The organism is Corallococcus sp. bb12-1 (genome assembly GCF_026626765.1).
In the GTDB taxonomy this organism is placed as follows: Bacteria; Myxococcota; Myxococcia; order Myxococcales; family Myxococcaceae; genus Corallococcus; species Corallococcus terminator.
This window is the reverse complement of the sequence record NZ_JAPNJZ010000007.1, coordinates 169720-226656: the sequence shown is the minus strand read 5'-3', so window position 1 is coordinate 226656 and position 56937 is coordinate 169720. Positions and strand designations below refer to the sequence as shown.

Annotated in this window: 48 protein-coding genes (2 of these 48 cut by a window edge); 23 read left to right on the top strand and 25 right to left on the bottom strand. The window is 68.4% G+C overall.

Going from position 1 to position 56937, the window contains the following annotated elements; translation table 11 throughout:
* The 4 genes from OV208_RS11665 to OV208_RS11650 all read right to left on the bottom strand — a co-directional run.
* On the bottom strand, positions 1 to 762 hold the 5' portion of the coding sequence (locus OV208_RS11665; protein WP_267573911.1) for a hypothetical protein. It extends 390 nt beyond the left edge of the window; 762 of the gene's 1152 nt are visible here — the first part of the coding sequence; the start codon lies at positions 760 to 762; its stop codon lies off the left edge, out of view.
* Between the two features lie 211 nt (positions 763 to 973).
* The gene (locus tag OV208_RS11660; RefSeq protein ID WP_267573910.1) at positions 974 to 1387 is read right to left on the bottom strand and encodes an MAPEG family protein; all 414 of its coding nucleotides are present in this window, start codon (positions 1385 to 1387) and stop codon (positions 974 to 976) included.
* Positions 1388 to 1467: 80 nt separating this feature from the next.
* Positions 1468 to 2913, bottom strand: a complete 1446-nt coding sequence (locus tag OV208_RS11655; protein WP_267573909.1) for a hypothetical protein — start codon at positions 2911 to 2913, stop codon at positions 1468 to 1470.
* A gap of 81 nt (positions 2914 to 2994) precedes the next feature.
* Complete coding sequence (locus tag OV208_RS11650) at positions 2995 to 5490, bottom strand: transglycosylase SLT domain-containing protein (protein WP_267573908.1); 2496 nt, start codon at positions 5488 to 5490, stop codon at positions 2995 to 2997.
* Between the two features lie 110 nt (positions 5491 to 5600).
* Here OV208_RS11650 and OV208_RS11645 point away from each other — a divergent pair, with 110 nt between their 5' ends.
* The 3 genes from OV208_RS11645 (at position 5601) to gspC (ending at position 9684) form a co-directional block, all read left to right on the top strand.
* Entirely contained in the window at positions 5601 to 7844 is a 2244-nt protein-coding gene (locus OV208_RS11645; protein WP_267573907.1) for a GAF domain-containing sensor histidine kinase, read from the top strand.
* Between the two features lie 64 nt (positions 7845 to 7908).
* Positions 7909 to 8631, top strand: coding sequence for a zf-TFIIB domain-containing protein (locus OV208_RS11640; RefSeq protein WP_267573906.1), 723 nt, complete (start codon positions 7909 to 7911; stop codon positions 8629 to 8631).
* Between the two features lie 99 nt (positions 8632 to 8730).
* A complete protein-coding gene (gene gspC, locus OV208_RS11635; protein WP_324291370.1) occupies positions 8731 to 9684 on the top strand; it encodes a type II secretion system protein GspC in 954 nt (317 codons plus the stop codon).
* 12 nt (positions 9685 to 9696) lie between these two features.
* On the opposite strand, the gene OV208_RS11630 is transcribed toward gspC, so the two are convergent.
* Positions 9697 to 11658 carry an ABC-F family ATP-binding cassette domain-containing protein gene (locus OV208_RS11630; protein ID WP_267573904.1) on the bottom strand — a complete coding sequence of 654 codons (1962 nt, stop codon included), beginning with the start codon at positions 11656 to 11658 and terminating at the stop codon, positions 9697 to 9699.
* 122 nt (positions 11659 to 11780) lie between these two features.
* On the opposite strand from OV208_RS11630, the gene OV208_RS11625 reads away from it, so the two are divergent.
* Positions 11781 to 13550 (top strand): serine/threonine protein kinase, encoded by a 1770-nt coding sequence (locus tag OV208_RS11625; protein ID WP_267573903.1) that lies wholly within the window; start codon positions 11781 to 11783, stop codon positions 13548 to 13550.
* A gap of 350 nt (positions 13551 to 13900) precedes the next feature.
* On the opposite strand, the gene OV208_RS11620 is transcribed toward OV208_RS11625, so the two are convergent.
* From OV208_RS11620 to OV208_RS11605, 4 genes are all read right to left on the bottom strand, one after another.
* Positions 13901 to 14530 carry a hypothetical protein gene (locus tag OV208_RS11620; protein ID WP_267573902.1) on the bottom strand — a complete coding sequence of 210 codons (630 nt, stop codon included), beginning with the start codon at positions 14528 to 14530 and terminating at the stop codon, positions 13901 to 13903.
* On the bottom strand, positions 14527 to 15519 hold the full coding sequence (locus OV208_RS11615) for a 3-hydroxyacyl-CoA dehydrogenase family protein (protein WP_267573901.1): 993 nt from the start codon (positions 15517 to 15519) through the stop codon (positions 14527 to 14529). Before OV208_RS11615 ends, OV208_RS11620 begins: the two co-directional genes overlap by 4 nt.
* Positions 15520 to 15758: 239 nt before the next feature.
* Positions 15759 to 16157, bottom strand: a complete 399-nt coding sequence (locus tag OV208_RS11610; RefSeq protein WP_267573900.1) for an SRPBCC family protein — start codon at positions 16155 to 16157, stop codon at positions 15759 to 15761.
* A gap of 62 nt (positions 16158 to 16219) precedes the next feature.
* The gene (locus OV208_RS11605; protein WP_267573899.1) at positions 16220 to 16579 is read right to left on the bottom strand and encodes a VOC family protein; all 360 of its coding nucleotides are present in this window, start codon (positions 16577 to 16579) and stop codon (positions 16220 to 16222) included.
* 675 nt (positions 16580 to 17254) lie between these two features.
* Here OV208_RS11605 and OV208_RS11600 point away from each other — a divergent pair.
* Positions 17255 to 17521 (top strand): DUF2092 domain-containing protein, encoded by a 267-nt coding sequence (locus tag OV208_RS11600; protein WP_267573898.1) that lies wholly within the window; start codon positions 17255 to 17257, stop codon positions 17519 to 17521.
* Here OV208_RS11600 and OV208_RS11595 read toward each other — a convergent pair.
* Positions 17503 to 17859 carry a PEP/pyruvate-binding domain-containing protein gene (locus tag OV208_RS11595; RefSeq protein WP_267573897.1) on the bottom strand — a complete coding sequence of 119 codons (357 nt, stop codon included), beginning with the start codon at positions 17857 to 17859 and terminating at the stop codon, positions 17503 to 17505. The genes OV208_RS11600 and OV208_RS11595 overlap by 19 nt on opposite strands.
* A 161-nt stretch (positions 17860 to 18020) precedes the next feature.
* On the opposite strand from OV208_RS11595, the gene OV208_RS11590 reads away from it, so the two are divergent.
* Positions 18021 to 21029 carry a zinc dependent phospholipase C family protein gene (locus OV208_RS11590; RefSeq protein ID WP_267573896.1) on the top strand — a complete coding sequence of 1003 codons (3009 nt, stop codon included), beginning with the start codon at positions 18021 to 18023 and terminating at the stop codon, positions 21027 to 21029.
* A gap of 65 nt (positions 21030 to 21094) precedes the next feature.
* Positions 21095 to 21667: a hypothetical protein gene (locus OV208_RS11585; protein WP_267573895.1), complete on the top strand. Its 573-nt coding sequence runs from the start codon at positions 21095 to 21097 to the stop codon at positions 21665 to 21667.
* 39 nt (positions 21668 to 21706) lie between these two features.
* Here the strand turns inward: OV208_RS11585 and OV208_RS11580 are convergent, their stop codons facing one another.
* Together OV208_RS11580 and OV208_RS11575 are read right to left on the bottom strand one after the other, a co-directional pair.
* Positions 21707 to 23005 (bottom strand): hypothetical protein, encoded by a 1299-nt coding sequence (locus tag OV208_RS11580; protein ID WP_267573894.1) that lies wholly within the window; start codon positions 23003 to 23005, stop codon positions 21707 to 21709.
* Positions 23006 to 23632: 627 nt separating this feature from the next.
* Positions 23633 to 25066: an alpha/beta fold hydrolase gene (locus OV208_RS11575; RefSeq protein ID WP_267573893.1), complete on the bottom strand. Its 1434-nt coding sequence runs from the start codon at positions 25064 to 25066 to the stop codon at positions 23633 to 23635.
* 34 nt (positions 25067 to 25100) lie between these two features.
* On the opposite strand from OV208_RS11575, the gene OV208_RS11570 reads away from it, so the two are divergent.
* From OV208_RS11570 to OV208_RS11555, 4 genes are all read left to right on the top strand, one after another.
* Positions 25101 to 26879 carry a sensor histidine kinase gene (locus tag OV208_RS11570; RefSeq protein WP_267573892.1) on the top strand — a complete coding sequence of 593 codons (1779 nt, stop codon included), beginning with the start codon at positions 25101 to 25103 and terminating at the stop codon, positions 26877 to 26879.
* Complete coding sequence (locus tag OV208_RS11565; RefSeq protein WP_267573891.1) at positions 26876 to 27568, top strand: LytR/AlgR family response regulator transcription factor; 693 nt, start codon at positions 26876 to 26878, stop codon at positions 27566 to 27568. The genes OV208_RS11570 and OV208_RS11565 overlap by 4 nt, the downstream gene beginning before the upstream one ends.
* 231 nt (positions 27569 to 27799) lie before the next feature.
* A complete protein-coding gene (locus OV208_RS11560) occupies positions 27800 to 28267 on the top strand; it encodes a hypothetical protein (protein WP_267573890.1) in 468 nt (155 codons plus the stop codon).
* Entirely contained in the window at positions 28264 to 28674 is a 411-nt protein-coding gene (locus OV208_RS11555) for a hypothetical protein (RefSeq protein ID WP_267573889.1), read from the top strand. Before OV208_RS11560 ends, OV208_RS11555 begins: the two co-directional genes overlap by 4 nt.
* Positions 28675 to 28838: 164 nt before the next feature.
* On the opposite strand, the gene OV208_RS11550 is transcribed toward OV208_RS11555, so the two are convergent.
* The 4 genes from OV208_RS11550 to OV208_RS11535 all read right to left on the bottom strand — a co-directional run bounded on the left by OV208_RS11550 (position 28839) and on the right by OV208_RS11535 (position 32250).
* Positions 28839 to 29963: a hypothetical protein gene (locus tag OV208_RS11550; RefSeq protein WP_267573888.1), complete on the bottom strand. Its 1125-nt coding sequence runs from the start codon at positions 29961 to 29963 to the stop codon at positions 28839 to 28841.
* Positions 29964 to 30151: 188 nt separating this feature from the next.
* The gene (locus OV208_RS11545) at positions 30152 to 31024 is read right to left on the bottom strand and encodes a DMT family transporter (protein ID WP_267573887.1); all 873 of its coding nucleotides are present in this window, start codon (positions 31022 to 31024) and stop codon (positions 30152 to 30154) included.
* A 212-nt stretch (positions 31025 to 31236) separates the two neighbouring features.
* A complete protein-coding gene (locus OV208_RS11540) occupies positions 31237 to 31617 on the bottom strand; it encodes a hypothetical protein (RefSeq protein WP_267573886.1) in 381 nt (126 codons plus the stop codon).
* Positions 31618 to 31713: 96 nt separating this feature from the next.
* Positions 31714 to 32250 carry a DUF4833 domain-containing protein gene (locus tag OV208_RS11535; protein WP_267573885.1) on the bottom strand — a complete coding sequence of 179 codons (537 nt, stop codon included), beginning with the start codon at positions 32248 to 32250 and terminating at the stop codon, positions 31714 to 31716.
* A 201-nt stretch (positions 32251 to 32451) separates the two neighbouring features.
* On the opposite strand from OV208_RS11535, the gene OV208_RS11530 reads away from it, so the two are divergent.
* A complete protein-coding gene (locus OV208_RS11530) occupies positions 32452 to 32949 on the top strand; it encodes an aldo/keto reductase (RefSeq protein ID WP_267573884.1) in 498 nt (165 codons plus the stop codon).
* Positions 32950 to 33069: 120 nt separating this feature from the next.
* Here the strand turns inward: OV208_RS11530 and OV208_RS11525 are convergent, their stop codons facing one another.
* Positions 33070 to 34980 carry a glycoside hydrolase family 15 protein gene (locus tag OV208_RS11525; RefSeq protein WP_267573883.1) on the bottom strand — a complete coding sequence of 637 codons (1911 nt, stop codon included), beginning with the start codon at positions 34978 to 34980 and terminating at the stop codon, positions 33070 to 33072.
* A gap of 660 nt (positions 34981 to 35640) precedes the next feature.
* Between OV208_RS11525 and OV208_RS11520 the strand changes: the two genes are divergently transcribed.
* A complete protein-coding gene (locus OV208_RS11520; RefSeq protein WP_267573882.1) occupies positions 35641 to 36111 on the top strand; it encodes a hypothetical protein in 471 nt (156 codons plus the stop codon).
* Here the strand turns inward: OV208_RS11520 and OV208_RS11515 are convergent.
* On the bottom strand, positions 36102 to 38726 hold the full coding sequence (locus tag OV208_RS11515; RefSeq protein WP_267573881.1) for an ATP-binding protein: 2625 nt from the start codon (positions 38724 to 38726) through the stop codon (positions 36102 to 36104). The two genes, OV208_RS11520 and OV208_RS11515, sit on opposite strands and share 10 nt — an antisense overlap.
* Positions 38727 to 38742: 16 nt before the next feature.
* On the bottom strand, positions 38743 to 39909 hold the full coding sequence (locus OV208_RS11510; RefSeq protein ID WP_267573880.1) for an FIST signal transduction protein: 1167 nt from the start codon (positions 39907 to 39909) through the stop codon (positions 38743 to 38745).
* A 164-nt stretch (positions 39910 to 40073) separates the two neighbouring features.
* On the opposite strand from OV208_RS11510, the gene OV208_RS11505 reads away from it, so the two are divergent.
* The 4 genes from OV208_RS11505 to OV208_RS11490 all read left to right on the top strand — a co-directional run bounded on the left by OV208_RS11505 (position 40074) and on the right by OV208_RS11490 (position 44253).
* Positions 40074 to 40859, top strand: a complete 786-nt coding sequence (locus OV208_RS11505; protein WP_267573879.1) for an endonuclease/exonuclease/phosphatase family protein — start codon at positions 40074 to 40076, stop codon at positions 40857 to 40859.
* A gap of 134 nt (positions 40860 to 40993) precedes the next feature.
* Entirely contained in the window at positions 40994 to 41896 is a 903-nt protein-coding gene (locus OV208_RS11500) for a WG repeat-containing protein (RefSeq protein ID WP_267573878.1), read from the top strand.
* A gap of 198 nt (positions 41897 to 42094) precedes the next feature.
* Positions 42095 to 42682, top strand: coding sequence for a PadR family transcriptional regulator (locus OV208_RS11495; RefSeq protein ID WP_267573877.1), 588 nt, complete (start codon positions 42095 to 42097; stop codon positions 42680 to 42682).
* Positions 42679 to 44253 (top strand): nitrilase-related carbon-nitrogen hydrolase, encoded by a 1575-nt coding sequence (locus OV208_RS11490; protein ID WP_267573876.1) that lies wholly within the window; start codon positions 42679 to 42681, stop codon positions 44251 to 44253. Before OV208_RS11495 ends, OV208_RS11490 begins: the two co-directional genes overlap by 4 nt.
* Before the next feature lie 13 nt (positions 44254 to 44266).
* Here the strand turns inward: OV208_RS11490 and OV208_RS11485 are convergent, their stop codons facing one another.
* Positions 44267 to 45178 (bottom strand): NmrA/HSCARG family protein, encoded by a 912-nt coding sequence (locus tag OV208_RS11485; RefSeq protein ID WP_267573875.1) that lies wholly within the window; start codon positions 45176 to 45178, stop codon positions 44267 to 44269.
* Between the two features lie 105 nt (positions 45179 to 45283).
* Here OV208_RS11485 and OV208_RS11480 point away from each other — a divergent pair, with 105 nt between their 5' ends.
* Positions 45284 to 45835, top strand: coding sequence for a TetR/AcrR family transcriptional regulator (locus OV208_RS11480; RefSeq protein WP_267573874.1), 552 nt, complete (start codon positions 45284 to 45286; stop codon positions 45833 to 45835).
* Positions 45836 to 45881: 46 nt separating this feature from the next.
* Here OV208_RS11480 and OV208_RS11475 read toward each other — a convergent pair whose 3' ends face one another.
* Positions 45882 to 46784, bottom strand: coding sequence for a LysR family transcriptional regulator (locus tag OV208_RS11475; protein WP_267573873.1), 903 nt, complete (start codon positions 46782 to 46784; stop codon positions 45882 to 45884).
* Between the two features lie 131 nt (positions 46785 to 46915).
* On the opposite strand from OV208_RS11475, the gene OV208_RS11470 reads away from it, so the two are divergent.
* Complete coding sequence (locus OV208_RS11470) at positions 46916 to 47548, top strand: pyridoxamine 5'-phosphate oxidase family protein (RefSeq protein WP_267573872.1); 633 nt, start codon at positions 46916 to 46918, stop codon at positions 47546 to 47548.
* A gap of 258 nt (positions 47549 to 47806) precedes the next feature.
* On the opposite strand, the gene OV208_RS11465 is transcribed toward OV208_RS11470, so the two are convergent.
* Positions 47807 to 50089 (bottom strand): Kelch repeat-containing protein, encoded by a 2283-nt coding sequence (locus OV208_RS11465; RefSeq protein WP_267573871.1) that lies wholly within the window; start codon positions 50087 to 50089, stop codon positions 47807 to 47809.
* A 371-nt stretch (positions 50090 to 50460) separates the two neighbouring features.
* On the opposite strand from OV208_RS11465, the gene OV208_RS11460 reads away from it, so the two are divergent.
* Entirely contained in the window at positions 50461 to 51018 is a 558-nt protein-coding gene (locus tag OV208_RS11460; protein WP_267573870.1) for a hypothetical protein, read from the top strand.
* Positions 51019 to 51380: 362 nt separating this feature from the next.
* The gene (locus OV208_RS11455) at positions 51381 to 51716 is read left to right on the top strand and encodes a hypothetical protein (protein WP_267573869.1); all 336 of its coding nucleotides are present in this window, start codon (positions 51381 to 51383) and stop codon (positions 51714 to 51716) included.
* A 42-nt stretch (positions 51717 to 51758) separates the two neighbouring features.
* Here OV208_RS11455 and OV208_RS11450 read toward each other — a convergent pair whose 3' ends face one another.
* The 3 genes from OV208_RS11450 to OV208_RS11440 all read right to left on the bottom strand — a co-directional run bounded on the left by OV208_RS11450 (position 51759) and on the right by OV208_RS11440 (position 55281).
* Positions 51759 to 53255, bottom strand: a complete 1497-nt coding sequence (locus OV208_RS11450) for a hypothetical protein (RefSeq protein WP_267573868.1) — start codon at positions 53253 to 53255, stop codon at positions 51759 to 51761.
* Between the two features lie 141 nt (positions 53256 to 53396).
* Positions 53397 to 54635, bottom strand: coding sequence for a PKD domain-containing protein (locus tag OV208_RS11445; protein ID WP_267573867.1), 1239 nt, complete (start codon positions 54633 to 54635; stop codon positions 53397 to 53399).
* A 25-nt stretch (positions 54636 to 54660) separates the two neighbouring features.
* Positions 54661 to 55281, bottom strand: a complete 621-nt coding sequence (locus OV208_RS11440) for a hypothetical protein (RefSeq protein WP_267573866.1) — start codon at positions 55279 to 55281, stop codon at positions 54661 to 54663.
* A 513-nt stretch (positions 55282 to 55794) separates the two neighbouring features.
* Between OV208_RS11440 and OV208_RS11435 the strand changes: the two genes are divergently transcribed.
* Entirely contained in the window at positions 55795 to 56751 is a 957-nt protein-coding gene (locus tag OV208_RS11435; protein WP_267573865.1) for an AHH domain-containing protein, read from the top strand.
* A gap of 152 nt (positions 56752 to 56903) precedes the next feature.
* A protein-coding gene (locus OV208_RS11430) for an imm11 family protein (RefSeq protein WP_267573864.1) crosses the window boundary here: on the top strand, positions 56904 to 56937 show its beginning. Its footprint extends 431 nt past the window's final position; 34 of the gene's 465 nt are visible here — the first part of the coding sequence; it begins with the start codon at positions 56904 to 56906; the stop codon falls past the right edge of the window.

Below are 56937 nucleotides of genomic sequence, written 5' to 3'. Positions count from 1 at the left end.
GAACTGCTGCACCAGCTTGCCCCGGATGACGCGACCGTGCTGCGGCGCGATCATCTCCACCGCGGGCGTCAGCTTGCGGATGGCCGCCACCGCGCGCACCAGCGCCGAATTCACCGGCATGTAGATCTGATGGAACGCCCGGATGCCCGTCCAGTCGGACTCCTCCGCCCACAGGCCCTGCGCCTTGGAGTCCGTGAGCCCGCCGAACAGGTCCCCCGTGAAGAGCACCCGCGTCTGCGGATCGTAGAGCATCACCGCGCCCCGGAAATGGCAGAAGGGCGACGGCACCGGCAACAGCTTGTGCCCCGTGGGCACGCTCAACCCGTTGGAGAACTTCTCCGTGGGGATGAAGCGGTTGCGCGGCAGGTTGAAGTGGACGATGAGCCGCCACGTGTCCTCCGAGCACAGGATGCTCGCGCGCGGCGAATAGCGCGCGGAGATTATCGCCGCCGACGAACCCACGTCCGGGTCCTGGTGGTTCACGAAGAGCGCGGACAGCCGGTCCATGCCCCCAATCAGCGACACCACCTTCGTGTGGATGGTGGAGAAGTCGCTGCTCGACCCGGGGTCGACGAGGAGGTTGAACTCGGAGGGTTTCTTCGTGCGCACGTCCGTCCCGCGAAAGCGCCGCAGGTACGGGTTGGCGAAGAAGATGCCGCCGGGCTCGCGCTTCCCGACCCAGAAGGTCTCGGGAGCGATTTCCACGGCGGTGCGGTTGAGGTCGGAAGGTGGATTCGGGGCGGGAACGTCGCTGTGGCTCATGGCGTGTTGTCCTTCACGCAAACGAGTGGGGATGAGGACTGCCCCCCAAGCCTATCAGCCCTGCGTCCACCCCGACCGCCTGATTCCAGGCGCAGCGGACAGCGACATGAGCCTCGCTTCTCGCTGCCCGCCCTTCAGTCAATGAGGACCAGATGAGTCCCCGATCCCGAAACCCCTCTCAAGGGGCTTCCTTCCAGATGCCGATAAGGACTCAGCTCCAGGGCCGCAGAAAGAGCATGTACCCGGCGAGTCCCAGCTGGACCCCGAGCGTCAGCAGCGCCCCCACCACCTGGACGCGGCTGGCGGAGATCAGCCCGAACGCATGCGCTGCCCGCGCCACGAGCAGCGCGCCGCCAAACGCATGGAGCGCCATCGAGTTGCCGCCGCACAGCTCCGTCACCAGCAGCAGCAGGAGCGCCAGGGGCACGTTCTCCACGTTGTTGCCGTGCGCGCGGATGGCGGCGATGAGGTCGGCGTGTCCTCCGTCGCCCCGCCACAGGTTGTACCTGCCGCGCACCCGGCTGACGTTGAGGCTGAGCCCCACCGTGAGAAAGACATTGAAGGCGGCGTAGAGCGCCGTCACGGGGACCGCGAACAGGTGCGTCCCCAGCAAGGGATTCGTCAAGGGGTGTTCCTCCACGACAAGAGGCGCGGGACCGTAGCCGTTCCCGGCCCGTCGTGGAGGCCCATGTCACATGCTCCGTCTCAGCGGACGCCGGACTCCAGGCCCGGACGGTCGTCGAACAACTGCACCCAGCGTCCGTCGAACCCGCCGTTGGCCGGCAGGTACCACGCCCCGGGCAGCCAGAAGCCCTGCTCCACGCCGTCCGACGAGTCCGTCACGCCCGTGTGCACGAAGTAGTCGTGCTGCCACCAGTACGCATTCGGCGAAGCCGTGGACCCGCTGGCGCTCGCACGCGTCCGGCCGCGCGAGTCCACCACCGTGCTGGCCCAGGACCTGTCATGGAAGACATTGGACCCGCCGCCGCCCGTGTCCGACGCCTTGTCGTTGAGCTCGAACGTGCCGAAGAACCACTTCTTCGACGGGTAGCCCTCGCGGTCGTCCTCGTTTTCGATGTCGCGCGTCTTCGTGAAGAAGCGCTGCAGGCCCGGGCTCACCTCCGCCTGTCCCGCCTCGTTCACGATGGGGCTCTCCAGCAGGAAGGTCTCCGACGCGGAGGGCAGCCAGTGCGTCGCGTAGCCGCCCTGCTCCCAGTGCGTGGGCAGGATGTCCGCGATGTCCTGCAACTCGTACGTCACCCGCTTCACGGCGGGCCAGTTGGCCGTACTCCCGTTGTCGTAGCGGGTGGCCAGTGCGTCCGCCGTCGCGTACCGCACCGGCTGCGCGTTGAACGCCGCCACCGCCGCCGCGTCGTCCTCCGGCACGAACGCGATGTGCAGCTTCTTGCGGCCGTCGTCGTTGTTCACGTCCGCCTCCGCCTTCCCGCCCGAAGCCATCCGGCCCGCGAAGAACGAGTACGGCTCGGTGACGAAGCGCAGCTCCTGGCCGTGCGCCGCCAGCAGCTTGTCGGACCACTCCGCCTGCCAGATGAGCAGGTGGCTGCCGGACGGCGTCTGCATGAACTGGAGGTCCGTGTTGCCCTGCCGGCGCACCACGTTGCGCTTGTGCTGCGTCACCACCGCGTACGCCACGGACTCCCCGCTGCCCGGGTTGCCCACCACGTTCTTCACCTGCAACTCCACCCGCTCCCAGTCGTGGAGCTGGTAGTCGCCCGCCGCGTTCTTATCCAGCGCGTGATACAGGTGATACACGAGGACGAGGTTCTTGCCCCCGTCCATGTACTCGATGAGCGACGTGTACAGCGTCGGCCGGATGCGCCACCTGTCGAAGGCGCTCGGCCCCACACGCGACGCATCCACGTACTGGGGGATCTGCTTCCAGTGCAGCTTGTTGTTGGAGAAGTCCCCGTCCTGGTCGAAGTCGAAGTTCGTCAGCCAGTCATAGCCATGCCGGCCGTCGTTCGCGTTCGCCCGCTTGAAGATGAGCGGCGCGTAGTAGCGCAAAAACGCCTGGCGCTGCTCCTTCGTCAGCGACCAGCTCTGCGCCGCGGCCACGGCGGGCCAGCACAGGCCCGTCAACAGCACCGCCAGGACGACGAGGGGAGCGACTCTCTTCGGAAGTAGATTCATGGGCGGCCGAGGAAATCACGGCCCGCCCATCACCCTCCACGAAGAATGCCCGAATTCAGGATTCAGCCTGGATTTCGCACTTTAACGCGATGCGCTGGGCATCACCGGCGCCTTGGGCACGCGGCCGTAGAGGAGTTGGTAGGTGTTGTACGAGCGCAGCACGCGTTTGATGTAGCCGCGCGTCTCCGCGATGGGGATCTCCTCCACCCACGCATCCAGCGCCAGGTTGGGGTTGGCCGAGCGCCACCGGTTCACCGCGCCGGAGCCCGCGTTGTAGCTGCCCACCGCGTAGGGCGTGTGGCCCTTGAACTGCTTGATCAGCCCGCCCAGGTAGTGCGCGCCGAAGCGGATGTTGAGCTCCGGCTGGAGCAACGAATCCACGGTGAACTTCTTCACCTTCAGGTCGCGCGCCACGCCCTTCGCCGTCGCCGGCATCAGCTGCGTGAGGCCCATGGCGCCGGCCCAGGAGAGGGCCTTGGGGTCCAACGCGCTCTCCTCGCGCATCAGCGCCTGGAGCAGGTCCGGCTCCACGCCCGCGGGCACGGTGTGCTTCTCGATGAGGTCGCGGAAGGCGTTGGGATAGGCCACCTCCCACACCGGCCGCGTCTGCGCGGTGATGCGGCCGCTCAGGTCCTTGCGCAGCGCGAGCCGCGCGATGGCGTGCGCCGCCCGAGCATCCCCGGACTGCGACAGCACCATCACCAACAGGCGCATGGACTCCGGCGGCTGACTGGAGCGGTTGACGAGCATCAGCTCCGAGGACACCGAGTCCGGGAAGCCCAACCGGAGCAGCTCCACGCCCGCGCGGAAGTGCGAATCCTCCCCCATGGGCCCGGCGAACATCGGCCAGGGGCTGGCGGACTCCGGCACCTCGAAGATGGACGGCGACACGCGCTCCAGCCGGGGCTTGTCCAGCTCCCCCAGCTTCGTGCGCGCCATCAGCCCGTAGTAGGTGGCCGGGTGCTCCACCGCGAGCTGCTCCATCAGCTCCGCGGCGCCCTGGATGTTGCCGCGCTCCTCCAGCGTGCGGGCCCGCCAGTACCGCGCGCGCTCCACGTCGTAGGACTCGTCCGCGTTGGCGAACTGCGCCTCGATGCGGTCCAGGAAGGAGAAGCCCCCGTCCTCCGCCTTCGACGTGCGCGCCACCCAGAACGCCTTGAACAGCGCCTCGCCCAGGAAGTCGCCCTTCGGGTACAGCCGCGCCAGCTCGTCCAGGCGCGCCATCGCGTCCTTGGGCCGGGACGTCTTCACGTACAGGTCCGCCGCGTAGAAGAGCGCGTCGTCCGCGAACGAGTGGTCCGGGAACTCGCGCGCCAGCCGCTCGTACGTCTCCGTGCCGCGCGCCTGATCCACGATGGAGCGCGACGAGCCCAGCACGTACAGCGCGCGCGCCAGCAGGTCGCGGTCCTTGCACTGCTCCACCACGGGCGTCAGCACCTGAATGGCCCGCGTGTGCTGGCGCTCCTTGCGCTGGCCCTTGCCGAAGGCGAAGTGCGCCTTGCACGCCAGCGCGTCCGGCAGCTTCAGCGACGGCAGCAGCGGCTCCAGGAGGGTCAGCCCCTGCTTGTTGCGGTGCGCTTCGATGAGCGCCTCCGCGCGGCCCACCTTCGCGTCCAGCGGCGGCGTCTGCCCCTTCAGGCGCTTCTCCACCTGCTTGACGATGGGCGACAGTGGCTGGCTCGCCCACAGGCGCCACAGCGCGGCGCGTTCGGCGGCGCGGTCCTTCTTCTCCACCGCGAGGTCCGCCGTGGCGATGAGCGCCTCGGCACCTACGTTGCGGCCCCAGCCCGTCATGGCGCGCAGGGTCAGCGGCGTCAGCGCCTCCATGGCGCCGTCGTAGTCCTTCTTCTTGCGCAGCACGCGCGCCAGCCCCAGGCGCGCGTCCACGTACATCCGCGAGTCCGCCGGCACCTGCTTGAAGCTGGCCGCCGCGTCATCCAGCCGGCCCTGGGACTCCAGCGCCACGCCCGCGTGCGTGAGGCAGCGGTCCTTCAGCGCCGGGTAGTCGTTGGCCAGCGCCGCCATCTCCGTCGCCGCCGCCTTGTCATCCCCGGCGCGCACCGCCGACAGCGCGCGCAGGTAGCGCACCGGAGCGCTGTCGCCCTCACCCTCCAGGAGCGTGCGCGCCTTCGTGTACTGGCCCTTGTCGAACGCGTCCTTCGCGTCCTTCTTCTTGCCCTCGCCGAAGTACGGCGTGAGGTCCTCCAGCCCGTAGCGACGGCCCCGGTGCACCACCGGCGTGGGCGGCGCGAGGCCGGGGAACGCCGGGTTGAGCACCTGCACGTAGCCCCCCGGCAGCGGGGCCTTGTCCGCGTCCGGCGGCGGCGTGAGCTGCGCCTCCGACGGCGCGCTGTCCGTGCGCGTCGTGGGCGCCTGATCCGTGTCGTCCGTGGACGCCGCGCCCGCGAGCCCTGTCGGGGCGGCGGCCGGAGTCGGAGCCACGGCCGGCGTCGGCGTCACCGCGGGCGTTGGCGTGGCGGCCTGCGTCGGGGCGGACGGGGGCGTCGGGGCGGGAGCCTGCGCGGACAGGAGGGCCGCGGAGGCGAGGAGGGCGAGATGCTGGAGGGATACTTTCATTCGCGGGGGCCTCGGGGACCCTGGGAGATGCGCTCGGGCACGCCCGAGGACAACTGGGGACACATGGAAAATTTCCAGCCCCCGTCAGAGGTTAGACTGTCCGCCTGCACATGGATATCCGCACTCAGAGCGCACTGCTTGCTTCCATCATCGGCCTGGCGCTGGGCGTGTCCATGTTGTTGCGCCCCGGGCGTCCACGGGTGCTCACCCTCTACTCCGTCTTCACGCTGACGGTCGCCGGGTACTACCTCAGTCTCTTCTTCCACAGCATCTTTCCCGCCCAGGACTACCCCTGGGTGTCGCGCATCGCACTCGGCGCCACGGTGCTCATCGTCTCCCTGGTGCCCGGGGCGGCGGTCGCCTTCTTCCTCGAATTCCTGGGGGTCAGCAAAGGCACCCATCTGGTCGGTCGGCGGCTCGCCCTCCTGTCCGCCGTGCTGGGGCTCACCGTCGCCGTGACGCCGTTGGCGGACAAAGCATGGGCGCGGGTGGCGATGGGGACCTGGGTGCTGGGGGCCCTGTTCACGTCCGTGTCGCTGCTGGTGCACCGGGTGCGGACGACGGAGTCGCGCATCGAGCAGTTCCGGCTGGCGTACCTGGCCATCGGCGCGGGCGCGGCGGTGCTGTTCTCCGGCCTGGACTACCTCTCCCGCTACGACATCCCCTTCCCCACGCTGGGCCCCGTCTTCGCGACGCTCTACCTGTTCTTCCTCGCGCAGACGCTCTTGCGGCTGCGGCTGATGGACCTGCACGAGCTGTTGGGGAAGATCGCCTCGCAGACGGTGCTGGCCATCATCCTGGCCGCGGTCTTCACGGTGCTCACCGCGTGGGTGGACGAGAACACGTCGCTGTTCGTCTTCAACACGGTGGTGGCCGCGTTCGTCATCCTCATCCTGTTGGATCCGCTGCGCACCAAGGTGGAGGAGATGGTGGTGCGCATCTTCTTCCGCGAACGCTTCGCCCTGCTGGGCACGCTGGGCGCCCTGCGCGTGCGGATGACGGCGGTCATCGAAATCTCCGAACTGGCGCGCGTGGTGCTGGACGCGCTGCACGAGACGGGGCGCGTGACGCACGCGTCGGTGTACCTGATGGCGGAGGACCGGCCCGGCTACCGGCTCCTGGACTCGCGTGGGCCCCTGCCGGTGCCGCTCCTGGACACGGCGGCGGCGCGCGGCGTGCTGTTCGCGGTGGCGAGCGGCCAGAAGGCGGTGCTGCTGGAGAACGTGGAGCGCCGCATCTCCGTGATGCGGGTGCAGGCGGTGGAGGGCAAGCGGTTCCGCGACGAGCTGAAGCGGCTCAACGACACGCGCGCGGCACTGCTCCAGATGCGGGCCGGCATCAGCGTGCCCCTGATGGGGAACGACCGGGTCATCGGGTTCCTGAACCTCTGGGATGAACGGGTGCCGGAGGCGTACGCGTCCGATGAGATCGCCCTCATCCTGGAGGTCTCCGAGCGGATGGCGACGGTGCTGGAGAACTCCAAGCTGTACGAGAAGATCCGCGAGCGCGACCGCCTGGCGGCGCTGGGTGAGATGGCGGCGGGCCTGGCGCATGAAATCAGGAACCCGCTGGGCGCCATCAAGGGCGCGGCGCAGTGCCTGGACCCCAAGAATCTGTCGGGCGAGGACAGCGAGTTCCTGGATGTGATTGTCGAGGAGGTCAACCGGCTCAACGGCGTGGTGACGGCGTTCCTCGACTACTCGCGGCCGCTCAAGCAGAGCTTCGGGCCCACCGACCTCAACGAGGTGGTGACGCGCACGATGCGGCTCATCCAGAACGACATGCCGGACACGGCGGAGCTGGCGGTGGAGTTGGACTTGCGGCTTCCGCGCGCGGACGGCGACGCGGAGCAGCTCAAGCAGGTGTTGATCAACCTGGTGCAGAACGCGGTGCAGGCGATGGGCGCCCAGAAGGGCTGCATCACGGTGCGCACGGAGAAGCCGGAGCGCTTCGGCGACTTCCGCAGCGCGGGCGGCGAGTTCGTGGAGGTGCGCGTCACCGACAACGGCCCGGGCATCCCGTTGGATCAGCAGCCGCATATCTTCGTGCCCTTCTTCACGACGAAGCAGAAGGGCACGGGGCTGGGGCTCGCCATCTGCCATCGCATCGTGAAGAACCACGGCGGCAGCATCAGCGTGCATAGCAAGGGGGGCGAAGGCACCACGTTCGTCATCCGGCTGCCGGCGATTCCTCCGGAGCTGACGGAGGGTGCGCTCCCGGAGGGCACCCCCGCGCCCCCCACCCGCCCCTCCCAGTCCCTGGTCATCCCCGAGGAGCTCCGCGAGCCGGCCCCCACCCCGCCGAAGCCGCCCGAGCCCCGGTCGAAGCGCGACAAGCGTCGCCGCGCGAGCTGAAGGCGCCGGGTCCCCGCCCCTGGGGGTCCCGCTTCCAGGAAAGAACCGCTAGGCTTGGGGGCCCATGCAGCCGTGTCCCTGTCCCTACTGCCAGACGACGATGCTCAGCACCTACGCCCGGGGCCTGGCGCGCGACGAGTGTGGTGCGTGCGGTGCGGGCTGGCTTGACGCGGAGGCGCTGGGGAAGGTCGTCACCGGTCCGGTGATGGAGGCCGTGTTCGAGCAGGCGAAGGGAAGGCCCGGGCGGTGCCGGGGCTGTGACGCGGGGCTCCAGTACGTCCCGGGCTGTCCGTCCTGCGGGCGGCGGGCGCCCACCTGCCCCGGGTGTGGCAGCGCGCCGCTGTCAGCGGTGGAGTTGCGGGACGTGAGGGTGGACGTCTGCGTGAAGTGCCGGGGCGTGGCGATGGACCGGGAAGAGGTGGCCCGGCTCCTGAACGCGACGACACCCGCGCCCCGGGCACCGGACGCGCACGCGCCGGAGATCCAGGCCGCGGACTTCGAGCATGAGTATGTCCCCGCGCCTCCGGGCATGAACCTGCGGCCCAAGGTGCTGCTGGGCGACGAGCCCGCGTGCACGACCTGCGGGCGCAGGATGGAGCCGCGCTACGGGTTCGTCTGGGAGGAGCGGCTGTTCTGTGGAAGCTGCGCTCCGGAGGGCTCCGCGCCGTACGCCGGTGAGCTGACGAAGGCGCGTGCCAGTGAGTCCGCGGGCCGCAGGTCCCAGTACCTGAACACCGGCGCCACCGAGTCCGCCGTGGTGTGGCTGCTGTCGAAGCTGTTCAAGTAGTCCCGTGCCGCGCGCCTGACAGGCTGTCATTCGCGGCGCCACGAGGCCTGACAAGACGTCCGCGCCAGGGCCTCACCGCGCGGCACCTGTGTCCTGGACATGCCTGCCAGGGCCCTTGGCCCTCGTCTTGCTCATGCCTCTCGCGTTTCGCCGAGGGAGGCATTCGTGAACCATGGGATGCGCAGGTCCGTGCAGGGTGGCTTCGCCCTGCTTGTCTTTTCGTGCGCGCTGACAGCGGCGCTCATCGTGAATCAAATGTTCATCGGAGTCCTGACGCCAGCACCTCAGGACAGCGGAATCACGGTACGACTGCCCTTGCGCTCGCCATCAGAGGCCGCGCTGGACCCGGGCCTCCTGGCAAGGCTCACCGGCATGTCCCTTCCAGGTCCCGTGGCGCAACCGATGGAGGTGGACCCGGGCCCCGGGATTCCACGGAGCACGCTGCCCCTGCGGCTGCTTGGGACGTTGATTTCACAGGATCCGCGCTGGTCCATGGCCTCCATCCATGAACTTTCAGGCGGTGTCACACGCAGCCTGATGCTCAGTGATGCCTTCAAGGGCGCCCATGTCTTCGCCATCGAACGGGAGCGCATCCTGTTCGTGGTCGACGGGCGGCTCGAATACATTGACGGCGCTTCCCTGCCGGGCGCGGGCCCCACCCCGGTGAATGCCCATCCAGGCGCCGCGACGCCCGGAGGTTCCAACCTGGGCAAGGGCATCCGTGCCACGGGACCGGACTCCCTCGTCATCCCCCGCGAGGACGTCACCGAGGCGCTCGCGCACCTGAGCGAGCTGTCCATGGAGGCCCGCGTGGTCCCCGCCTTCAAGGACGGCCGCCCCGTGGGCTTCAAGCTGTTCTCCATCAAGGACGGCTCGCTCTACTCGCGGCTGGGGTTGCGCAACGGGGACGTGCTCCAGCGCATCAACGGGCTGGACCTGGACCGCCCGGAGAAGGCCCTGGAAGCCTTCACGAGCATGAGAGAGGCCCGGCGCATCGAGTTGCAGATTGAGCGCGGCGGGGCTCCGGTCCGGAAGACCTTCGACATCCAGTGAAGCAGGCCGTGCTCAGGCCTGCGCCGCCGCCAGCTTCTCCTGTGCCACTTCCCACCGGGCATAGAGGTCTTCCAGCTCCTCCTTGCCCGCGCGGTGCCCGTCCATCAGAGGCTTGGCCCGGGCGAAGTCGTTGTAGAGCACCGGGTCCGCGAGCTGCGCCTCGCGCTCCTTCTGCTCGGTCTCCACCTTCGCGATGCGCTCCTCCAGCTTCGCGATCTCCTTCTTGATGGGGCCCTCCACCACGGAGCGCCGCTGGCGCGCCTCCGCCTCCAGCCGCTTGCGCTCCTTCTCCGACACCGTCGCCGCGCCCGCCCCCGTTCCCTTGCCGCCGGACGTGCTGGACTCCGCGCCCTCCGCCGCCAGCCGCTGCTGCTCCTGGTGGTAGAGGTATTCGTCCAGGTTGCCCGGGTGCGACGTGAGCTTGCCGTCCGCCACCTCCCAGACGTGCGTGCACAGGCCGTTGATGAAGCTGCGGTTGTGGCTCACGAACAGCAACGTGCCGCCGTACAGCTTCAGCGCCTCAATCAGCATCTCCGACGAGTCCAGGTCCAGGTGGTTCGTCGGCTCGTCCATCAGGAGGAAGTTGGACGGCACCAGCAGCAGCTTCGCCAGGGCCACGCGCGCTCGCTCGCCACCGCTCAGCACGCCAATGGGCTTCTCCACGTCGTCGCCGCTGAAGAGGAACGCGCCCAGCACGCCGCGCACGTAGCTCTCCGGCTTGTCCGCCGCCAGGGGCCGCACTTCCTCGATGATGGAGTTGTGGCGGTTGAGCTTGTCCGCGTGGTGCTGCGCGTAATAGCCCACCACCACGTTGTGCCCCACCGTCACCTTGCCGGTGTCCGGTGCCAGCTCCCCCGCGACCATCTTCAGGAGCGTCGTCTTGCCCGCGCCGTTGGCGCCGACAACCGCGATGCGTTGGCCCCGCTCCAGTCGCGCGTTCAGCCCGTCGTAGACAGTGAGCGCGCCGTAGCGCTTGGTGATGTCCTCCATCACCACCACGTCCCGGCCGCTGCGCTCCACTTCCGGGAAGCGGAACTTCATCGTCTGGCGCTCTTCGAGGACCTGCACCTTCTCCAGCTTGGCCAGCATTTTCGCGCGGCTCTGCGCCTGCTTCGCCTTGGTGGCCTTGGCGCCGAACCGGTCGATGAAGCCCTGCAGCTCCGCCCGCCGCTGCTCCACCTTCTCCGCCTTCGCCTGCAGGAGCACCATCTCCTCGGCACGCTGGCGCTTGTAGTCCTCGTAGTTGCCCGCGTACTCGCGCACGCCTTCCATCTCCAGCGACACCACCCGGTTGATCTGCCGGTTGAGGAAGTCGCGGTCGTGGGAGATGAGCACCATCGCCTTGTTGGAGCGGCGCAGGAACCCGTCGAACCAGGCCAGCGTCGGCACGTCCAGGTGGTTCGTCGGCTCGTCCAGGAGCAGGAGGTCCGGGTCCTGGAGCAGCAGTCCCGCGAGCGCCGCCCGCATCCGCCAGCCGCCTGACAGGGCCTGCGTCGGCTTGGACAGGTCCGCGTCCCGGAAGCCCAGGCCCTTCAAGATTCGCTCGGCGTGGTGCCGGCCGTAGCGGTTCTCGAAGTCGTCCAGCTCCGCGTGGAGGTCCGCCAGCGTCTGCGCCAGCTCCAGCTGGTCCTCCTCCTCCACGGCCGCCGCCAGGGCCCCTTCGGTGTCCCTCAGGCGGGACTCCATCGCGTCCCGGCCGGGCACGGTGCTCATCACCGCCTCCACCACCGTGCCTTCGGGTAACCCCGCGATTTCCTGGGGCAGATAGCCCGCCCGGGCCCGGCGGCTGTACTGGATGGTGCCCCCATCCGGCTGGCTCGCCTTGGCGATGATCTTCATCAGGGAGGACTTCCCCGTGCCGTTGGCCCCCACCAGGCCCACCCGGTCCCGGGGGCCAAGTGTGAAGTTGTCCTCATCGAAGAGGATTTTCTTTCCGTAGGCGAGGCTGATGTCCTGGGCGATGACGAGGCTCATGGCGGGGCGGAGATAGCAGCCGGAAGGCCCCACGGGAACGCCTCAGATGCCTGCCTGACTGCCCAGGGGGCTCATCTCTCGGGTTGGGCATGGCGCGCGGCTTGCCTATACTCCCGCCACCCATGGCCGCCCCCTGCCCCCATTGCGGAAGTACCGACGGTCAAGATCACCTGTGCGCGGCGCAGAGCCTCCAGCTCCTGGGCCAGGTCCTGGACGGCCGCTACAAGATTGAGAGCGTCCTCGGCCAGGGCGGCATGGGCATGGTGTTCCGCGCCACCCAGACCTCCGTCCAGCGCCCGGTGGCGGTGAAGACGCTCAACCCGTCGCTCGCCGCCGCGCCCCAGTTCTTCGAGCGCTTCCGCCGCGAGGCGGAGATCGCCAGCCGCCTGCGCCACCCGAACGTCATCACCATCTTCGACTTCGGCCGCGCCGCGGACGGCACCTGCTACTACGTGATGGAGCTGCTCAAGGGCGAAAGCCTCAAGGAGCTGGTCAAGCGCGAGGGCCCCATGACCCTGCGCCGGGCCGTCAACCTCCTGGAGCAGGCCACGTTGGGCCTCGCGCACGCGCACGATGAGGGTTGCGTCCACCGCGACCTGAAGCCGCACAACATCATGGTCCAGGCGCTCGACGGGAAGGACTTCGTCAAGGTGCTGGACTTCGGCCTCGTCAAGGCGCTGGAGCAGGACGAGGAGGAGCAGCTCACGTCCACCGGCCAGGTGCTGGGCACCCCCCAGTACATGCCGCCCGAGCAGGCCGGCGGCGAGTCCGTGGACCAGCGCTCCGACCTCTACTCCATGGCGGGCGTGCTGTACTTCTGCCTCACGGGCAGCTCTCCGTACGGCGCCAACACCGTGCGCAAGGCGCTCACCGCGTCGCTCACCCAGCCCGTGCCCCTGGTGAGCACCAAGCGCCAGGGCGCGCCCGTGCCGGCGGAGCTGGACGCGTTCTTCGCCAAGGCGCTCTCCGCGGAGAAGGAAGACCGCTACCAGAACGCGCAGGAGTTCATCGACGCGCTCATCGACTCGGTGGAGGGCCTGTCCCAGGAGGAACTGGACGCGCACCCCACCGGCGGCGCCCCCGGGGCCGACCGGGGCACCGGCAGCCGCAGCCGTCCGGGCGCGGGCTCCAACAGCCGCGCGGGTTCGGGCAGCCGCCTGGGTTCCGCCAGCCGGGCAGGACGTGCGCCGGGTCCGGCGGGCACGGGGACGAACGCGCGGTCCGCGTCCCGAGTGGGCGCGGCCCCTGCCCGGGGCACCACGCCCGCCGGTGGGGCACAGCCGGCCGCGAACCGTCCGGCCACGAGCACGGGCAACCCTCCCCTCTCCCAGGCCAACCGCCGGCCGCCCCCGGCCCGCGAGGAGCCCGTCGAGCCGCCTCCGCCCCAGGGCATGTCCGGGGGCAAGAAGGTGGCGCTCATCGCCGTGCCGCTGGTGCTGCTGGGCGCCGGTGTGGCGTTGGTCATGTCGCGCGGAGGCGGCGAGGCCCCCACCCCGACCCCCGTGGTGATGACGCCTCCGAGGACGGTGGCCACGCCCCCGCCCACGCGGGTGCAGGACGATCCCGCCCCCAACCCGACGGCCCTGCCGCAGGACGTGACGGTGGAGTTCATCTCCACGCCCCCCGGCGCGGCCATCTATGACGGGGACGCCCAGATTGGCACCACGCCCACGAAGCTGATGCTGCCGCGCGCCAGGATGTCGGTGCTGCGCTTCAAGCTCGCCGGCCACCAGGACGTGGAGCGCAGGCTCGACTACAGCCGCAGCGCGGACTCGACGGTGCAGCCCGTGGAGGTGCGCCTGGAGCCGGTGCGCGTCGCGGCGCCCCGGCCGACGAAGCCCGCGAAGCCCTCGAACAACGGCTCCGACCCGGGCATCGGCGTTTTCGAGTAGGGCGCGGGTCCGATTCCCGCTCCCGGCACGCATTGAAGCCCAGCAACCTCACCGGGTTGCCGGGCTTCTTCTCATTGTGACGGAGGAGCGCGGTCCCTCGCTTCGGTCCCGCCGCGGCACGGCGAGCGGCCCGCCCCCGTGCACGCGACGTTCCGAGTGAGCCACCTGGACGATGCTCCCCGATGGGTGGCGCATGGCGCGAACCTGTCCGACAGTCGGACAGGTTCTGGCGACCAGCCGCCGGCGGGCGTCCCCATGGACTCCGTTTCTGGCGTGCCCACTCCAAGTCCGGCTCGAGCACACCCTGCTGCGCTCACCGGTTGAATGCACCGCGGCCCTCAGGCGATCCGTCAAGGTCTGCTTGAACAGGTCACGGATCCCCTGGCCGCACTGCCTTCGAACTCCAGGGTGCCGAAGCGGAGGGCCAGCGGGCGGCAGTGGGGGTCGGATTCGGACGGGGCGGCCCACGCCCCGAGCGCGTGGTAGAGCCGGCTCTCGCGCCGCTCCAGGTAGAGGATCATGTTGAGCGGCCAGCCGGCGCCCTGGAACAGATGCCGGTCCATGGGCGTGGGCTCCTGGCTCACCCGCAGGCCGCGCTCGTGGGGCGGGCCGATGCGGTGCCAGTCCGGGTGCAGGTGGATGGAGCCGAGCACCTCCAGCCCCTCCGCCTCCGCCTCGGCGGTGATGCGCAGCAATTCCCGGGGCTCGCACCAGTAGCCGCGCCGGCCATTGGCATAGCAGGCGCCGAAGCGCGGGATGATGGTGGCGTCGAACTCCTGGAGCACGGTGTCGTCCGTCTCGCGGATGTTGGCGGCGAAGCGGACCCGCTCCACCCGCATCGCGTCGTCCACGAAGCGCCCCAGCAGGACGGCCCAGCTCCGGGGTGGCAGCTCCGGGGTACACGCCAGGTATTCGCGGGTGGCGTCCGCGAGGAAGTCCGACAGCACGTCCGGGTCCAGCAGCACGAGCTCCGGGCTCATTCCGGCGTCTCCAACGTGGGGCTGGGGAGGCGGCCCTCGGCCCGGTCCTCGCGAAGCTGGGTGATGAGGCCGCGGGCGACGCGCTCCTCGAAGGCGGCGGTGGCGTCCGGCGTCCAGGTGTAGAAGCCCTGGCCCGACTTCAGGCCCAGCTCGCCGCGCTCGACCTTCTGGGCGAGCACCGGGGGCACCGGGCGTCCGGCGTTGCGCATGACGCCGGTGACGAGGTCCAGCCCCGCGAGATCCAACCGGTCGAAGATGCCGGACGCGCCGAATCGCCGCCCGATTCCCTGCGTGAGCACGCGGTCCACCATCTCCGGCGTGGCGACACCTTCCTGCACCAGCCGGATGCCCTCGCCGATGAGCGCCTGCAACAAGCGCGGGCCCACGGAGCCCGGCACGTCCTTCGCGAACACCACCGGCGTCTTGCCCACCTCCTCCAGGAACCGCCGCACGGTCTCCACGACGTCGGGAGCCGTCTTCTCCCCGGGAATGACATCCACGAGGGGAATCAGGTGCGCCGGCAGGTAGTAGTGCGCCGCGAGGACGCGCTCGGGCCGGGTGCAGTCCCGCGCCAGCGCCGTCACGCTCAGTGCGGTGGTGTTGGAGGCGAGCACGGTGTCCGGCGCCGCCAGCCCGTCCAGTCGACAGAAGACCTCCTGCTTGAGCACGAGGTCCTCGGGCACGGACTCGAGGATCAGGTCCTGGCCCACGGCGGCCTCGGTGAGCACCGTGGTGCGCCGGATCCGCCCGAGCGCGGCCTCACGCCCTGCCGGGGACAGCAGCCCCGTCTCCACCAGCAGCGCCGCGTCCCGTTCCAACTTCACCCGCGCGCGCTCACTGCTGTCCGCACGCGTGTTGAAGAGCACCACCTGCCTGCCCGCGATGGCGAGCTCGAGCGCGATTCCGCACCCCATGGCCCCACCGCCCACCACGCCAATCCGCATCAGCCGCTTGTGTCCCATGGCGGCGCAGCGTCGCCGCGGCCGCATGACGGAGGCAATCCTTCCTTCACGAACGCGGAGCGTCAGAACGATGCGGTGAAGGTGCGTTGCAATTGTTCATTCCGCGGCCTCCACCGCATCGCGTCGTCAGCCGTACAGCTCGCTGAGCGGCCCGAGAACGATGCGCATGCTGAACTCCAGATCGAAGGAGTCCATGGCTGTATCTCCCAACGCGTGGCCCAGGGAGTGTCGGAGCGCCGTCACCCTTGCGCGCACCTTGGGCCGAGCTACCGCGTGCCTCCATCCAGTGCCTTCTTCATCGCGGCCAGGCCGGCGTCGATCATCGGTCCAATGACGGCGCTCGCCTCGTGAGGAAGGAAATCGGCGGTCCAGACGACCCGGCTCCCCGTGCCCTCCGCGTGGACCTGGACCGCTCCGTTGTAGTGGGTCATCGGTCCACCCTCCGCGCCCCATACGAGACGCCGCCCGTCGTCATCGACCGTCACGATGGGCTCCCTGACCACCATCCCGTTGCCGAAGGTGACCACGCGGGCTCCCGGCTCAAGACGTGTGTCGACAACGAAGCCGGGAACCAGTCGCGTATGAAGCGCGCCAATGTCGCGGATTGCATCCCACACCCACTCGGGCGTGGCGCTCGTCGTGATGTCCTTGCGAATCGAAGCCATGGTGTGTGCTCTTGTTGTGTTGGAGTCAGGTTTTCAATGTGCGTGCATGCGGCTGGATGCGCTCACGTGAAGCACACGGCCTCGACATTGTTCCCATCCGGGTCGAGAACGAACGCGGCGTAGTAGTTGTCCGCGTAATCCGCGCGAATGCCCGGCGCGCCGTGGTCGTTCCCGCCCGCCGCCACGCCCGCGGCGTGGAACCGGTCCACCGCGCCGCGCTCGCTGGCCCGGAAGGCGACATGCCCGGTGCTCCGGGCGTCGCTCGCGGGATAGAGCCACAGGGCCGGCTGACCCTTGGGCCCGAAGCCAGCGCTTGCCGCGTCCTGGTGACAGAGCACGCAGCCCAATGGGGCGAGCACCGCCTGGTAGAACCGGATGCTGCGCTGGAGATCCTTCACACGTAGACCGATGTGGTCGAACACGATTGCCTCCTGGAGTGAGCCCCACGTCTAAGAGGTGCTCGCCATCTTCTCTTGGAGGATCTTGCGCTCTCCTCGCGAGGCCTTCCGGAACGCGCGCGGTGAGACGCCTGCCGCGCGGCGGAACGTGCGCACGAAGTTCGACAGGTCCCCGAAGCCCACGCCAACGCGCCACGCGTCCAGGGGGCTCCAAGCGAATCCACGAGTGCGTCAGAGAGCTGGAACGACAAACACTCATCGCCCGCGAAAGGGTGCTCGTGGGTGCAGTGGAAGGCGTCCCCCGCGTACCCGACGAGCGTTGCTCCGGCCACGATCTCATGCGCCGCGCCGCGGGAATGGTAGCCAAAGCTCCCCCACCGGACGTACGACACGGAGAAAGACGCATGCCGTTCCTCGAACTGGCGCTCGCCCGGCTTCGCGTCGCACCGGAGGACCCAGGGCGCCGCGCAGTCCTCCGAGAAGACGGAGGCTCAGCCCGGCGCGGATTCCGTCCGAAGCGGCGGCCTTCCGCGAGCCACCAGACGGCGCGGCGGTCGAACCGGTGAGCCTTTTGCCCGGTGGCCACGGCCCCAATGTCTTGGGGCAACGACCGAAGACGTGAGGCGAAGCCGCCCGGCGCTTGGTGCGTTTCTCACGACACTGGAGGGGCTCATGACAGACACAGGTAGCGGAGGAAGGGTGAGCAAGAGGTGGTGCGGGCCCCTGCTCGTCCTGCTCCTGGGAGTGACTCCCCTACTCGGGGGCGCGCAGGAGAAAGCACCCGCCGAGCCCACCGCTCGAATCGACCCCCAGGCCCAGCGCATCCTGCGACAGATGAGCGACTTCCTGGCCGCGCAGCGTGAGTTCTCCGTCCGCACCGAGGGGACGCTCGATGAAGTGCTCGACTCAGGGCAGAAGGTCCAGTTGCAGCGCGCGGGCGACGTGTTTCACCTCGGCGTCCGGTAGCCCTCTGTGCGCCCCCTCGGACGCGACAGCCATTCGAGCTGCTCGTCGATTGACGGCGCTTCCGCCATGACCCGCTGGAAGGCGTCCGTCGTCACGCAAAAGCCAGCCGGCACGCGGAGGCCTTCGATCCGCGAAAGCGCCCCCAGATGCGCGCCCTTGCCGCCAACAACCGCGATTTGCGTCTGGTCGCTCTCCTGGAAATCCAACACACGGTAGCCCAGACGCTCACCTCCCTCTCGCGAAAGAGCGGCACTGCACTCCTGAACGCGGAATGAAGTGCACCGACTCTTGCGCAGTCCGTACGCTGCGTGGGGCTGCTCCGCGGGCTCCTGCGACATCCGTACAACATGGCGCCAGCCCCCGGGCAGTGAAGGTCGCCGCACGCCAGCTCACATGGGGAGGAGCCGCGAATGCCAGACACCGACCCATGCCAGAAGGACAAGGCCTGCGCGTGGCGTCTCGGAGAGCCTCGAAAATAATCGCAAAGGGTCTACCTGCCGTGTCGTTGATTTTGTCCGGGTGCTGGCTGAACCTGACGCTACATCTGGACAAACACCACGAGGAGGCGTTCATGTTGGAATCGCAGCGCGATGAGTCCGAGTCCCACACCAGCCAGGGCTGCCATCACCACTTGATGTGGTCTGAGGAAAGCGTTCTGGATGAGAGGAGCGCGACCCACTTGTGGATCTTCCATCGCGCCATCGAGCTGCTGGATGACCTGGGGCCTTCTGGCGCCGACCCGCGAGTGGTGGCCGACGGCAAGCAAATCGCCCGGTTCTTGAAATTCAGCGTGTCGCCCGACCGCAACTCCAAGCGCCCCTGGACGGACAACACCATCTTTCATGACGCCATGGTGAAGGGCCTCTATGACAGTGACTGGGCCAACCCGTGGATGAACACCTGCACGTGGCAGAGCCATTTCTACAACCCGGTGACGAAGCAGAGCTATGAGACGCACCTCAACTGCTCCGACACTCACGCCAAGTCGGCGCCGAACTTCGCGGTCTCCGCCATCGAAACCGGCCAGTATGGGCGACTGGCCGTCGAGAATCCGGACCTCCGGACCCTCCTCCAGTTCTTCTACTACCTGGGCATCACGCTCCACTATTTCGAGGACGTGACGCAGCCCATGCACGCCCACAACTTCCCGAACGTCATCAGTGGCGCCAACGACGTATTCCACAGTGATTTCGAGAAAGCGGCGCAGGAGTACATCAACACCCGGCCCGCTGCGCTCAAGGTCGACCCCGAAACGCTGACGTCAGACAACTGCTTCGCGTTTGGGGGTGACCCTGCCCAGCAGGCTCCTGAAAAGGGCGTCGCGGCGTGGGTCATCGCCGCTGCCGCCCGGATTGGCCACCCCAACTTCAACCTGGCGCTGACGGACGACAACAAGCACGACTGGGCCCTGGCGCCCGTGCTGGGTTCTGAGCGCCACTCCGATCCGCTCCCGCCGAACATCAAGCCCAAGTACAATCTCGACGCCTTCTACAATTACGAAAACGCCATCATCAAGCCACCAGGCCAGCCGACGCCCGCGGGTTATCCGACCTGGAAGAAGGCCTGTGAGCCCGTCTTCAACCGGGTCATCGTCGGCGCCGTCCAGGCGTGCGCGGGGTACCTCCTCGCGGTGTTTCGCGACTGGTTCCCGATGCTGATGTGGAAGGACACCGCGCGCACGGCCCCGCGCTCCTTCGATGACTTCCCCAACAAGGCTGTCTTTCCGCAGGACGTCGTCGCCATCGGGTGCCAGACCGTGGCGAGGTATCAAGCGCAAAGCTTCGCCGCCCTCAACATCTACACGGGCAAGCCAGACCCGTTCGCGAGCATCGTCCCGGGCTCCGAGGGCTATTACACCCAGGCCCTGGGGCGATACGCCACGGCCATCGCGTCGAATCCCAACTATCCGCCGACGGAAGATGCGCTGCCGCCCGTCTACACCACCGGCCGCCAGTTGAAGGGAGGCGCGTCCGACATCACGCAGATCGGGTGTGACGGGACTCCGCTCGAAAACCAGCGAATGCCGCAGGGGTCGTCGATCAAGGTCAAGGGGTTTCCACCCATCACCAAGGCGGTGACCAAGACCCATGCCGTCATCCCACTGGGGTCGGGCGAGGCCTCGTCGAGCCGGTCACTGAACGCCACCCGCCCGATGCTGGCGCCGACCACGAACCACGACTGCGTCGCGCTGGCGGGCTCGGGCAACTCCTTCCGCTTCCTGTCGGCCGGGGTCTACTACGTCGTCGTCCAGGTCAGTACGCCTAGGCTGTCCGAGCGCGAGGATCCCTTCACAGCGCAGGTTGCACTGAAGAACGTCACGACCGGGAACATCGAGATTCACGAGAGCGTCGCCACGGGGAAGGCCAGGACAGGCGTCATCCAGGTGAGCGGCATCGTCTCGGTGACGAGCGCGGATGCGTCGTACAGCGTTCGTTTTGCCCAGGACTCGGGAGAAGACTTCGACGCCAATCCCAGTGAGTACGACTTCGTGCACATCGTTCAGCTCCAGAGCGCTCCGGTCTCGGACCTCGCGATGTCGCCGTTGACCGCCCGTCATTACCAGGCCTTCATTCCCTCGCAGACCCTGCGCGGTCTCCACCAGGGGCCGAATGGCCGTTTCTGGATTGTCCTGTCGCCAGAGACTCCCAACCGGGTCGCGCATCTCAACGACTCCTTCGGGCAGATCAGGTTCCTCTCCGCCGGGAGGTATTTCGTCCATGCGTCCCTCGGGACCTCGTACCACCGCTCGACTGGAAGCAATCAAGCCGCGGCGACCCTTGAGCTCGTCCGTACGCGGTGGGAGGACCGCAAGCTTGTCGGCGAGACGGTCTTGAAGAAGCGGGTTGCGACGGCGAACAACAGCATCACCGGCTTCGTCCACGTCTCGGGGTTCATTGATGTCACCACCGATGAGATTTATACGCTCTATTTGGGACTCTACCCGCTCGGAGGCGCGGAATACGTAGGGGTGGGGGGTGACATGCGGGATCGCATCGATCTCTTCAAGCTTGACGACCCCGACCCGCTGGAGGTGGCCCCTTATGACCTGACGGCCATGAGCAGCTCCATGCTTCTGCCGTACACCAACGACATCGCCAATGATCGGCCGTACTATTTGTGCCTGCCGTCCGAGAAGAACCGCTGCATCCGGACGGAGAAGACGGACTGGGGCCATGCCTTCCAGTTCAATCTCCCAGGGAAGTACTGGGTAGTGGTCTCCCTCGGCATCCCCGTGACGACCGGTCCGCTGTTCATGGCGGATTTGACCTTGTATCGCCATAACGACGCGCCCTCACCGGGCTCGCCCATCATGTCGACTTCAATCTGCCCCACGGGAAACCTGGGTGACCGGCAGTCGGGGTACATCCAGATGGAGGGCATGGTGATCGTCTCGGACGCCTCGAAGGACTACTTCCTGTTATTCACCCAGACGAGTGGGGAGACCCTCTCCGTGGGCGGGACCAGCCTTGATTTCATCCAGGTCTTCGCAATCGACGGGGAGGTCTGAGCAGGCCCTTCTGCTGAAAGGGACTTCGGCATAGAGATGGACGGCATACGCCCCAAGGAGGCTCGATGTCGCCGCGCCATCTCGTGCCGTGGTTGTTGCTGGTGGGTCTTGTGACCGCCTGCGCTTCGTCCTCACCCGCGGAGCGCCCAGGGCGTCCGCCGCCCCCCAGGGTCCTCTTCCAGTCGCCCCTCGCGCTGCTGCTCGAGCACCATCAGGAGCTGATGCTCACCACCGACCAGTTGATCCAGGTGGGCCAGCGGGAGGAGGCCCTCGACGCGGCCAACCGGCCCCTCCGTGAACAGCTCCGGCAGCTCTGGCACCCCGAACCAGCCCCAGGAGAGGGGCCACCGCCCGGAGCCGGAATGAGGGGCAGGAGCGGCACCGTGGGCCCGGGGGGCCGGCCCGCGTACAGGCCTCCCGCCCGGCCTCCCGCACCTCTGAGCGAAGAGGAGCTGAAGCGGCAGCAGGCCCTGTTCCAGGCGATGGAGGACAACGACGCGGCGGCCTACCGTGATGTCGAAGCGCTCCTGGACGAGACGCAGAAGGGGAAGGCGCGAGAATGGGTCTCGAAGCATCGCGAGGAGCGACTGCGCGCACGCGAATCCTTGCAAAGCCCCGAAACCCAACCGGCGCCGTAGGTCCGGAAACCGCACGGCGGACCGCCTGGCGGGGGCGGCTCAAGGACAATTCAATGTCCCGGCGGGGGGGATGTTGTTCGGGTTCTGGGGGAGCGGCTGCGGATCCGCGGGAATCGCCCAGGAGAAGTCCGTGGACGTGAAACCCGTGAGCCACGGGTACGATGCGAAATCAATGGGCGCTTGATAGTCACACGGATACGAGGGCGTCTGGGGCGTCCACTGCGCGGGCGGCGTGCTGGCGCTGTTCGAGAAGGAGCTGCCCACCGCCGCGGTGCCATGACACGTCATGCAGTTGCTCTGGACGCCGGCGGGAATCCCCGAGGCGGTTTCCAGGTACGGGTTGAAGCAGACAACCATCTTGCTGCTCCCCTTGCCCTGGGTCTGATTGTAGGCGGTGCACATCGCATAGTTGCGCCCCGCCCCCGTGACCTTGTCCGTCATCCCTTGCTTGCTTCCCGGGAAGTCATCGGGCGCATCGCGGCCGGGCTGCCACCAGAAGGTCTGCCAGGTCCAGTTGAGGATCTCCTTGGTATTGACATGCATGGCCGTCAGGACCGCGTAGTCGCCCGTTTCGGCCTGGAGTCCTTCGATGTTGGTGCTGTTGAAGGCCTGGGCCTCGGCGGCATTCATCTGGAAGGAGTAGAGGGTGGAGAGCGGCACATGCAGGTACCGCTTGCAGCTGAAGATCGGGCTGCCAGGATTGGCGCTGTTCGCCTTGGCGATGAGAGGCTCGACGCGCTGGATCTGCTCGGCGGTGGCATCCGCGATGGGAGCACTCGCTGGCGCGGAGGGATCCACGATCGCACACGTCAGCCAGGTCGAGGGCGTCGGATGGCACTTGTCCTGCTCCTGGCCCTCGGGCGTGCACGTCGCCCCCGGGTCGAGACTCCCCTCGAATCCCATCCACACGGGCACCGGGGTGGGCTGGCTCTTCTTGACCAGGTACAGCACGGGCTTGAGCTCCATGGCCGCCGAGCCCGCTCTGCCTGCCGAGGGCGCGGTGTACGGCGCCTGTTGCACCGTCCGCCGCGCGATGGGCGTCGTGTCTGGCCACTGGTTGTTCAGCGCGGCCAGACTGGTGAACTGGTTGTAGAAATACCGCGTCTCCCCTGCCCTGGCGGGATGGCCCTGGGTCAGGTAGGCGGCCATCTGGGGGTTGAACTTGTTGAAGGAGACGAGCTGTTCGGTCGGGGTGCCGGCCTGTCCCGAAGTGCTCGGGTGGTGGAACTGACGGGGCCCGTGAAAGGCATGGGTGGGCGTGCGCCGCGTCAGGTCCGGCGTCGCCTGATTGGGGGCGGGGAATATCTCCTCCCCGTTCCAGGTGTCCCAGACAGGCATGGGGAGCCCGGTTCCCGGGTAGACCTCCCCGGAATCGGCGTGCAGCCCCGCCCAGAGGTTCCAGGCCTTGGGGGTGATGCGAGCGATATCCCATGCATCCGCCCACCGCTGAATTTCATCCCGGTCGCCCGGGAAGCCGTATCCAGCCGGGATGGGCCGGGGAGAAACCGTGGCCTGCCTGCACGCCACGAGGGCACAGATGCAGGTCAGCAGGAGCGTAGGGGCATGTCGGTAGCGCATTCGAAGGCCTTCCCCTTTGGGGACATGGAGAAGCGGGGCACCGCGCGACGCCCCCCTCTCCGATGGCCTGGAAACGCATCCACATGGGAAAATTGGGGTTGTGGAGCTGTAGGTCCGTGGCCTCTGATTCAATTCGAGTCCCGCCCACCAGGGAGACTGTATTAAATACGAACATCGTGTCTGTCGATAGGCCCTGGTCACCCCGACCTCGGGCTGGGCGCCTGCTGCGCTGGGCCCCCCGACATGCAGCGAAAGACCTCAAGAACCTGGAGACGGACGAACGACACGGGACGTCTGTCGGGTCCTATGTCGAAGAAGTGCGCGGCGAGGCTCTGTCAGGGTCCGGCCTTCACCGTCGAACTCCCCATCGTGGACACCGGCGCCGCGTCACTTCGGTGGAGGGCGGGGCTTGCTGACGTCCGGCACCTGGAGCCGCTCATCGCGGAGCCGGTCGCCCCGGAAGAAGGCGCGGAGACGTTCGAGGATGCGCGGGTCCCCCTGGAACAGGCCGTCGTGCCCGGCGCCCTCCAGCACGAGGTGGACCGAGCGTGGCAACCCCGAGCGCAGCGCTTCCGCATTGTCGACAGGGGTGCGCCCGTCCAGCGTGCCGCTGATGAGCAGGACGGGCGTGCGCGCACGAACCGGCGCGCGGAAGGCCTCGCCCAGATCCTCGACGCCCGCCACCCAGGCGGCCTCCGGCGCGCCCGCGTTGACGGCCCCGCCCAGCAGCGCCGTCGACGCCTCGCGGGCGATGCGCGCGCGCCGGGCCGGGCTCATTCCAGACGCCGCGTCCATCGCCATCGACATCATGCTGAACGTGCCCCCGCGCAGCTCCGGCACGAGCGGCGCCATGACCTCGAAGGACCCCGCCTCCAGTGCCCCCAGCAGTTCGACGAAGCGCGGGAACCCCTCCGGGCCCCGCATCAATTCGAAGGCAACACACTGGATGTCGAACGCGCTGGCCATCCAGACCTTTTCGGTGCCGGTGCGCGGATCCCGGAGGGGCACGCGGCGGGGCGTGGTCTTCAGTGCCTCCAGCACCCGCCCCAACCGCGCGCGCAGGTCCGGCTGTCCACGCGCCTGAAGCCGGACCTCCCAGCGTGCGAGCAGCGCCTCCGCCTGCGCGGGGGACTTCCACGTGTCGTCAGGTCCCTCGATGCCGGCGAGGACGGCGCGCTCCACCCGGGCCGCATGGCGCTTGAGGTACGCAATCCCCAGGTGCGTGCCGTAGCTGATGCCCCACAGCCGCAGGCGCGGCACGCCCAGCGCCTGTCGCAGCGACTCCAGGTCCTCCACGCTCTCCTCCGTGTTGAACGCGCCCACGTCCACGCCAGCCGCGGCCCATGCCGGCGCCGCCTCGGCCAGCGCCTGCCGCAGCGCCATGGTGAGCCGGGCCTCGTCCATCGGCTCCTCCCAGGGAACACTCCAGGCGCGCTCCAGGCCCTTGCGCTCCGGCTCGGACTGCCCGGTGCCGCGCTGGTCCAGGGCGATGACGTCTCCCAACTCCCGCAGCGCGAGGAACAGCTCGTAGCGCGGACCGCTCGCCGCATCGATGCCCGAGCCGCCCGGCCCTCCCGCCAGGTAGACGATGGGCGCCGCCGCGCGCGCCTTGCCGGTGGCGGGGAAGCGGACGAAGCGCAGCGTCAGGCGGGGGCCCTTGGGATGGCCGTGCCGCACCGGCACGCTGAACGTGCCGAGTTCCGCTTCGGTCGTCCGCCCGTCGCGGGCCTGAAACGTGTACGGCTCGAAGCGCGCCGCCGGGCCCTTGGCGGCCGCGAGCGGCGCGACGAGGAGGAGGCTGAGGACGAAGAGGTGTTTCAAGGCAGGTCCTTTCGGCGGGAGGAGGCCCGTGAGGATGCGGCCCGGAAGCGCCGCACGCGGGCCCGCGTCGCCCAACGGCTCGTGCCGTCGCCGGACGGTGGTGCCCCACCCGGGGGCCCGGGGTAGCGTGGTGGCAGTGGCGCTCCCTTCCTGCCTGCCCTCGCTCCTCGCCGTCCTGCTCACCGCCGCCGTCCCCGCGATGGAGGACGGACAAGTGGAGTTGCACCCGGAGGACCTTCCCCTGGAGCGGGCTCTCGCCGTGGACTCCACGGGCTGGCACCCGGTGCGCGCCGACCGCGTGGTGCCCACGTCCGGGCCCATGTGGCTGCGCACGCGGGTCCAGGTGCCCGTGCGCGAGCCCGGGGCCCCGCTGCCCGCGCTCACCCTCGGGGTCCTCGGCGCATGGGAGGCCTTCTGGGATGGCGTGCCCATCGGGCGCAACGGCCAGCCGGGGGCGAGTCCAGAGAGCGAGCTGCCTGGGCGCGTGGACGTGCTGCTGCCGCTCTCCCTGGAGGGAGCCACCCCGGGCGCGCATGTCCTGACGCTGCGGCTGAGCAGCCACCACCTGGGCTTCCAGCCCGTGGGGATCCTCCATGAGGCGCGGGTGGGCGACGCGGCCGTCCTCGCCCGCGCGCGGCTGGAAGCGCTGCTGCCCGCGCTCTGCACGCTGGGCGCGCTGGTGCTGATGGGATTGCACCTTCTGGTGCGTGCCGCGTCCGGGCCCCGACGCATGACCGCGCTCCTGCTCGGGCTCGCATGCCTCGCGGCCTCGGCGCTGGTGCTGCTGGAGAGCTGGCGCGGCGTGTCCTCGTACGCGTATCCGCTCCAGGTCGTCCGGCTGCGGCTGCTGCTCGCGGCGTTGGTCGCGGTGGCCCTGCTCCTGCCCGCGGCGTTGGCCGTGGCCTTCGATGCGCCCGGAAGGCGCTGGCTGTTCGCGCTCCTGGCCGGAGGACTGCTCGCCGTCGCCTGGGTGCCGGGGTTCGATGCCCGGGGGGTGGTGGCGCTCGCGCTGTCCCTCGCCGTGTCCCTGGGGCTTTGCGTGGGGGCGGTGCGCCAGCGCAAGCCCGGCGCCCGCGGAGTGCTCGCCTGCGTCCTCTTCGCCACGGCCCTCCTCGTGATGGACCCGGAGAGCTTCCAGGGGCGGGGCTTCTTCATCGCCTTCGGCGTGCTGCTGTCCGCCTCCGTCGCGCACGCGCGTCAGGTGCGCCTGTGGGAGGCGCGGCTGTCCGAGGCCCTGCGTGCCACGGAGCGCCTGCAACTGGACCTGCTCTCACGCAGCCTGCAACCCCACTTCCTGATGAACACCCTGGCCGCGCTGACGGAGACGGTGGAGACGGCGCCAGCGCGGGCGGTGCACTTCATTGAAACGCTGGGGGAGGTGTACCGGCACCTCGTCGGCATGTCGGGCGCGCGGACCGTGGCGCTCTCGCGGGAGCTGGAGCTGTGCCGGGCATACCTGGCGCTGATGAGCTTCCGGCAGGGCACGCGCTTCGAGCTCGACGTGCGCGGGGCCCCCGACCTGGACGCCACCGTGCCACCGGCGCTGTTCCACACGCTGCTGGAGAACGCCTTCAGCCACAACCGCTACGTCGAGCCCACCACCTTCCGCATCGAGGGCGAGCGGATGCCCGGCCGTCGCGGCTACCGGCTGGTGGCTCCTCGCGGCGTGGGCGCGGGACGCGCGGTGATGGGAGAGGGCACGGGGACACGCTATGTGGCCGCGAGGCTGGAAGAGGCCTTTCCCGGCGCGTGGCGGCTGGAGGCGGGCCCCCATGAGGAGGGGTGGACGACGCGGGTGGAGGTGCCGCGGTGAGGGTGCTCATCGTCGAGGACGAGCCGCTGGCCGCGCAGCGACTGGTGAGGCTGTGTCGCGAGCTGCTGGGCCCGGATGCGCCGGCCGCGCAGGCCTGCGCCACCCTGGACGAGGCGCGCGACGTGCTGGCCGGGCGCGGGGTGGAGCTGGTGCTGCTCGACCTCCACCTCACCGGAGATGACGGCTTCGAGCTCTTGACGGAGGCCGTCGCCGGCGCGTTCCACACCGTGGTGGTGTCGGCGAACGGGGATCAGGCGCTGCGCGCCTACGAGCTGGGCGTGCTCGACTTCGTGCCCAAGCCCTACACGGCCGAGCGGCTCGGCAAGGCCTTCGCCCGCGTCCAGGGCCGCTCCGCTTCCCCCTTGAGCGCGCTGGCGGTGCGCAAGCCGCGCGGCATCGTCCTCGTGTCGGTGGCGGACGTCTCTTACGTCCGCGCGGCGGGCGACTACAGCGACCTGGTGCTGCGCGACGGAAGGACGGAGCTGAGCGAGAAGAGCCTGGAGCGACTCCAGGTGTTGCTCCCATCGGACTTCCTGCGCATCCACCGCTCCCACCTGGCCCGCGTCTCGGAGGTGGTGCGGCTGTGGACGTTGGAGGGCTCACGCACCGAGGTGCAGCTGCGGGACGGCACCCGCCTGCCCGTGGGCCGAAGCCGGGTGGAGGCGCTGCGCACCCGCCTGGGGGAATGACGCGAAGGGGGCCGCAAACCTGCGCGTTCATTGAAGCATCGGCGGCTGAAAGCCATTGACCGGAGAGGGAATCATGGCCCGTTCAAAAGCAAAGACCGAGAAACAGAACCGCTCTGTCCAGCAGCAACCGACTCCTCACATCCACCCCGTCCCCTCCCAAAGATCAGAAAAGATGAGCAGGCCCGCGTTGATGAACTGAACGAGCAGCTGCTTTCGCCCCTCCCAGGAGAGGTGCGGCAGGACATCGAGACGAACCTTGAATTCCGGAAGGCTCTCATGGAGGACTTGTCCGGGCATTCCCATCACATCATCAACGCCTTCTCGAACAGCTTCCTGAACACGTTCTACTGGCCAATGCTCTACACCTGCCTGCTTGGAATCGCTGTCATCCTCAAGCCGCGCGGAGCAACCGAGCCAGGCCTTCGACGCTTCACGCCCCCCATCCTCACGGGCACGGGCCTTTACCTTCTCCTGGAGCTGCCGAGCCTGGCCAGGGCATTCCTGCCCGAGGGCGAAGAGCGAAGCATCTACGTCTTCACCCAATCAGACATCGACCTGCCATCGTTCGCCTATCAAGAATTCGAAATCCTGGGCCTGATGATCCTGCTCGCCACGATATGGGACAATGGCGGGCCCATCTTCATGCCGTTCGAAGTGAGCTTCCCGCTTCGATTCCGGATCCGCGCCAGGAGCTCTTGAGCGCCGCCCGCATCGCGCATGTGCGGAGCGTCTTCCTCCACTGGCAGGCAGTCTCCGCGGTCCTGGGCGCTTTCGCCCTCACCCTCTCCCTCTTTGTCTGGCGCAGCATCAGCATCTTTCAAGATGGGCAGTTACTGTTGTTCGCGTTCACGTTCCATGTGTTCACGATGCTGACCTGGGGCGCGGTCTCCCTGCCATTGATGGAAGTCGGTCGGCACTGGAACCAGCTCAAGACACGGGCCATCCCTCAGGCGCTGATGTCCAGCGACAAGGCAGACGCCACGTTCTGGCTGGATGTCATCCAGGAAACGCGTCCCTTCAGCACCTGGAACGTAGTGGGCGCCGCAAGCATCATCTTCGGAGCGCTGTCCGCCCCGATGCTTCATACCCTCTTCAGCTCTCGTTAGCGTCCAGGCGGGATAGCGGGTAACAGCGCGTCCTGCCTGGGTTTCCCATCGCCTTGGCCCACAGGTTCAAGTCCCGTACTCCTCCCCCATGACGAACGGCACCGTGGCGGTGGGGGTCGGCCTTGCGGCTGGGCCTTACCGATTCTCCCCCGCGCGCCTGGGGCTCAGGGCGGCGCGGGGACCGTTGGCGGAAGGTTGGCCACATAGGAGATGTAGACCATGCCGCCGCCTCCGACGAAGTAATCAGCGCCGTCGTTCCTGGGCTGGACCAGCTTCGCGTCGGCCCAGCCTACGGTGTTCGGCGGAAAGAGCCAGGCCCAGGAGTTGACGTTGGGGACATCGTAGGTCCCCGTGTTCTGTGCCAGTTGGATGTGCCCGCCTCCGTCCACGTTGAAGATGATGCCCTGGTTCGCGCAGGCCACTGACGCCTGGGTGATGTTGATCCCCGCGGAGGGAATCAAGTGGATCTGCGGATAGTCCTCACCGGCCGCGGGCGGCGAAGCCTTGAGCCTCCCCTTGAAGTGATCGAGGCAGACTTCCAGGCCGAAGCGGATACCCGCCATGGTGAAGTGGCCTCCACCGCCCAGGCCGGACGCACTGTTTTCCTTTCCGCGCCCGGGAGCGTTCGTGTTCTTGGAGAGATGATCCCTTGAGCCCTGGGTGGGCCTGAGCACGCTCATGCGTTGATCCGGCGTGTTCGCCAGCGCCAGCCGGTGATCGGGCCGGTTGATATCCCAGTTCGTGAAGTCGTTCGCGTAGACCATGGTGTTGCAGTTGGGACATGCTTTACCGGTGTACGCTTTGGGGCGGATGAAATCGACGCGTGAGATGTACTCCTTGAAGACCAGCCTGGCGTTGTCCTTGTCGTCCGCTTCAGTCCCGCCTCGCTGGATCAGCGCGACATTGAAAATCTCCTTGGCCTTGCCGTCGGTCAGGTAGCCCAGCGCCGATCCGAAGACGAAGAGCCAGTCCTTGTAGGCCGAGGAGTGGGTCCACTGCCGAAGCCTGGGCAGGATCGTCGACACCTCTTCGATGGGATAGGCGCCGCCATCGCCACGGAAGAAGAACTCCGGTGCCATGAAGATCTTCAGCGTGTTGCTGCCTGCGATGGTCACGCTCTTCGCGGCCGCCCGCACCGCATCCATCATGACCTGACAGCGCTTGGACACGTCGATCTTGCTGTTCGCATTACCCAGGTACTTCAACTGGAAGGGATTGGTGGGATCCGCATCCGCCGCGGGCATCGTGTTGATGGAGAACCCGAGGAACTGAACACTGTTGTAGGCCACGAATCCCTCGACGGCGCAGGCGAGTGGGGGGACGTCGTGGGACAAGTTAACCGCGAATTCCTGGAGCCGCCAGTTTGCGGGCGCACGGCTCGACCGGGTCGAAATGGCGCGCCCCCCGTCGGGTGCCGCCAGATACGCCGACACCCGGCGCCTGCCGCCACACCGTACCCAGCAGGAGCGAGGCCGCGTCAGTGTTTCGCCGTCATAGGACGCGGCTTCGCACGCAGGCTCAGCAGAACGCCCGCGAGCAGCGCGGTGCCACCCAGCAGCAGCCGCTGGGTGAGGGGCTCTCCGAGCAGCAGCACCGCGCCCACCGCCGCGATGACCGGGACGCACAGTTGCACCACCGCCGCGCGCGCGCTGCTCAGGTGGGGCAGCGCTGCGTACCAGAGGCTGTAGCCCACGCCCGAGGCGAGCGCGCCTGACGTGACCGCGAGCAGCAGCCCCTTCGACGACGGATGTGGGGCCGCATCCAGAGCGCGGGCGAGCATCACGAGTGCAAGGGCCAGCGGCACGCTGCGCACGAAGTTGCCGGCCGTTGCCGCGAGAGGGTCCGTGCTCCCACGCCCCCGCAGGCTGTAGATGCCCCACGCCACGCCCGCCCCGGCCATGAGCCCCGCGCCGAGCGCATCCGGCGCGCTCGCTCCAGGAAGCATGAGCCCCGCGAACCCCGCGAGTGCCACCGCGAGACCCACCCACTCGAGCGCGCGCGGCCGCTCACCGCGCGCGAGCCCTGCCCCGAGCATGGTGAGCTGCACGCAGCCGAAGAGCAGCAGGGCGCCCACGCCCGCGCCGATGCGCACGTACGCGAAGCTGAAGCCGGCCGCATACGCGAAGAGCGCAAGCGCCGAGGCCCAGCTCCCGTGCCCCGTCTCCCTGCGGCCGCCCCGTCGGAGCCGCAGCAGCAGCGCGAGCACCAGCGCTCCCGACGCAAGCCGCACCAGCGTGAACGAACCCGCGTCGATGCCCCGCGCCGCGCCACCCGAGAGGGCAGCGCGGCACAGCAGCGAGTTCGCGGCGAAGCCCAGGAGGGCAAGCAGGGTGAGGAGGGGGGTGCTCACGCAGTAGGGACATAGCGGGCCGCGTGACGCGCGTCACGTCCCCTGGGCATCACCTCCCGGCTGAAGTGCGCGCGTAGCACTCGTCGTGCTCCCCGGTTGGCCCCAGCGCGGGGGCCACCCCAGAGCGCCGGGACCCGATGCGCTCCTGATGCGCCCCAACGCATGGGCGCATGCAGCGCGTCAGGCATGGCGCACACACGGCCCCGGGCGCGTCACAACGCGCTGCAGGCCCAGACGCCAAGGGGCGTACAGAAGCAATTGGGATTGGGGTGGCCCGTCAGACAGCAACTCCGCGACCCGCCAACGGGCGAACACGGGGTCCCCGCGAGCTTGCTGCAGCGGTTGTTCAGCCCACAGATGGGGATGGGTGTGAAACAGATATTGTAGAGGCCATCGCACTCGACGGAGTCCGCCTGCACCGAACAGGTGTTCCCCTCACAAGACACCGTCGAGCCATTCGGACAGGTCTGTGAGCACGTGACGAGGGCGCTCGACGCCTGCCCCAGCTCCGGGGCCTCGACAGGTTCCAATCCACCACAGGCCACCAGCACCGGGACGACGAGCACCGTCAGCACACCCAGGAAGCTCTTCATGGCGTGTCTCTCCTTGAGGGGTTGAGCGGCATCGAATCACAACATGCCCTCCCTTCGCCACGGAGCCGCGCCCGCAGGAGTGCAGGGAATCCCACCTCACTCGCGAATCAGCTCTTGGACTGGCTGCCCTTCCGGGCCCACACCCTCCAGCCGCACGAAGTCAACCGAGAAGGGCCAGGACGTCTTCACGAAGACGTGTTCCAGTCGGGAGACGCTGTTGCCCAGCTTCGTCCACGCCTGGACCCGGCATTCGCCGTCGACCCGCGCGGTGGTGATGTCGATGGGGCGCGAGGCAAAGGCCCGCAGGCGCACCCGCACTCGCCAGCCATCCGCGGTGGCGTCGACCGGCTGCGGGTCCTCCAGCCCATACACGGATTGCTCGACCCCCAGCAGCTCCTCCACCTCCGATGCCCCACGCTCCAACATCCGCCAGTACACCTGCACGGGACGCGTCCCCACGGGGCGACAGGCCTCGTCCAGGCGCAGGGCGTAATGGACCTGGTTCCGGTTCTCGCTACGGGACAGGAAGAAGGCGGACTGCGATGGGAGGGGCGCCCCGGCCGCGGAGGCCAGGGTCGCGACGGTCGTCAGCGCGACGGCAGCGAGGTTGCTGAGCCCGGATTCAGGAAACATCGGGGTCCCCCTTTCATGGCGGAGTGGGCGGTCGCCCGCGGGGCTGTGTCGGAATGACGAACACCCCTGGCCCTTGGAACTGTCACCCGCCCTGCGCACTTTTCACCGAACACGACGCAGGCTCCTCCGAGTACTGAGCTTGCCCGGGCTTCGTGGCGCTCCCGCGCTTCGTGTGGATTTGCCGCAAGGAGGTCTTGGTGGATGAGGAGCCCTTTCCCTCGCTTCGGTCCCACGGCTGCCCGGCGCAACCTGCTCGGGCTGGCGTCGGAGCAGAGCCTCTACAACCTCACCCAGCGCACCATCGAACTCGAGGTCATCCCGGCGCTGCGCCACTTCGGCGTGGGCCTCATCCCGTGGAGCCCCATCGGCATGGGGCTCCTGGGCGGTGCGCTGCGCAAGGCGGTCCAGGGGCGCCGGGCGTCGCCGCACATGCAGGAGCGAATCAACAAGCTGCGCCCGCGGCTCGAGGCCTACGAGGCGCTGTGCGACGCGCTGGGCGAGACGCCTGCTGACGTGGCCCTGGCCTGGCTCCTCCACAATCCGGTGGTCACCTCCGTCATCAGCGGCCCTCGCACGGTGGAGCAGTTGCGCCAGAGCCTGAAGGCGCCGTCGCTGCGCCTCCCGGCCGAGACGCTGGCGAAGCTGGACGCCATCTGGCCTGGCCCGGGCGGCGAGGCGCCGATGGCCTACGCCTGGTGAAGTGCCGGTCGATGGGGGCTTCACCGCGCACTGAATCCGCCGCTGGCCCCTCCCCAACGACACCTCGCCAGGGCACACGCCAGGTGCCGCCAGGCGCTTCTGTGTCGAGGAAGAGCCGGGTCATTCAATGGGTGGCGGCTCGGGCTCCAGGAGGTGGGGGGGCTCCGACTGCCCCTCGTCTCGAAGCCTGAGCGCGCGGTCGATGCGCGCGGCGGCGCTGATGAGGCCGAGGTGGCTGAAGGCCTGCGGGAAGTTTCCCAACTGCTCGCGGGTCAGCGGGTGGACTTCCTCCGCCAGCAGTCCCAGATGGTTCGACGCCTCCGCGTGCGCGACAAAGACGTCCTCGGCCTCTTCGATGCGGTTGGCCAGCGCCAGCGCCTCGGCCAGCCAGAAGCCACAGAGGATGAAGCCTCCCTCCGGCCCCCCTACCCCGTCATCCATCCGGTATCGGCGCAGGAAGGGGCCCGCGCCCAACTCCCCGCGCAGCCAGTCGATGGTCCTCAGGATGAACGGGTCCGTCGCCCGGAAGCAGCCGACGATGGGCAGGAGCAGCAGCGCGGCGTCCGGCTCGTTGCCTCCGTAGGCTCCGACGAAGTGCTTGCGCGCCGGGTCCACGCCGTTGCGAAGGATGTCCGCCCGGATGACGTCCGCCAGGGCGGCACTGGACTGCTCCAGCGCCGTCTCACCAAAGAGCCGTGCCAGGTGCTGTCCCCGGCGCAGGGCCAGCCACCCCATGAGCTTCGAGTGGACGTTGTGCCGCATCTCCCGGCGCGGCTCCCAGATGCCGTGGTCGGGCTCGCGCCAGCGGCGGGCGGTGGTCTGGATGACCGAGCGGAGCAGCCTCCAGGTGCGCAGCGGCAGCCGCCCGCCGGAGCGCTCATAGAGGTACGCCGCGTCGAGCAGCGCACCCGCGGTGTCGAATTGGAACTGGTCCCTCGCGCCGTTGCCCAGCCGCACCGGCCGCGAGCCCTGGAAGCCGGTGAGTTGGGTCAGCTCCGTTTCCGGCGGCACGGGGCCACCGTCCAGCGTGTACATCACCTGAAGCAGGTCACCGCGCTGCAACGTGTCGCGCATGAAGTAGAAGAACTCGCGCGACTCACCCAGGAAGCCGAGGAGGTTGGTGGCGCGTACCGCCATCGCTGAGTCGCGGACCCAACTGAAGCGGTAGTCCCAGTTGCGAGGCCCCCCAATCCACTCGGGGAGCGAGGTGGTGGGCGCGGCCACCATCGCGCCCGTGGGGCCGTACATCAGCATCTTCAGCGTCAGCGCGGAGCGCAGGACGTGGTGCCGCCACGGCCCTTCGTAGTGGAGCTGTTGCGCCCACTGGCGCCAGGCCTGGCGGGTATCCCGAAGGTGATCGAAGGGCCGGTACGCGGCAAGAGGCTCCGGCCGGTCCGAGTCCCACGACAGGATCATCCAGCGCCGCTCGCCCGGCCCCATCCGGATGCGCGTCTGGAGGCCCGTGTCTCCCCGGCAGGGTTGGCCGCGCAGCTCCCGGCAGGGCCGCCATTCCGCCTCCCCGCTGAGCACGGCGACCAGCCGCTCCCCTCCCGACCCGCGTGCGACCAGGCCGTGCTCCTCCCGCTCCACCCGCGTCTGCGACGCCCCGTAATCGAAGCGCGGGTCGAAGACGATGTTCAGCTCCACCGCGCCTTCGAGGCACTCGATGCGCCGGTGCACCTCGTGGATGGTGGAGCGCGGATCGTTGGTCCACGGCATGGAGTCGATGATGCGGATGGCACCCTTGCGCTCGAAGCGGAACAGCGTCTCCAGGACGTTGGTGTCCGGGTCGTAGCGCTGCAGGCTCTCGAAGGGCCACACGACGGGAGTGATGCCGGTGATGCCGCCCTTCTCGTCATCGAGGATGCCCGCGAAGACGCTCGGGCTGTCGAAGCGGGGGAAGCAAAGCCAGTCGATGACGCCGTCCGGCCGGACGAGCGCGCAGGAGCTTCCGTCGCCAATCACCCCACGGCCCGCCAGGGGGACCTCCCGGTAGGACGCCGGGTTGGTGAACCGGAAGGGGCGGGCCATCCGCTTTGCGGCGCTGTAGAGGTCCATGAACAGGCGTGTCGCGAGGCAGGAGCGCGACCTCCCGCCCTCAACGTAGCAACGCCCGCGACGGCCGCACCCGGCGACCCACCGACGCAGGGAGCCCCCTCCGTCCAGCCCCGTCGACCCTTCCTGGAATCAACGGAGAGCCGGGCCGCGGAGGCTCAAAGGGGGAGCAGGAATGATGACCGCCGAGGCCAGCACCGCAGAGCGCGGCCTCCCCTTCCTGGCCGCTGTCTCGGGTGCCACGCTCTCCCCCTCCTCGTCTGCTTGGGGGAGCCCTCCTGCCCCCGGGGCCCTGGGCCTCTGAACTTCCGATGCGCTCAATCACCAGGGCACCACGACTCCAGCCGACCTTGGATTGCGCGTTGTGTCTGTCTTTGCGCTGATCGACGGCGCCCTGCCACGTGAAAGCACGATGCAGACCGTGCAGCCAACCGGCTGGGGCTCCGTCGCTCGGTACCGCCATGCGCTGCCCTGCTTCCTCCCCGATGTCGCCTCGCCACGGCCGCCTGCTTGTTTCAGGGCGTGATACACCGTGACACCCGGGTGCGGTATGCTTCACCGGAAGCCGCTGACGCGATACCGCGCTCCCGGATACATGGCACTGGCCCTGTTCTTGCCGCTTGAGACATTTCCTCTATGTACACCCTCGACGAATCACTCTGGCCGCTGGTCATCGTCCAGCGTAGCGACACCACGACGGACAAGGAGATGGAAAGCATTCTCCAGAGCCTTTCCAAGCTCATCAAGAGGCGTGAGCCCTATGTCCTGGTGATTGATTTCTCCCGTTCCCGTCCGCTGAACCATACACAACGGATGATGCTGGCGGATCATCAAACCCAGACCGCCGACCTGGCGCGCGATTACTGCAAGGGATTCTTCGTGGTGATCAACTCGGCCACCGCCAGACTCGCGAGGGCCGTCACCAGCTTCGTCCGGCCGTCCGCGGACCAACATGAGGTGGTCGCGTCGTTGGACGAGGCGCTCGAGCGCGCCGCGCTCCGATTCGAGCAGGCGGGTGTGCACATGGGGGCCTTCATTGCCCGTACCCAGGCGCTGCGGCAGAAGTCCCGTCCCGCCACGAGCGGCGCGGGCGCCCGTCACGATTGAAGCCCGGAGGCGTGGCGGCCCTCCAGTGCCGGTGGTGACACGGAGGGCCCGCGGCGTGGAAGCTCCACCGTGAAGGTGGATCCACGCCCCGTCTCGCTTTCGACCCGAACCGACCCGCCCAGCCTTTCGACGAGCTGGTTCACGATGTGGAGGCCCAATCCCAGCCCTCCGTAGTGGCGCGACGACACCGCGCGCTCGAAGGCCCGGAAGATCCGCGCGTGCCGTTCCGCTGGGATTCCAATGCCTTGATCCCTCACCTCCAGGCGGGCCGTCACGGCGTCGCCCTCGACCCGGATTTCAATGGGCCTGCCCTCCCCGTACTTGATTGCATTCGAGAGCAGGTTGGTGACGATCTGATCGAGCCGCGACCGGTCCCACACGCCCGGCATCGCAGTGTCGGCGTGAACCAGGAGCCGGGTTCCGGAGGTGGCCAGCTCGGGGGCGAAGCGCGCCGCGATGTCCCGGACCAGCGCGGCGAGATCCACCTCTTCGAGTTCGAGGTCGAGCCGTCCGGCATGGATGCGCGAGACATCGAGCAGCGTGTTGACGAGCTTCGCCATCCGCTTCGCCTGGCGTTCGATGACTTCGAGCGAGTGGGTCACGGTCTCCACCGGCGCCGTTCGGAGCGCTCCCGTCCGGGTGAGGCGCATCAATCCCTGCACGGACAACTGGAGGGACGTGACCGGGGTCTTCAGCTCGTGGGAGGCAATGGAGAGGAACTCATCGCGAAGTCCAATCGCCATCTGGGCCTGTTGATAGAGGCGTGCGTTGTCCACGGCCATCGCCGCGCGGCGGGCCAGCTCCTGTGCGAGGGCGAACTCGGCCGGGCCGTAGCGGCCGCCGGCCTCCGACCGGGCCAGGGTGATGGCGCCGAGCGTATGGCCCCGTGCGAGCAGCGGGACCGACATGAAGGATTCGAACTCGACGACTCCCGCACCCCCCTGGCCGTCTCGCATGCACCCCAGCGCCGCGGAGGGGCAGCCCTCCGGGAAGAACTCTGGCTCGCCGAGTCGGAGCACCCTTCCGGGCCCATGTGCCGCGTTGAGATCAGGCGGCGCGCAGAGGACCTTCGCCGGCGACATGGCGCGAAGCGCTTCGGAGCGGGCCTCGGTGATCCGCTGGAAGGATTGGTCCGGGTCCAGGAGATCGACCGTGCACCAGTCGGCGAAGCGCTGGACGGTCAGCGCGGCCACGCTCCGCAGTGCGTCTTCGGGAGCGAGTTCGCCGGCGAGCAGACCGGAGGCTTCCGCCAGGAACGCGGATCTCGCCTCCTGCTCCTCGGCCCGGGCACGCGCCTGCTGCTCACGCTGAAAGGTCTGGTCGCGCTCCTGCTCGGCCCGCCGTTGCTCGGTGATGTCGATGCCGGTGCCGATGACGAACTCAACCGCTCCCGTCTCGCCGCGCAGGGCATTGCTGGACCAGGAGATGAGGCGGCGCTCTCCCTCCCGCGTCAGCCAGTGGCTCTCATAATGTTCGAACCCCTGGCCCGCCGCGAGCACGGCGTAGTTCGCCTCGACCTGCTCCCTTTCTTCCGGAGGCTGGAGCCGCTTCCAGAACTGCGCGCCGCGGAGCTCCTCGAAGGAGTAGCCCGTCACCTTCTGGCACGCTCGGTTGAAGCGGATGATCCGTCCCTCCGGATCCAGGACGATCACCAGTGCGCGGGCCGTGTCCAGGACCGCCGAGCTGAAGTCACGCTCGCGCTGGAGCTCCCGCTCCGTGCGCTGCCGGGCGGTGATGTCCCGGAAATAGACGGCCCGCCCATAGTAGACACCGTCCGCGCTCACCACCGGGGCGTTGTACTGGTCGAACACCCGGCCATCCTTGAGTCGAAGCTCGTCGTGTCCCGACGTGGTGATGTGTTCGAAGAAGGAGGCTGCGCGCGCCAGGAACCTGGCGGGCTCCTCCACGAGCTCCGAGATCGCACGGAGCAGGAGCTCGTTCGACGCGGATTCGATCTCCTCCTCCAATCCCCACATCTCCACGAAGCGCCGGTTGTGGGTGAGGATCCTCCCGTCCGGAGAGGCGATCAGGATGCCCTCGACGGAGGCTTCACTCAGGGACTCCAACAGCGTCTTCTGCTGGTGGAGATCGCGTTCGCTGTCCAGGGTCCGCGCGAAGAGCTGCCGGTGGATGAGCGCGGTGCGGAGGACGCGTCCAAGGCGCTCCACCATGCCGCGGTACTGCCGTGGCAGATGCGGCTCGCGGTCGAAGTACAACAGCAGCGCGCTGGAGACGTGCCCGGCGCCCGGCCCGGAGTCCGCGATGGGAACGGACCAGCGCACGAGCCCCGGCGATGCCAGCTCCGGATAGGGCAGGTCCGGCTCGGCAGGCCCGCGCTCCAGGGGGGACTCGGAGGGACACGGAATCGGGAGTTGGCGGGATGCGGTGGACAGTCCGCTCGTGCCCTGAAGACGGACCCGGCCCTGCTCATCCGTCTGGAGCCACAGGGCGACCATGCACCCCAATCGCTCCGCGACCCGGTCCAGGAATGAGTCGGCGGGCTTGTTCGGATCCAGGAGGTCGAGGGCCGCGACGGTGAGCTCCTGGAGCACGCTCAGCAGCGCGAGCCGCTCCTCGGTGACCTTGTGGTCCGCGTCCGCGCAGTGCTCCTCCATGCCCCACCTCGTCCCCTCACGCCGGAAAGGCGAGCACCACCGCCGTCTTGTTGTGGAACTGGGGAACCCCTCCCCCCAGGGCCCCCACCTCGCCAAGGGTCAGACAGCCCACGACCGGGACCCCCTCCCCGAGCGCATCCTGGAATCTCAAGAGCTCATCCCGGACCCCCTCGCCCAGGATGAGGTAGCGGGAGACGCAATCGAACACCACCGCGCCGCCCAGCGGGCCAGGAGTTCCCTTCCGGGCCATGGCGGCGGCACCCGCCGCCGCGTCGAGCAGGTCCGCGCGCGCCCCCTCCATCACGCGGACGAGCGAGCCGTCCGGTATCTCCGCGACGTAGCGGATTGAACCGTCGGACTCGACGGAGATGGGGTCACGGATCACGAACTCTCCGCTGGCCTGGGGAATCCCCAGCGGGTGCGTCATCGCGAAGCGGGTGAAGTCCCGCATGTCCAGTTCGACTCCCCGGCTGGAGGCCGTGCGCCGGTAGACATCGAACGCGCTCTCGTAGTCGAGTTCGATGGCGGTCGTGCCTCGGGCCTTCGTGACCTGGGTCGGTGGGCCGTACGGATACCAGCCGTGTTGAATGCCGACACCGATTGGCTCCTGGGCATCGAAGGCAATCACCACCACCTGGTCCCGGTAGGCCTGCCCTTGCGTGAACTGGGCCGTCTTGACGAACCGGAGGTTGTTTCCCGCGCCGCCTCCCGCCCAGCCGACGCCCGCGCCCGCTTCCTGCTGGGCCCCTCGCACGACTTCTGTCGGGTCCCCGCTCAGGGCGTCCGGGAGGACGATCAGCGCCCGGCGACGTCCGGGCGGCAGGGGAGGCAACTGCCCGACGGCCCGTGCCACCGCGGTGCGCCCGGCTGCTCTGGGATCCTCACTGACGGGCCCGCCCATTCCCACCCCGACGCGGAAGTCCTTCCCGCAGAAGAGCGCGATCACCATGCCCTGGAGCAACAGCTCGGTTCCCGCGAAGACGCCCGCCGCGCAGCAGCCGGCCCACGGAATGTCCCCCAGTTGCCTCCGGACCGCGGCCGCGAAGCTTTCCGCGTCGTATTGGTCCGTGCACAGGACGAGGGCGAAGGTGGGAGCCTCCGCTCCCCGCAGCGCCTGTTGGCTCGCTTCCCGAGCGGCAGCTTCGCAATCCGGCGAGCTGCTCTTTCCAATCTGGATCCGCATGGACTCCAGAATCGATATGCACGGGTGGACGCGCTCGCAGGAGCCGACGGCTTCGTTCGCGCCTCTCCCACCAGGATGGCAGCGCCTGTTCGACCGGCCTGTGAGGCACGAACGGTTGCCGCCTCCTTCCACCTATACTCGCGGCGGAACAGGAGAACCTGCCAATGGCGGTAGAGCTGCGAATCGCCTCGTACAACATCCTCGCGGACGCCTACGTCAAGCCCGAGTGGTTCCCACACACGCCCGCGGACGTCCTCCGTCCGCAGGGGCGCCAAGAGGCGTTGGCCCGCCGGATCGCGGGGCTGGACGCGGACATCGTCTGCCTGCAGGAGGTGGAGCCCGACCGCTTCGCCACGCTCCAGACGGCGATGGAGGCGCGCGGGTACACGGGCGTGCTGGCCCTCAAGCAACAGGGCCGGCCCGACGGCTGCGCGGTGTTCCACCGCCTGGAGCGCTGCCTGGGCCACCGGGCCCATTACTTCAGGGACCGGCTGGAGGACGGGCGCATTTCGGGGCACCTGGCGCTGGTCGTGGATTTCGACGTTGGAGGAGACCGACTGCGCGTGGCGTGCACGCACCTGCGCTGGGACCGGCCGGACAGGCCCGTGGAGCAACACCAGGGGATGCAGGAGGCGGCCGAGCTGATCGAAGAGTTCGTCCAGGGGGACCCAGAGGCTCTCTGGGTCGTGTGCGGCGACTTCAACGCACAGCCCGGGGAACCGCTGGTCCGAGCGTTCGCGGCGGCCGGGCTGCTCGATGCCTACGAGGGACAGCACCAGCCGACCTGCAACGCGAACGGCAAAGCCAAGGCGATTGACTTCATCTTCCATTCGCGCGCGCTGCAGGCGCAGCCGGTCTGGCTGCCGGAGCTGGACGATCGTACGCCGATGCCGTCGGAGACCGAGCCCTCGGATCACCTGCCGATCGCCGCGCGGCTGCTGCGCCCCTGAGCTGCTGCCGCTCCTCTCCTCGCTGGCAGTCCTGTCCCCCGGTGGGGACTCTCGGGCTTCACGTAGGTCGTAGCGTAGGGGCGTGCAGGCCTCCAGCCCAGACCTGGCCTTGGCTGCAGGGTAGGATCCATGGCGTGAAAACGCGTTACGGCTTCATCGACAAGAAGGGGGAGCTGGTCATCCCCAGCCCCCATGGCACGCCCTTCAGCTTCAACGAAGGCTGGGCCCGCATGCCCGTCGAGGATGGCTGGGCCTTCATCGACGTGAAGGGCCAGCCCAAGCTGAAGGTGAAGCGTGCCTTGACCGGCTTCAACGATGGCCTGGCCCTGACGGACGCGGGCTTCATCGATGGCAAGGGCAAGCTCGTGTTGCCGGTGGAGTTCAAGGCGAACTTCACGAAGTACGTCGTGGCCGGGATGAGCTACGCGAACGTGGGGCGCTTCGACTCGGGGCTCGCGCCGGTGATGCGCATGGGGGCGAAGGCCTCTGACGCGTACATCAACCGGAAGGGAGTGGTGGTGCTGGACGGGTTCGGCGGTGGGCTTGCCCGGCCCTTCGTCGACGGCAAGGCACACGTCGTCTTGAAGGAGGGTCCGAAGGGCGAGCAGAGCCGGCTCATCGACCCCAAGGGCCAGTGCCTCGCCAGTTTCGACTTCAAGACGATGGGCCGCTTCTCGGACGGGCTGGCGCTGGTGGTGAAGGGCAAGAAGTTCGGCTTCGTGGACGAGTCCGGCGCCTGGGTGCTGGAGCCCACCTTCTCGCCCTGGGGAGACTCGTACCTGTCGGAGTGCGCGTTTCGGGAGGGACTCGCTCCCGTGAAGGTGAATGGCCGCTATGGCTTCATCGACCGGAAGGGAGCACTGGTCATCGAGCCCCGCTTCCAGGCGGTGCAGGGCGCGTTCTCGGAGGGGCTGGTGCCCGTGAAGCAGGACGGCCTGTTCGGCTACCTGCGCCCGGACGGAAGCTGGGCGGTGACACCCCGCTTCGTCTCCGCCCAGCCCTTCTCCCATGGCCTGGCCGTGGTGCTGAACGACTGACGGCGCGCGACGGATACAAGAGCCCGCCTCGTGCCTTGTGGCAGGAGATTTGAGCACGGGCGGATCTTGAGTCCAGGGCGTCAGCGCCCTTCTGCACCCTCCATCCGCAGGTGCGCGCCAGGAGTCTGGGCTGCTGGGCCCATGAAGGGCTGGCGGCCGGATATATCAGCCTGATATATCGCCCTGGAGGAGGTTGCCATGGCGAGGGAGAGCACCTGTCGGTTCGCCATCCTGGGGATGCTGTGCCGGGAGCCGATGAGCGGATACGACCTGCGAAGCGCCATCGAGCAGTCAGTGGGGCACTTCTGGCAGGAGAGCTACGGCAACCTGTACCCGACGCTGAAGCAGATGGCGCAGGAGCACCTGGTCGAGCTCGAACCGGAGGAGCCCTCGCGGGGCGGACGGATCCGGAAGGCGTACCGGGTGACGGCGGCGGGGCGGGCGGCGCTCGCGCAATGGCTGAGGCGGCCGGTGCTCCCTCACGTGGAGCGCAACGAGCTGTTGCTCAAGCTCTTCTTCGGGGCCCAGGTGGGACCCGCGGACTCCCTGGCCCAGGTGGAGCGCAGCCGCTCCGAAGCGGAGGGACTGCTGGCGGCGCTGCGCCTCATTGACGAGAACGTCCGCCACTCCCGGGGAGACGACCCGGAGCGACCCTACTGGCATCTGTCCATTCGCGCGGGGCTGCTCGGACTGGAGGCGCACCTGCGCTGGTGTGACGAGGCGCGTGAGGCACTCCAGCGGATGGAGCGGACAACGGGTTCGACGAAGAAGAGGAAAGCACGATGAGCGGTCACCCGGACGAAGGAGCGCGGCGTCCGTCTGTGTTCATGCCGTGGCTCGCCCTGGGCGTGGGGAGCGGACTGTTGCTGTTGCTGAACACGGAGTGGGCCGTGCTGCCCGGCTGGTGGATGGGCGCCCTGTTCCTCTTCTTCTCCCGGCGGCAGCGCCCCTCGGTGGGCTTCTTGGGGCTCCTGGTGGCCAACACCGTCGCCGCCGGCGTGGCGAACCTGGGGGTGTTCCCGGGCTCCGCCGCGAGCGCCTTTGGCATGGCCCTGGGGGGCGCGGTGGTCGTCGCGGGGGTGTATTGGGCGGACCGGCTCATCGTGGGGCCACGGGGCTCCTTCGCGGGGACACTCTTCCTGCCGGCCGCGATGACGGGGTTGGAGTTCTTCAGCAGCCTGGGCAACCCGTTCGGCACCTGGGGCGTGCTGGCCTACACCCAGGCCCGGGTGCCAGTGCTGGTGCAGTTCGTGTCGGTGACGGGGCTGTGGGGCCTGACGTTCGTCCTGGTGTGGTTCGCCACCGTGGCCAACTGGGCGTTCGAGCACCGGGAGGCGGGGCGCCGCGTCCTGCACGGGGTGGCGGTGTACGCGGCCGTGCTGGTGGCCATCCTCGGCTTCGGCGTGCTGCGGCTCGCGGGGGCGGGGAGCGTGGGCGAGCCCGTCCAGGTGGCGGGCATCACCGTCGCGGGAGAGCTGGCCACGGGCCGTGAGGCCGGGCTGTCCCGGCTCATGAAGGGCGAGGCTTTGGGCGATGAGGACTGGCGCGCCTTCGCCGAGGCTTCGCGCGGGGTGAACGAGGAGCTGCTGCGCCTGTCGGAGCGGGAGGCCGCGAACGGGGCGAAGCTACTGCTCTGGTCCGAGGGAAACGCGGTGGTGCTGGCCGGGGAGTTGGAGGCGCTCGTCGCGCGGGGGAGCGCGCTGGCGCGCGAGCGGGGCGTGTGGCTGGGCATGTCGGTGGCGAGCTTCACGCCCTCGGTGGAGCGGATGCTGCGCAACGAGCTCATCCTGGTGGGGCCGGACGGCGCGGTGGCGTGGCGCTACGTGAAGTCCCGGCCGGTGCCGGGGTGGGAGGCGGAGCACTCCGTCCCAGGCAGCGCGGAGCCGGCGGTGGGCCAGGCCCCCGGCGTGGGAATCCTGGGGGGCGCCATCTGCTTCGACGGAGACTTCCCAGCGGTGTTTTCCAACGCGTCGGAGCGAGGGCTCGAGCTGCTCCTGCTGCCGTCGAGCGACTGGAAGGGCATCAGCCCGCTGCACACGCGGCAGGCGGTGTTCCGCGCGGTGGAGCAGGGCTTCAGCATGGTGCGCCAGGTCAACCAGGGGCTCTCGGTGGCGGTGGACGGCTACGGGCGCGTGTATGGCGAACTGGATCACTTCACGGCCGAGGAGCGGGTGCTGCGCGCGGAGCTGCCGGTGGGTCGGGTGCCCACGCTCTATGCGCGCATTGGAGACGCGGTGGGTGTGCTCTGTGGGCTGGCGGCGCTGGGATGGGTGCTTCAGGCCTCCGTCCTCGGGCTCGTCGCGCGGCGGCGAAGCGCCGCCACGGAGCCAACAACCCAGACTCCTGCCGCGCCCTGAAGTCTTCGCCCGATCAGGTCGGCCTGCGACGGTGGCTCACCCAGGTCTCGAAGCTCATGGGCGACAGGCCGTAGGCGCGCGCGAGCTCGGGCCGTGCCAGCACCGGAGCGACGTTCATGTACGTCAAGCCTTGCGCCACGCCGGGATGCAGCCCGGCCGCGACGGCCTCCTCGACGGTGCCCGACTGGACGGTGTAGTCCTTGCCGTCGACGCGGGAGAGGATCTCGGCGATTTGCGGAAGCGTGAGCACGTCCCCCGCGAGCTGCAGCGTCACGCCGTGGAACGTCGAAGGATGCTGGATGGCCGCCGCAGCGGCCTTGCCGATGTCCTCCGGGGCGATCAACGGGATGGGTCGATCCGTCTTGATCACCGTGACCAGGCGGCGTTCGTCGACGAAGCCGGCGGGGTCCAACATGGGGTGGTCCATGAAGGTGGAGGGCAGGATGAGGGTCCAGTGCCGGAAGCCCGCGCCACGGACGAGCTCACAGGTGGCGAGCTTGTTCTCCCAGTACACCTCGTGGGACTTCCAGCGTCCCTCTGCCCAGCCCTCGATGCCGCGGTGGTCTCCGACGCCGGACGTCGCGGTGTGCACGAACGCCTCGACGCCCTCGGCGAGCGCGGCCTCGACGAGGTTCCTCCCCTGCTGCAGCTCCTTGCTGAAGTCGATCCCCGTCGCCGAGAGGATGGGCGACTGCATCGAGAAGACCGCCCGCGCCCCGGCGCACGCGGCGCGCAACGACGCGGGATCATCGAGGTCCCCGACAACCACCTCGGCGCCCGCCGCCGCGAGCTCCCGGGCGTTCGGCGCCTCCGGATCGCGCACCAACACGCGCACCGTGGAGTGGCCATCAGCCAACAGGGCCCGGGCGGTGGCGCCACCCTGGCGCCCCGTGGCGGCGGTGACGAGAACGGTCTGCGTGCTCATGGGCAGCTCCTTCTTGTAAGTGGGGTCCCACCCCGTTTATATTCATGGTCAAATACGGAGGGGGCCCCCGTTTGTCAAGGAAGGGACCCCGAGGAGAGGAGTGCCGTGGAGCACGTGAAGCCGTTGCGCGCGGATGGGCGCCGCAACCGGGAGAGCATTGTCGCGGCCGCCGCGGAGCTGGTCGCCCGGGATGGCGCGCAGGCGTCGCTGGAGGAGATTGCCCGGAAGGCGGGGGTGGGCTCTGCGACCCTGCACCGGCACTTCCCTTCGCGGCAGGCGCTGTTGGAGGTGGTCTTCCGGGAGGGTGTCGCACAGCTCTGCGCGCGGGCCACCGCGCAGCCGGGAAAGCATCCCGCCGCCGAGCTGGCGGCCTGGCTCGAGGATTTGACGGTCTACACCGCGACCCATCGCGGGCTCGCCGCCGCGCTGCTGACGGGCCCGGAGGGCCTCTCCGCCGAAGACATCTGCTGCACGGACATGGTGTTCGACGTGTTGAGCGCCTTGGTGGAAAGGGCGTCATCGGCGGGCGCGATTCACGCCAGCGCCACCACGGAGGACCTGATGCGGCTGGCGAATGCGATTGCCGTCGCCAACGAAGACGACCCGGTCACCGCGCGCCGGGTGCTGCGACTCGCGCTCACTGGCATCCAGTTGTGAAGGCAGGAGCGTGCCGCGGCGCGGGCGCTCCGAACGGTAGCGACTTTCATGCCCGCGAGTTGATGCGCTTGCGCAGTCGCTCGGCTGCGAACTCCAGGAAGGCCGCCGCCGCCCGGCGCTGGGGGCCCGGCAGGTGGACGAGGTGCACCGGAACGGGCTCCGGCTCGAACGGCTCGAGCACCACGCGCAGCCGCTTGTCCGCGAGCAGCGAGTCCACCTGATAGGAGAGGACCCGCACGAGCCCCACGCCGGCCAGCGCGGCTTCGATGGCCGCCTGGGCCGTGTTGACGATCAGCCGTGGATGCACGGCGACGCCTCGCTCCCGCCTTCCGCCGCTCGGGAAGGACCACCGGTCCGCGATGGGGGTCGTGGTCGTGAACGCGATGCAGGCGTGGCGGGCCAGCGCCTCCGGGTCCTTCGGCACGCCCGCGCGTTTCAAGTACGCCGGACTCGCGCAGAGGATGGACCGCACGTGGCCAACCCCGCGGGCCCGCAGCGCCGAGTCGGAGAGCGCGCCGATGCGCACGCCCAGGTCGATGCCCTCCTCCGCCAGTGACACCACGCGATCGAGCAGGGTGAGTCGCAGGTCCAGTTGGGGATGAGCCTCCAGGAACTCCGCCACCACGGGCACGAGGTGGAGCTGGCCGAACAGCACCGACGCCGTCACGGACAGCGTGCCGTGCAGCTCGGCCTGGGCGTCCGAGGGCGCTTCGAGGAGATCGAACTCCGCCAGCGCCCGGCGGCTGCGCTCAAGGTAGCGCTCCCCTTCCCCCGTGAGCGAGACGGATCGGGTGGTCCGGTTCAGCAGGCGCGTGCCCAGCCGCTTCTCCAGCGCGGCGACGGCGCGGGTGACGCTCTGCGGGGAACGTGAGTGGGCGTGCGCCGCCTCGATGAAGCTTCCCAGGCTCGCGACGGACACGAAGAGGCGCCACTCCCCGACTCGATCCATTGTTCCACCTCCTGGAATACTGTTACCACGGATGCGCCATTGTTGATGGAGCGGGAGATCCGTACCTTGGGTTCACGGTCGCGGTGCTGGCGGCCGCCACCCCACCGCTGGAAGCCTGGAGGTTCCTGTCAATGAAACCCATCTCAAGTGATGTGGCCTTCTCCCCGGCGGTGAAGCAGTTGCAGGGCGAGCGCGGCTCCAGGGCGGCGTATGCTCGGATGGAGCGCGCCGGGGGCTTCGAGACCGAGGTGACGGAGAGCCTGCGCGCGTTCCTGGCGCAGGTGGACACGGGGTTCCTGGCCACCGCGAGCGCGGATGGACAGCCCTACGTCCAGCATCGAGGAGGCCTCCGAGGCTTCATCCAGGCGCTCGATGATCACACGCTCGGGTTCGTCGATTTCGTGGGCAACCGCCAGTACGTCTCGACGGGCAACCTGTCGGAGAACGATCGGGTCTGCCTCTTCCTCATCGACTACGCGCACCAGCGCCGCGTCAAGGTCTGGGGCACGGCGCGCGCCGTCCCCGCGACGGACGCACTGCTGTCCCGGTTCACCCCCACGGAGCCCCGGGCGCGCCCCGAGCAGATCATCCTCATCACGGTGAGCGCCTGGGACGTGAACTGCCCGAAGCACATTCCCCAGAAGCTCGATGCCTCCGAGGTGGCCCAGGCGCTTCAGCGAATGGAGAAGCGCATCGCGGAGCTGGAAGCCGAGAACCGCAACCTCAAGGCGACGCTCCAGCTCCGCGATGCAAAGCCAGGATAGGGGCCTGAAAGGGGTTGGAATCCGAGGCATGCGTTTATTGCGTCAGATGAGCATGCGCGGCTGGAGTGGTGTCGGTGCTGCGCGGGTGGAACGCGTCAAAGGTGTTATGGACATGGAGCGGGAGCCTCGCCCAATCCGAGCCCTCCGGGGTTGGCGCTCTCGAAGTCGATCTTCGTTCCGCCCGTGGGAGCAACACGGCAGCGAAGTCCGCGCCGAGCGCCGGTCATGCCCGGCGCTCGGCGAACGTTGTGACAGCGTTCAGGGCGTGTACAGCTCCGCCGTTGCCAGCCGGAAGCCGGTGTTCCCCCCTCCCCCTGCGATGAGGACCTGCCCATTGGGCAGCAGCGTCGCGGTCTGGTCCGAGCGCGGTTCGACGAGAGAGCCGGCAGGGCTCCAGGTGTTCGTGACCGGATCGTACAGTTGCGGCATCTGATCCGACGCGACGAGCACCGTGCCATCGGGCAGCAGCGTCGCCGTGTGGAGGGCGCGAGTTTCGGCCATGGAGCCGATGGGGCTCCAGGTGCCCGTGGCCGGATCGTATACCTCCGCCGTCGCGAGCTCGGAGTCGAAGATGTCCAGTCCTCCCGTGACGAGCACCTTGCCATCGGGCAGCAGTGTCGCCGTGTGGAAGGCGCGAGCTTCGGTCATGGAGCCGGTGGGGCTCCAGGTGCCCGTGGCCGGGTCGTACACCTCCGCCGTCGCCTGAGAGGGGGGACCGAATCCCCCTGCGACGAGGACCTTGCCATTGGACAGCAGCGTCGCCGTATGGGCCCAACGCCTTGCAACCATGGCGCCGGTCGGGCTCCAGGTCCCCGTGGCCGGGTCGTACACCTCCACCCTCAAGGGCCCGCCGATATTGCTGATGCCCCCCGCGACGAGCACCTTGCCATCGGGCAGCAGCGTCGCCGTATGGGCGGAGCGACGATCCTGCAGGGAGCCGGTGGGGCTCCAGGTGCCCGTGGCCGGGTCGTACAGCTCCGCCGTCGCGAGAAAGGTGGTGGACGTGAGTCCCCCTACGACGAGGACCTTGCCATCAGGCAACAGCGTCGCCGTGTGGGACCCACGCGCGTCAGCCATGGAGCCGGTCGGGCTCCAGGTCCCCGTGGCCGGGTCGTACAGCTCCGCCGTCGCGAGGACCTCGGTATCCGTTCGGGTCCCCCCCGTGACGAGCACCTTGCCGTTGGGCAACAGCGTTGCCGTATGGTTGGCGCGAGGCCCCGCCAGGGAGCCAGTCAAGGCCCAACTCCCTCCTGTACAGGCCGGCAGCCCCGTCACGGTGAAGGTGCGGGTGGCTGCCAGGTGGAAGGCATTGGTGACGGTGGCGGTGATGGAAGGAGGCGCGCTGACACAGGAGGGAGCCGTCCAGGTGATGCGGCTGTGGGACGCGTCGCTGGCCGGCGCGCCCAGCGAGCCGGTATTGGCCTCCCAGGAGAACGTGAGGGCGGAACCTTCCGGATCGCTGGCCACCACCTCGTAGGTGAGCTCCTGGCCCGGTGACGCCGTGTCCGAGGAGCGATAGGAGCGGATGATGACGGGGTTGAAGTGTTGGGCCGGGGGCGTGTTGCTGACGCACAAAGCGACGGTGCCGGTGTTCTGTCCGCCGCGCCCATCGGAGACCGTGACGGTCAACTGGCAGTTGTTACAGGTACCGGCGGGCAGGACCGAAGGCGTGAAGAAAGCCGAACTGGAGGAGGCCTGGGCCCAGGTGCCGGCACAGGAGGCGCTCCAGGCGTAGGAGAGGCCGTCACCGTCCGGGTCGGAGGCCAAGGTGGAGACAGACGTCGTCTGCCCGACGGCCAGGGACGTGGGGCTGGCACTGAGAGCGGTCACCACGGGGGAGCTGTTGAAGGAGATGGACAGGGTCGCATCTCCCTCGCCGTCAGCGGTGACGTTGACCGCCAGCACGACGCTGGAGGACAGGCCGCGCGAGTCCGTCACGGTCAGGATCAGGGTCGCAATGCCCGTGGAAGCAGGCGCGGTCCATGAAGTGGCGGCAGCCGAGGGAGCGGAGAAAGAGCCCGCGGTCGCACTCCAGGCGTAGGAGAGGGTATCGCCCGGATTGGGATCATGCGCGGTGGCGGTCAGGGAGATGGAGCCACCCGCGGCCACGGAGGTGGAGGAGACCACCAGGGAGTCAATGATGGGGGCCTCGTTTTCGAAGGGAGGCGGAGGCTGGAGCTGCTGAAGGATGATGGCGACCAGGGTGCTCTGGTTGGCGGTGATTGTGACTCCCGTGGCGGTACCTTCGAAGAGCAGGAGGCCGGAGGAGTCGAATGCCTGGGCCAGAAAGGAGCGATTGGAGCCTGCGGGGATGTTGCCAATGATACCGCCCCACACGCCGTTGGTAGCAGCCAGGTCCACGGTCACCGAGGGGATGTCCGCGGCGCTCGAGGTGACCGAGACGCGAGAGATGCTGGAGGCGAGGGCCTGGTTGACAGAGACAGCAAACCGGACCGAGCCGGGATCTTTAGAGGAATCAGAGCAGCCCGCCAGCAGCGACACTGTGAGCGCGAGCATCAACGGAGTGAATGCTTTCTTCATGAGGCAGCCTTCCACATCGCCAATTCCTTGCAGCCTGATTGCTGAAGGACAATGATTTCCCTGCGACAGACATGGCGAGGAGTATTGGCAATGGGAGGCGGCTCTGGACATTGCCCCAGCAGCTCATGCGCCGTTGCTCGTCAGACGAATGCGGACGCTTGCTTGGGTGCTGTCAGTGGATGGGGAGTCGTGGAGGCGGGCGCGCCAGCGTGAAATGCTCTGGCGGAGGCCGGTGAGGCCGGAATCAGGGAGGCAGGAAAGCTGGGCTTTGGAAAGCGGTCCGCGCTGGGTTCGGTGTTCATCGTGATTCTGGGCGCGGTCGTTCCTCGTGCGAGCAGCGCGAGCCTCCGGCGCAGGGCGGTCTCGAGCTCATGCGCTTCAAGGCGAGCGAAAAGACCGACGGGGTGACCCAGGAAGCACAGGCCCTTGCGCCAGCCAACGTGCAGGCCTTCTACGCGGAAGGCACTGTTGCCTTTTTCCCGTGCCACGAACCCGGAGTACGCTTTCGTGGCACTCGGTGGGGGACGCCCATGGATGACGACGTTTTTCTCGAACGATTCTCACGTGGAGCGCTGAGCGAGTTCGCCCATCTCGACCATGTGCGGGTGGTCTACCTCTACACGCGCAGGGAGGGCCCTGATGCCGCCATTGAGCTCACCCGCGCCGGGCTGCGGGCCCTGACCCGCCAACTCGGGGTCCCGGAGAAGTACCACGAGACCGTGACGGTCGCGTGGGCTCGGCTCGTCGGTCAGCAAGCGGCGACAGGGCCGGGCCGTGATTTCAACGCGTTCATCAACGACAATCCACGATTCCGGCGCAAGGACCTCCTCGACGACTACTACTCGCGCGAGGTCCTCTTCGGAACCGAATCCAGGACCCGGTTCTCCGAGCCGGACCTGCGACCCCTGCACACGCCTCCCAGCGGCTGAGCTGCACCCCATCATGAGCGCCACGCCAGGTGCTCATGATGTGAGGGAATGAACCGGCCCGCCACCACCGGCCCGCGCGGGAGAAGCCATCCCGTGCGGGCCGGTGTCTGTCATTTCTCGTGCCTCAAGGGTAGGTAACGGGCCCGACGTAGCCGGGCAAGCCGGACGCGCACGTCGCGATGCGCACGTACTGCCTTCCCCGTGGCGCGAACATTGCCACAAGCGCCGCAGTTGTTGTTGTCGGTGCTCGGATCCACACAGGCCTCGCCACAGACGATGTTCGGCGGATTGCACGCGGGCTCCTCGCACTCGAAGCTCCCCGGCGTGTTGGAGCCAATTTGACGCAGTCGACGGTGCCGGCAGTGAGGACGCGTGACGTCGCGACCTGCCGGCGCACCTCACTCCCTCCAGAGCAGACCAAGACCCTGGCGGTGCACGACCCGCGTTCGGCGTACGTGGACAACCTGAGGAACGGGCTGATTGACGAGCTGCTCAAGGTCACCCGCGCGGAGCAGGCGAACCTGCTCATCGTCTGGGAATGCACGCTGTCCATCCATGAGCAGCTGCTCGACCTGGTCCTCCAGTTCGAGATGCCCGGCGGCCAGCAGCAACGCTTCCCGCTGAGCAAGACCCACGTGCATGGCACGCCCACGCAGGCCCCCGGCTTCGACCTGAAGGTCATCAACGCAGCTGCGTGACGCGGGGCCGCGAAGGGTGGCCTCCTCCGCTTACACTTCGTCTCAGTAGGCCAGCCACCGCGCGGAGGATACCTTGTCTCCGAAGCTCCAGTGGTTCAGGTTGACCTCGTGGAGCATGCCGTCGCCCACCAGGTCCTTGTAGCTGCCCTGGTGGTTGGAGTCGTTGTAGAGCCGCACGCGATGGCCCGGCGGGATGCACCAACGGACCGCGGAGGCCTTGTCGTTGAACTTGTCCACGTCGTTGAAGCGGGCCCAGTTCTTCAACCCCTGGTCCTCGTAGTCGAAGATGACGCCCCGGTCGCTGAAGTCGGAGTCGTCGTAGAAGTCCACGTAGGCGCGCTGGAGGTCGGCGCGGCAGAAGGTGTCCGCCCAGACGCTGCGGAACTCCACCATCTTCACCGTCGAGGCAGGGCCGTCATCCGCGTGCTCGGTGGCGTAGAGGATGAGGCTGCGATCAGACCCCACGAAGAGGCCGGCGGCCGCGTCCAGGTTGCACTGCCGCGACCCGTCGTTGCTGCAGTACAGGTGCTTGGACGCGACGTGCTCGATGCGCATGTGGCCGTCGAGCGTCACCCGGTACAGGTGGGCGTAGTCGTCGCTCACCGCGCCCCAGCGCAGCCCGCCCAGCCGCGTGCCCACCAGGTAAAGCTGTGAGTCATTGCAGTCCGTCACGAAGTTGAGGTTCTGGAACGCGCCCCACTCCCCCTGCCCCAGCTCCGCCTTCTCCCAGAAGTCCACGCGCTGCCACTGATTGCTCGCGGAGCGGATGTTGGTTTCCGAGGAGCGGAAGACCTCCAGCGCCTCCGCATCCTCCTGCCCGAGCAGCATCAGGTAATGCCCGTCAGACAGCTTCGTCAGCGACGCCGTGCCCGCATTCGATGTGAGGCCCTCGATGTAGGCATGGGGGCTCGGGTTCAGGCCCGGGTTGTAGTCATACAGCGCGACGCGGCCCAGGCCCGGCCCTTCCTCCAGGGGCAGGGCGAGGACGTTGCCCACCGCCTGCATGCCGCCGCCGTGGCGGTAGCCGCCTGGCACCGGCAGCGCCGCCACCGCGACGTCCCCACCCGGAGGCGCGGTGTCCTCGGGCTGCTGGGTGGAGACCGCCAGCCGGTTGGAGCGCAAGCGCCGCCCCTCCCCGTTGCGGCTCTCCATCCGCACCAGGTGCCCCACGTTCCCCAAGGCCGCGTCATCCCGCTTGGACACGACGAGGTAGCGGCCGGAGCCCAACGTCAGGCGCTGGATGCCTTGCCAGTGGTTGCTGCCCGGGTAGGCCACGTTGAGGTTGAACGGCCCGGGGTGGAAGCCCAGCACCTCGCCGTGGTCCCGCAGTTCCTGGAAGCGGAGCGGCACGTCCGGGCTGCACAGGTTGCAGTCCGGGCTTCCCCAGGTGCAGGTGGTATCCCCTCCAAACCCGACGCTCAGGGAGGACGCCGCGCCACGGACCGCCACTTCAGGGCCGGGGGCTTCCGGTTCGCAACCGGCGAGCGTCAGCAACCCCGCCAATGACAAGACCGCGGTGGGCAGGCGACGACGATGCATGGGGGACATGGGATTTCCTATGGCTGTTCCGGCGGATGCCGCGAAGGTTTGATCCGGCCGTCCATTGTCATCCAGGAACACACCGTGAGCATCGTTTGGCTGCGGTGACGCCCAGGCGATGATTGCAGGACGCGCAGGCGGCTACTTCGGAAGGGGCCGCTGCGGCGGCGGCGGTGACGGGCGCAGGGGCTCCGCCTTGAAGGATGCCCAGGACAGCGACACTTCCCGGCCCATCGCATCGCGCCCGTGGAGGGTGTCGAGCACCTGCTTCACCTCGGGCCGCACGTCGCCAGCGGGCACGGTGACCTCCCCCCGGAAGCCCCCACGGCCCAGGTCCTCCGTCACGGTGATGAGCTCCTGCCATCCGTGGGTGCGGGTCTCCACCTGGTCGTCCCAGCTCACGGTGAGGCGCTCCACGCGCTCCCAGACGACGTGGGTGTCATCGGGCACATCCACCTGGAGCTGGGTCCTCCAGCCGTCGTTCGCGGAGCGCGCGGCCACCCGTTCCAGCTTCAAGCTCGCCGAGGGAGCAACCTCTGGCGAGGGCTGCGCGCGGACCTGCACGAACGCCGTCGCGCCCTGCCCTCCTCCCGCGCCCCCGGGGGTCAACCGCACGGTGTAGACGCGCACGTCCTGCTCCCCCTGCGCGGGCGGCGCGAAGGCATGCGTGACTTCAGGCACCGTCGTCACGGTGGAGCTTCCGTCACCGAAGTCCCAGGTGTACGCGGTGGCGGGAGCAGGAGACACCGCGCGGAGGTTGAAGGCGGTGGGGTCGCGCTGGGTGACTTCGATGCGAAGCAGGTGGGCCTGTCCCTCCCCCGCGCCACAGGCGCGCACGTCGATGTCAGCGACCTGTTCGGCCAGCACGCCGACGCGGCGGCCTCCCAGGTCGCGGCAGAGCTGGAAGCGGACGAAGTACCGGCCCGCTGTCGCGGGAGCACTCCACGCAAGGCGTGCGCCGGGATGCAGTTCCGCCCCGGTTTCCTGTCCCGGCCACACCCAGCGCGGGACAACGCCGGGCTCAAGTGTGCCTCCCACGCGCGCGGAGAGCGTCAGCAGCTCGCCCGCGCAGACCCACGGGCGGTCCGCGTCGAGCCCCTCGATGACGGCGCTCGACGCCAGCACCACGCGCTCCTCGTTCAGGGCGGCGGAGAGGGCCTCACCGGTCGCGGCGGGTGGCACTTGCGTGGCGGCGGGCAAGGGCCGCACGGGAAGCGAGGGGCTCGCGGCGGCCTCCCCCTGCCTCGCGGGCTCCGTCACGACGATGCGCGGCGGGGCGGGCGTGGGGGATGCTCCGTCATTCCGGGCCAGCACCCACCAGGAGCCCTCCCCCGACCAGTAGGGCGCGAGCGGGGCCACTCCCAGGCCCGCGTCCACCACGTCCGGTGTCCATGGGCGCGCGACCTCAGAAGCCGAAGTCGTTGAGGTGACGCCGGTAGCCCTGGGAGTTGGGGCGGTACCACTGATCATCCCAGCCGGTGAACTCCACGTCGTCGAGCAGCCGCTCCGTCTTGCCATTGAGGACGACGGTGTTGATGAGGGGCACGGCGGTGGAGCCCACGTTGCGGGCGGCGAGCTTGTTCGCGGTGGGGTCCAGGTACTGGGCGGTGGTGCGGCTGCAGTAGTCCTGGAGGAAGCAGCCCCGGTCGCATACGGCCAGGGTGTTGTAGGAGGCGTGTTTGTCCTCGGCCATGTAGAGGACGGGCCATCCGCGATAGCCATTGCGTGAATCGCTCAGGTCGTATTCGAGCTGGTCGAACGCGTACCACGCGGAGGATTCGCACGAACTCTTGCGGTGGGCGGACAGGTAGGCCCAGTCGAGGTACCAGCGCCCGCCGGAGAAGTGCACCTCGAAGATCTGGAACTCGGGGTCGCCGTCGTGCCCGGTGGTGACGCCAGTGTCTTCGAAGAAGGTGTCCAGATAGACGATGCGCACGGTGCGCGTGGCGAAGGCCTCGCTCTTGACGGCGTAGTAGGGCCGCCGGCCCATGCCGCTCTCGCCGCTGTCGAACCAGAACAGGGGCATGAACCACTTCGCGAGCTGGTATTCGCAGTCGTCGTTGAGGCCGTCCCGGTCCGCGTCCGTGCCGGTGCCCCGCAGTTGTCACCGTAGGGGATGACGGAGAGGCCATCCGCGCGGGCGGATGGGACCGACAGCGCGAGGAACATGATCAACGACAGGAAGACGGTGCGCGGGCCACGGCCCATGGAAGTGCTCCGGGAAACGTCAGGGGAAGCCGGAGGCTACCGCATTCCCGTGGCTGCTGGAGCCTCAACACCCTGCGGCCCATGGGGCTCGCGCTGGGGCAAGGCTCGCACATCCAATGGGCAATCCCAGGTGCTTAACGAGAGCCGGGCATGTCCGACTTGACGGGGGCAACTCCAGTCCTCCTCAACAACCCCAGCCAGTCCTCTCGCGGTCCGCGCTCCTAAGTCCTCCCGACCCGAGCACTAGGCAGGACACGCACCTGCGCGCTAGCATCGCGAGCCCGTCAATCTTCAGCTCCCAAGCCAATGGGCGAACACCTGGAGGTCTCCCGTGGCGCAGCTACCGCTCTCTCCTGAGAAGCAAGAGAAAAAGCGACAGAGCGTCCTCAAGGAGTACATCTGGCTGCGGCATGAAAGCCATAAGGCCGATCCAAAGCGCGCCCAGCCGCCCAGGGAGGACAACAGGGAGGCCGAGGACAAGGAGCCACACCTCGACGCTCAGGCCCTCATCAAGGGCAATCTGGCCAAGGGCGTGCATTCCTACGCGTTCATCAAGGGCAAGAAGGTCTCCCGCGCGGAAGGAAAAGAGTACTACGCCTGGAACGCATGGAACTTCCTCGGCTCGCTTTCCAGAGGCGACGTCCGTGACATCTACCGTGGGGCGCCGTGCGCCTGGTATGACTTCTACGAGCCCGACTACAAGCCGAACTTCCTCCAGGCATTTCCCATCAGGTCACTCGGCGGCTACCGCAGTATCGGGAGCTACGAGGAGCTGAAGGAGTTCGTCGCCTACTACAAGAGCCTGCCCAACCGGAGCGTCGAGGAGAACGCGCAGCTCCAGTATGCCGCCATCTGCCGGGGCAAGGTGGGTATGTCGCTCAATCCCAGTGTCACCGCATCGGTCGTTGGCTGCTCATTCCCCTACAAATGGCAGGCCCACCACCTCCTGCCCATGAACTGCTTTCACACATACCTCCAGGACTGGCACGTCCGGGTCATCCTCTCCTCGAACTACGACATCAACGCCGGCTCGAACATCATCTTCCTGCCGGAGAAGCCCGATGGGATGCCGCACCACAAGCTCCCGTTCCACCGCAGCTCGCATGCCGACTACGACATCCGACTCAAGGGCGACTTCCAGAAGCTCCAGGATCTGCTGAACGAGAAGAAGGAAGACGACGAGCCCCACGAGGCCATCGCCGAGAACGCCGAAGCAACGCTCCGCGAGATGGAAACCGAAGCATTCCAGTACCTGTCGCGCTCTTTTGGAATGAGCAAGCTGACCTAGCCCTGCCGCTGCTTCTCCCTCCCATGGCCAACTCCGTCATCGTCCGAGACACCCGCCTCCAGGATTCCGCCATCCTCTCGGACCACCCTTCCGAGCTGAGTGACAAGGCATTCCGGTTCCGCCGTGGGGTTCCCTTGAAGGACTGGGTGCCCGTGAACGCCCCGTACCCCATGTCCCCGCAGTGGC

What these genes read in the sequence shown, in the direction of transcription:
- OV208_RS11620 (WP_267573902.1), bottom strand. Translation starts at nt 14,530, where the DNA reads ATGAGCCCGGAGCTCGTGCTGCTGGACCCGGACGTGCTGTCGGACTTC.
- OV208_RS11510 (WP_267573880.1), bottom strand. Translation starts at nt 39,909, where the DNA reads ATGCGGATCCAGATTGGAAAGAGCAGCTCGCCGGATTGCGAAGCTGCC.
- OV208_RS11535 (WP_267573885.1), bottom strand. Translation starts at nt 32,250, where the DNA reads ATGTTTCCTGAATCCGGGCTCAGCAACCTCGCTGCCGTCGCGCTGACG.
- OV208_RS11630 (WP_267573904.1), bottom strand. Translation starts at nt 11,658, where the DNA reads ATGAGCCTCGTCATCGCCCAGGACATCAGCCTCGCCTACGGAAAGAAA.
- OV208_RS11580 (WP_267573894.1), bottom strand. Translation starts at nt 23,005, where the DNA reads ATGCCTGTCTGGGACACCTGGAACGGGGAGGAGATATTCCCCGCCCCC.
- OV208_RS11610 (WP_267573900.1), bottom strand. Translation starts at nt 16,157, where the DNA reads ATGGCTTCGATTCGCAAGGACATCACGACGAGCGCCACGCCCGAGTGG.
- OV208_RS11650 (WP_267573908.1), bottom strand. Translation starts at nt 5,490, where the DNA reads ATGAAAGTATCCCTCCAGCATCTCGCCCTCCTCGCCTCCGCGGCCCTC.
- OV208_RS11515 (WP_267573881.1), bottom strand. Translation starts at nt 38,726, where the DNA reads ATGGAGGAGCACTGCGCGGACGCGGACCACAAGGTCACCGAGGAGCGG.
- OV208_RS11595 (WP_267573897.1), bottom strand. Translation starts at nt 17,859, where the DNA reads ATGTCGCAGGAGCCCGCGGAGCAGCCCCACGCAGCGTACGGACTGCGC.
- OV208_RS11655 (WP_267573909.1), bottom strand. Translation starts at nt 2,913, where the DNA reads ATGAATCTACTTCCGAAGAGAGTCGCTCCCCTCGTCGTCCTGGCGGTG.
- OV208_RS11615 (WP_267573901.1), bottom strand. Translation starts at nt 15,519, where the DNA reads ATGCGGCCGCGGCGACGCTGCGCCGCCATGGGACACAAGCGGCTGATG.
- gspC (WP_324291370.1), top strand. Translation starts at nt 8,731, where the DNA reads ATGCCTGCCAGGGCCCTTGGCCCTCGTCTTGCTCATGCCTCTCGCGTT.
- OV208_RS11540 (WP_267573886.1), bottom strand. Translation starts at nt 31,617, where the DNA reads ATGAAGAGCTTCCTGGGTGTGCTGACGGTGCTCGTCGTCCCGGTGCTG.
- OV208_RS11640 (WP_267573906.1), top strand. Translation starts at nt 7,909, where the DNA reads ATGCAGCCGTGTCCCTGTCCCTACTGCCAGACGACGATGCTCAGCACC.
- OV208_RS11490 (WP_267573876.1), top strand. Translation starts at nt 42,679, where the DNA reads ATGAGCGGTCACCCGGACGAAGGAGCGCGGCGTCCGTCTGTGTTCATG.
- OV208_RS11520 (WP_267573882.1), top strand. Translation starts at nt 35,641, where the DNA reads ATGTACACCCTCGACGAATCACTCTGGCCGCTGGTCATCGTCCAGCGT.
- OV208_RS11470 (WP_267573872.1), top strand. Translation starts at nt 46,916, where the DNA reads ATGAAACCCATCTCAAGTGATGTGGCCTTCTCCCCGGCGGTGAAGCAG.
- OV208_RS11450 (WP_267573868.1), bottom strand. Translation starts at nt 53,255, where the DNA reads ATGCATCGTCGTCGCCTGCCCACCGCGGTCTTGTCATTGGCGGGGTTG.
- OV208_RS11460 (WP_267573870.1), top strand. Translation starts at nt 50,461, where the DNA reads ATGCGCTTCAAGGCGAGCGAAAAGACCGACGGGGTGACCCAGGAAGCA.
- OV208_RS11625 (WP_267573903.1), top strand. Translation starts at nt 11,781, where the DNA reads ATGGCCGCCCCCTGCCCCCATTGCGGAAGTACCGACGGTCAAGATCAC.
- OV208_RS11440 (WP_267573866.1), bottom strand. Translation starts at nt 55,281, where the DNA reads ATGCCCCTGTTCTGGTTCGACAGCGGCGAGAGCGGCATGGGCCGGCGG.
- OV208_RS11505 (WP_267573879.1), top strand. Translation starts at nt 40,074, where the DNA reads ATGGCGGTAGAGCTGCGAATCGCCTCGTACAACATCCTCGCGGACGCC.
- OV208_RS11585 (WP_267573895.1), top strand. Translation starts at nt 21,095, where the DNA reads ATGTCGCCGCGCCATCTCGTGCCGTGGTTGTTGCTGGTGGGTCTTGTG.
- OV208_RS11495 (WP_267573877.1), top strand. Translation starts at nt 42,095, where the DNA reads ATGGCGAGGGAGAGCACCTGTCGGTTCGCCATCCTGGGGATGCTGTGC.
- OV208_RS11645 (WP_267573907.1), top strand. Translation starts at nt 5,601, where the DNA reads ATGGATATCCGCACTCAGAGCGCACTGCTTGCTTCCATCATCGGCCTG.
- OV208_RS11475 (WP_267573873.1), bottom strand. Translation starts at nt 46,784, where the DNA reads ATGGATCGAGTCGGGGAGTGGCGCCTCTTCGTGTCCGTCGCGAGCCTG.
- OV208_RS11570 (WP_267573892.1), top strand. Translation starts at nt 25,101, where the DNA reads ATGCGGCCCGGAAGCGCCGCACGCGGGCCCGCGTCGCCCAACGGCTCG.
- OV208_RS11485 (WP_267573875.1), bottom strand. Translation starts at nt 45,178, where the DNA reads ATGAGCACGCAGACCGTTCTCGTCACCGCCGCCACGGGGCGCCAGGGT.
- OV208_RS11525 (WP_267573883.1), bottom strand. Translation starts at nt 34,980, where the DNA reads ATGGCCCGCCCCTTCCGGTTCACCAACCCGGCGTCCTACCGGGAGGTC.
- OV208_RS11465 (WP_267573871.1), bottom strand. Translation starts at nt 50,089, where the DNA reads ATGAAGAAAGCATTCACTCCGTTGATGCTCGCGCTCACAGTGTCGCTG.
- OV208_RS11530 (WP_267573884.1), top strand. Translation starts at nt 32,452, where the DNA reads ATGAGGAGCCCTTTCCCTCGCTTCGGTCCCACGGCTGCCCGGCGCAAC.